Source organism: bacterium, assembly GCA_035530055.1.
Taxonomy (GTDB): Bacteria; UBA6262; WVXT01; order WVXT01; family WVXT01; genus WVXT01.
The window spans coordinates 1-43,962 of record DATKVN010000021.1 but is presented as its reverse complement, the minus strand read 5'-3'; the positions used below and the strand labels follow the sequence as shown (position 1 = coordinate 43,962).

Annotated in this window: 43 protein-coding genes and 2 tRNA genes; 39 read left to right on the top strand and 6 right to left on the bottom strand. The window is 42.8% G+C overall.

Features of this window, described 5'->3' with window-relative positions:
- From VMW39_02420 to dnaA, 4 genes are all read right to left on the bottom strand, one after another.
- Positions 1–1,005: HAMP domain-containing sensor histidine kinase (locus tag VMW39_02420; GenBank protein ID HUW22872.1), on the bottom strand; the 1,005-nt coding region annotated here is incomplete at its 3' end.
- Complete coding sequence (locus tag VMW39_02415; GenBank protein HUW22871.1) at positions 995–1,303, bottom strand: DUF721 domain-containing protein; 309 nt, start codon at positions 1,301–1,303, stop codon at positions 995–997. The genes VMW39_02420 and VMW39_02415, both read right to left, overlap by 11 nt.
- A 202-nt stretch (positions 1,304–1,505) precedes the next feature.
- On the bottom strand, positions 1,506–2,630 hold the full coding sequence (gene dnaN, locus VMW39_02410; GenBank protein ID HUW22870.1) for a DNA polymerase III subunit beta: 1,125 nt from the start codon (positions 2,628–2,630) through the stop codon (positions 1,506–1,508).
- 426 nt (positions 2,631–3,056) lie between these two features.
- The gene (gene dnaA / locus VMW39_02405) at positions 3,057–4,418 is read right to left on the bottom strand and encodes a chromosomal replication initiator protein DnaA (GenBank protein HUW22869.1); all 1,362 of its coding nucleotides are present in this window, start codon (positions 4,416–4,418) and stop codon (positions 3,057–3,059) included.
- Positions 4,419–4,896: 478 nt separating this feature from the next.
- On the opposite strand from dnaA, the gene rpmH reads away from it, so the two are divergent.
- The 16 genes from rpmH to VMW39_02325 all read left to right on the top strand — a co-directional run bounded on the left by rpmH (position 4,897) and on the right by VMW39_02325 (position 18,722).
- Positions 4,897–5,031 carry a 50S ribosomal protein L34 gene (gene rpmH, locus VMW39_02400; GenBank protein ID HUW22868.1) on the top strand — a complete coding sequence of 45 codons (135 nt, stop codon included), beginning with the start codon at positions 4,897–4,899 and terminating at the stop codon, positions 5,029–5,031.
- Positions 5,032–5,045: 14 nt separating this feature from the next.
- On the top strand, positions 5,046–5,456 hold the full coding sequence (rnpA, locus tag VMW39_02395; GenBank protein HUW22867.1) for a ribonuclease P protein component: 411 nt from the start codon (positions 5,046–5,048) through the stop codon (positions 5,454–5,456).
- Positions 5,457–5,461: 5 nt separating this feature from the next.
- A complete protein-coding gene (yidD, locus tag VMW39_02390; GenBank protein ID HUW22866.1) occupies positions 5,462–5,671 on the top strand; it encodes a membrane protein insertion efficiency factor YidD in 210 nt (69 codons plus the stop codon).
- Positions 5,672–5,700: 29 nt separating this feature from the next.
- Positions 5,701–7,257: a membrane protein insertase YidC gene (gene yidC, locus VMW39_02385; protein ID HUW22865.1), complete on the top strand. Its 1,557-nt coding sequence runs from the start codon at positions 5,701–5,703 to the stop codon at positions 7,255–7,257.
- A 19-nt stretch (positions 7,258–7,276) separates the two neighbouring features.
- Positions 7,277–7,969: an RNA-binding cell elongation regulator Jag/EloR gene (gene jag, locus VMW39_02380; protein HUW22864.1), complete on the top strand. Its 693-nt coding sequence runs from the start codon at positions 7,277–7,279 to the stop codon at positions 7,967–7,969.
- 14 nt (positions 7,970–7,983) lie between these two features.
- On the top strand, positions 7,984–9,465 hold the full coding sequence (gene mnmE, locus VMW39_02375; GenBank protein HUW22863.1) for a tRNA uridine-5-carboxymethylaminomethyl(34) synthesis GTPase MnmE: 1,482 nt from the start codon (positions 7,984–7,986) through the stop codon (positions 9,463–9,465).
- Between the two features lie 18 nt (positions 9,466–9,483).
- Positions 9,484–9,936 (top strand): hypothetical protein, encoded by a 453-nt coding sequence (locus tag VMW39_02370; protein HUW22862.1) that lies wholly within the window; start codon positions 9,484–9,486, stop codon positions 9,934–9,936.
- A gap of 15 nt (positions 9,937–9,951) precedes the next feature.
- Positions 9,952–10,431 (top strand): NAD(P)H-dependent oxidoreductase, encoded by a 480-nt coding sequence (locus VMW39_02365; protein HUW22861.1) that lies wholly within the window; start codon positions 9,952–9,954, stop codon positions 10,429–10,431.
- 333 nt (positions 10,432–10,764) lie between these two features.
- Positions 10,765–11,688 carry a patatin-like phospholipase family protein gene (locus VMW39_02360; protein HUW22860.1) on the top strand — a complete coding sequence of 308 codons (924 nt, stop codon included), beginning with the start codon at positions 10,765–10,767 and terminating at the stop codon, positions 11,686–11,688.
- Positions 11,689–11,834: 146 nt separating this feature from the next.
- Positions 11,835–12,575 (top strand): 16S rRNA (guanine(527)-N(7))-methyltransferase RsmG, encoded by a 741-nt coding sequence (gene rsmG, locus VMW39_02355; protein ID HUW22859.1) that lies wholly within the window; start codon positions 11,835–11,837, stop codon positions 12,573–12,575.
- A gap of 156 nt (positions 12,576–12,731) precedes the next feature.
- Positions 12,732–13,523 (top strand): AAA family ATPase, encoded by a 792-nt coding sequence (locus tag VMW39_02350; GenBank protein ID HUW22858.1) that lies wholly within the window; start codon positions 12,732–12,734, stop codon positions 13,521–13,523.
- A 19-nt stretch (positions 13,524–13,542) separates the two neighbouring features.
- Positions 13,543–14,421 (top strand): ParB/RepB/Spo0J family partition protein, encoded by an 879-nt coding sequence (locus tag VMW39_02345; GenBank protein ID HUW22857.1) that lies wholly within the window; start codon positions 13,543–13,545, stop codon positions 14,419–14,421.
- 21 nt (positions 14,422–14,442) lie between these two features.
- Complete coding sequence (locus VMW39_02340; GenBank protein HUW22856.1) at positions 14,443–15,162, top strand: hypothetical protein; 720 nt, start codon at positions 14,443–14,445, stop codon at positions 15,160–15,162.
- Positions 15,163–15,268: 106 nt separating this feature from the next.
- On the top strand, positions 15,269–15,880 hold the full coding sequence (locus VMW39_02335) for a hypothetical protein (protein HUW22855.1): 612 nt from the start codon (positions 15,269–15,271) through the stop codon (positions 15,878–15,880).
- Positions 15,881–15,921: 41 nt separating this feature from the next.
- Entirely contained in the window at positions 15,922–16,854 is a 933-nt protein-coding gene (locus tag VMW39_02330) for a CsgG/HfaB family protein (protein ID HUW22854.1), read from the top strand.
- 14 nt (positions 16,855–16,868) lie between these two features.
- Positions 16,869–18,722 (top strand): phosphoenolpyruvate carboxykinase (GTP), encoded by a 1,854-nt coding sequence (locus VMW39_02325; protein HUW22853.1) that lies wholly within the window; start codon positions 16,869–16,871, stop codon positions 18,720–18,722.
- Positions 18,723–18,746: 24 nt separating this feature from the next.
- Here the strand turns inward: VMW39_02325 and VMW39_02320 are convergent, their stop codons facing one another.
- Both VMW39_02320 and VMW39_02315 read right to left on the bottom strand, forming a co-directional pair.
- Entirely contained in the window at positions 18,747–19,988 is a 1,242-nt protein-coding gene (locus VMW39_02320; GenBank protein ID HUW22852.1) for a homocitrate synthase, read from the bottom strand.
- Positions 19,989–20,055: 67 nt separating this feature from the next.
- Positions 20,056–20,562 carry a nucleoside-diphosphate kinase gene (locus VMW39_02315; protein ID HUW22851.1) on the bottom strand — a complete coding sequence of 169 codons (507 nt, stop codon included), beginning with the start codon at positions 20,560–20,562 and terminating at the stop codon, positions 20,056–20,058.
- 332 nt (positions 20,563–20,894) lie between these two features.
- On the opposite strand from VMW39_02315, the gene VMW39_02310 reads away from it, so the two are divergent.
- From VMW39_02310 to VMW39_02200, 23 genes are all read left to right on the top strand, one after another.
- A complete protein-coding gene (locus VMW39_02310) occupies positions 20,895–21,215 on the top strand; it encodes a hypothetical protein (protein ID HUW22850.1) in 321 nt (106 codons plus the stop codon).
- A 1-nt stretch (position 21,216) separates the two neighbouring features.
- Complete coding sequence (locus VMW39_02305) at positions 21,217–23,208, top strand: V-type ATP synthase subunit I (protein HUW22849.1); 1,992 nt, start codon at positions 21,217–21,219, stop codon at positions 23,206–23,208.
- A gap of 183 nt (positions 23,209–23,391) precedes the next feature.
- Entirely contained in the window at positions 23,392–23,868 is a 477-nt protein-coding gene (locus tag VMW39_02300) for a V-type ATP synthase subunit K (protein HUW22848.1), read from the top strand.
- A gap of 56 nt (positions 23,869–23,924) precedes the next feature.
- Entirely contained in the window at positions 23,925–24,521 is a 597-nt protein-coding gene (locus VMW39_02295; GenBank protein HUW22847.1) for a V-type ATP synthase subunit E family protein, read from the top strand.
- A gap of 92 nt (positions 24,522–24,613) precedes the next feature.
- Entirely contained in the window at positions 24,614–25,627 is a 1,014-nt protein-coding gene (locus VMW39_02290) for a V-type ATP synthase subunit C (protein HUW22846.1), read from the top strand.
- A 23-nt stretch (positions 25,628–25,650) separates the two neighbouring features.
- Positions 25,651–25,956 (top strand): V-type ATP synthase subunit F, encoded by a 306-nt coding sequence (locus tag VMW39_02285; GenBank protein HUW22845.1) that lies wholly within the window; start codon positions 25,651–25,653, stop codon positions 25,954–25,956.
- A gap of 45 nt (positions 25,957–26,001) precedes the next feature.
- Positions 26,002–27,750 (top strand): V-type ATP synthase subunit A, encoded by a 1,749-nt coding sequence (locus VMW39_02280; GenBank protein ID HUW22844.1) that lies wholly within the window; start codon positions 26,002–26,004, stop codon positions 27,748–27,750.
- Between the two features lie 236 nt (positions 27,751–27,986).
- Positions 27,987–29,387: a V-type ATP synthase subunit B gene (locus tag VMW39_02275; GenBank protein ID HUW22843.1), complete on the top strand. Its 1,401-nt coding sequence runs from the start codon at positions 27,987–27,989 to the stop codon at positions 29,385–29,387.
- A gap of 2 nt (positions 29,388–29,389) precedes the next feature.
- On the top strand, positions 29,390–30,010 hold the full coding sequence (locus VMW39_02270) for a V-type ATP synthase subunit D (protein ID HUW22842.1): 621 nt from the start codon (positions 29,390–29,392) through the stop codon (positions 30,008–30,010).
- Positions 30,011–30,025: 15 nt separating this feature from the next.
- Complete coding sequence (locus VMW39_02265; protein HUW22841.1) at positions 30,026–31,255, top strand: HD-GYP domain-containing protein; 1,230 nt, start codon at positions 30,026–30,028, stop codon at positions 31,253–31,255.
- Entirely contained in the window at positions 31,256–32,095 is an 840-nt protein-coding gene (locus VMW39_02260) for an NAD+ synthase (GenBank protein ID HUW22840.1), read from the top strand. It abuts the gene before it with no gap.
- Positions 32,092–32,751, top strand: coding sequence for a 16S rRNA (cytidine(1402)-2'-O)-methyltransferase (gene rsmI, locus VMW39_02255; protein ID HUW22839.1), 660 nt, complete (start codon positions 32,092–32,094; stop codon positions 32,749–32,751). The genes VMW39_02260 and rsmI overlap by 4 nt, the downstream gene beginning before the upstream one ends.
- Positions 32,752–32,814: 63 nt before the next feature.
- Complete coding sequence (locus VMW39_02250) at positions 32,815–34,965, top strand: ATP-binding protein (GenBank protein ID HUW22838.1); 2,151 nt, start codon at positions 32,815–32,817, stop codon at positions 34,963–34,965.
- Positions 34,956–36,383 carry a FecR domain-containing protein gene (locus VMW39_02245; GenBank protein ID HUW22837.1) on the top strand — a complete coding sequence of 476 codons (1,428 nt, stop codon included), beginning with the start codon at positions 34,956–34,958 and terminating at the stop codon, positions 36,381–36,383. Before VMW39_02250 ends, VMW39_02245 begins: the two co-directional genes overlap by 10 nt.
- Positions 36,384–36,391: 8 nt before the next feature.
- Positions 36,392–37,210, top strand: a complete 819-nt coding sequence (locus VMW39_02240; protein HUW22836.1) for a response regulator — start codon at positions 36,392–36,394, stop codon at positions 37,208–37,210.
- A gap of 110 nt (positions 37,211–37,320) precedes the next feature.
- Positions 37,321–37,392, top strand: a tRNA-Arg gene (locus VMW39_02235).
- 21 nt (positions 37,393–37,413) lie between these two features.
- A complete protein-coding gene (locus tag VMW39_02230; GenBank protein ID HUW22835.1) occupies positions 37,414–37,860 on the top strand; it encodes a hypothetical protein in 447 nt (148 codons plus the stop codon).
- Positions 37,861–37,866: 6 nt separating this feature from the next.
- A tRNA-Ser gene (locus VMW39_02225) sits at positions 37,867–37,956 on the top strand.
- A 20-nt stretch (positions 37,957–37,976) separates the two neighbouring features.
- Positions 37,977–40,127, top strand: coding sequence for a hypothetical protein (locus VMW39_02220; protein ID HUW22834.1), 2,151 nt, complete (start codon positions 37,977–37,979; stop codon positions 40,125–40,127).
- Between the two features lie 12 nt (positions 40,128–40,139).
- A complete protein-coding gene (locus VMW39_02215; protein ID HUW22833.1) occupies positions 40,140–40,274 on the top strand; it encodes a hypothetical protein in 135 nt (44 codons plus the stop codon).
- A 1-nt stretch (position 40,275) separates the two neighbouring features.
- Positions 40,276–41,658 (top strand): SLC13 family permease, encoded by a 1,383-nt coding sequence (locus tag VMW39_02210; protein HUW22832.1) that lies wholly within the window; start codon positions 40,276–40,278, stop codon positions 41,656–41,658.
- Positions 41,659–41,685: 27 nt separating this feature from the next.
- Positions 41,686–42,132: a T9SS type A sorting domain-containing protein gene (locus VMW39_02205; protein ID HUW22831.1), complete on the top strand. Its 447-nt coding sequence runs from the start codon at positions 41,686–41,688 to the stop codon at positions 42,130–42,132.
- A 9-nt stretch (positions 42,133–42,141) separates the two neighbouring features.
- Positions 42,142–43,962, top strand: a 1,821-nt coding sequence (locus VMW39_02200) for a PorV/PorQ family protein (GenBank protein HUW22830.1), incomplete at its 3' end; no start/stop codon positions are given.

The following is a 43,962-nucleotide window of genomic DNA, read 5'->3' as shown; positions in this document are numbered from 1 at the left end:
GAACTTGCTACCTTTCCCCAATTCACTTTCCACCCATATCTTCCCACCCTGTGCCTCCACTATACCTTTAGAGATTGCCAACCCTAAACCAGGCCCCTTCAATTCTTCCATCACTGTCTCATCTTCCAGAGTCAACCTGCGAAATTTATCAAATACCTTTGAAATTTCCGTTTCTGGTATGCCGCATCCCGTGTCGCTAATGGACACCTCAACGAAACCACTGCTTTCTCCTGCCTGACCACCGGTCTCCTTTGCCTCTATAACCACCTTGCCTTGCCTGTGGTTGAACTTCAGCGCATTACTTAAAAGGTTATCTATGACCTTTTTCAGCTCTTTTCTATCCCCTAAAACCTGTCCCATTTTTTCTTCTTTTTTCACCTCGATTTCAATCTCTCTCTTCCGGGCAAGAGATTGAAACTCTCCTGCCTCTTCTTCAAGGACCTCGCCTAAATTAAAAGGCTGCCTCTTAATCTCAAGCTGTCTGGCTTCTATCTCAGCCAAGTCAAGGACATCGTTAATCAACTTGCCCAGGCGGGAAGCATTATGTTTCATTATGTTTAATGCTTTAATCTGCTTTTCCTTCCCGATTCCAGCATCTATTCCTTCAATAAAAAAATCAATATAACCTTCTATGGCTGTGAGAGGAGACTTGAATTGATGGGAAATACTGGAAATAAAGGTGCTCTTTAAACGCTCCAGTTCTCCGGGTTTTTCAGCAATCCAATTCAATTCTGCGCCCAAATGGCTTAACTCGTCATTTTCTGGTTCTATCACCCTAGCGAATTGGCCCCTGGCAATAGATTTTGCTACAGTGGTTAATTTTTCGACCCTGCCCGATATTCGGCTGGCCATAACCAATGTTCCAAGAATTCCTAAAACTATTCCTATTATACCTAAAAGCAGGAAAACCCACCTTTCTAAGAAAAAACCCGCGGCGATTAATCCCCCTATAATTCCGCATAAAAATAGACCGGAAAAAAGAACGATTTTTGTCTTAATCTTCACTTCTACTCCTATCTGTTTTACCAAGCTTAAAACGAACCTCCACAATAAATCTTTTGCCCATCCTTTTATTTACTCTATCCATTATAGACTTCCTTTTTGCTGACAATTCCTGCATATACACAGGGTTATCTACTTCTACCAACAATTTGCCTTCTCGAAAGTTACCAATCTGGGCATGCTTTGCCAGTCCACCCACCTCTTCTTGCCAGATAGTGAACAACTTCTGACTCTCCTCGCCCAGATTAAACTTTCGGAAAGTTTCTTTAACTATTCCTTTTATTTCCCTCAGGTATGTCACTATACCCGGTCTCTCCTCTTTATATATGGAGTCCTTGCGAAAGCAAGGTAATTAAATTCTGGAGTGTGAAACGAGAGTTTCACTGAGTCAAGCTTTCGCTTGACACTCCACCTCTCCCTTTCGGGAGGACTCCAGACTTTGATATTTTGCAGAACGCCCGGTTTAGTGTTTTTTGAGAATCAATTTTACTTTAAATATTATATCATATTCTCATAGGCATGACTATAGAAATATAATCTTCCCCGGTTGTTGGTCTTATTAAACATGGATTGAGGGAATTGGTCAGTTCTAAACAGACTTCCTCGCAGCCAATATTTCTCAAGACACTTATCAGAAATTGGGGATTATATGCAATTTCCATCTCCTTGCCAGCATAATCGACTCCCACCACGTCTCGAGCCTCACCGAGCCCTTCTGTATTGGCACTAATAACTAGTTCATTCTTCTTCAGCGAATACCTGATCGAGTTAGACTTTTCGGTAGTCAACAGGGCAACTCTCCTGGTTGCTTGTAACAGTGCTTCAGTCTTTATTTTAAGCTTGATCTCACTGCTTTTGGGAATGACCTGTTCGTAATTGGGGAAATGACCCTCGATTAATCTGGAAATCAAAATAGTATCACCTATCATAAAGCCTACTTGATTCTCCTCAATATTTATTCTTACTTTGCCTTCTTTTTCGGTTTCTTCTCTTGTGGAAATTTGTGTTAGGATTCTATTAAGCTCATTGACCGCCTTTGTGGGAATGATTACTTTTACTTCCTTTTTCTTATCAATTTCTATGTCTTTGGAAATATAAGACAATCGCCGGCCATCAGTGGAAACCATTCTAACCTTTCCTTTCTCCACGCGAAAATATATCCCACAGAGAACATAGCGAGTCTCATCTTGGGAAACAGAAAAGATGGTTTTCTTAATCATTTCACTTAACGATTCCCGGTCAATAGAGAATTCCCCGTCAGTTTTGAATTTTGGTAGCGCGGGATAATCTTCTTTAGGCAATCCCAACAGATTAAAAATTGCTTGCCCACTATTAATTTGTACCCGACTCTTTTCGTCAACTTTGATGTTAATCTCCTCAGAGGGTAATTCTCGCACCACCTCCGAGAGAGTCCTTGCTGGCAGAGTTATCGCCCCCGGTTCGGAAACTTCTACTTTTACCGAACATCTTACTCCTACTTCTAAGTCTGTGGCTGTCATATCCATTTTTTCTCCCTTAGCTTCCAATAGAACATTTGCCAGTACAGGGAGAGTACTCTTAGTTCCTACCACAGCTTGCACTGTTTGAATTCCTTTAAGCAATTCTTCTCGTTTGCAACTAATCTGCATTTTCTTCCTCCTTCTTCTTTTTTTTAAATATTAAGATTAGTAGTCTGTATTAGTAGGGGATGTTAATATGTTAATAAAGTTAAAAGAACGAGAAAAATTTAGATTTAACTTATTTTTTGGAAAAATACTTAAAGAAGAATATGATGTGAATAAAGATTATAAAATATTAAGATAATGCACAAGAAATCAATTTTTGAAAATTTATTCACTGTATCTTCACCTTATTCACAATCCATCAACATATTATCCCCAACATTTTATATATTCACCATGCGAGGAGATTTGGTGTAGCGAGCATTAGAATTTTTAGCCAAAAATCGAAGATTATAGCAGCAAAGCGCAAGCTTTGCCTCCGTTTATTCCCGATTATTATCGGGATGCTTACAAAAAATTGTCAGCGAGCAAACCAAATCCCGAACTTCTCTTTTATACTCCAGTCTTTATTTCCTGCGTTATCCTATTTACGAGAGCGGCGAAGAAAGGGTCGCCGGCAAGTTTCATCTTAATCTTTTCACAAGCATACATTACTGTTGTATGATCTCTGCCACCAAAGTCCGTCCCAATCTCTGTCGTAGAATATTCGGTTAAGGTTCTGGCCAGATACATTGCCACCTGCCTGGGAAAAGCAACGGCATCTGTTCTCTTTTTACTTTTCATCTCTTTAACATCCAGATGGAAATGTTTACTCACTGCGTTTTGAATCAGTTCTATGGTTATGGGAACAGCAATCTCTTCTTTGGTAATTATATCCTTTAGAATTTCTTTAGACCGGTCCACAGTAACTTCACTTCCGGTCAATGAAGAAAATGCCACAATTCTGATTAAACACCCTTCCAACTCTCTGATGTTGGACTTTATTTGGCTGGCAAGAAACAGAACTACATCGTCTGGAATGAAGATGTTTTCTGCCCCTGCTTTCTTTCTTAAGATGGCAATTCTGGTCTCTATATCAGGCGGCTGGATATCGGCAATTACTCCCCATTGGAATCGGGAGCGGAGCCTTTCTTCGATAGTAGGTATCTCCTTGGGAGTGGAATCAGAGGAAATAACAATCTGTTTGTGAGCTTCATAAAGGGTATTGAAAAGATGGAAAAATTCTTCTTGCGTGCTTTCTTTCCCGGCCAGAAATTGGATGTCGTCAATCATAAGAACATCCAGATGGCGATATTTGTTGCGGAATTCTACCATCCTGTCGTTTCGGATCGATTCAATAAGTTCATTGGTGAATCTTTCCGATGTGATATAGAGAACAGCGAGCCTGGGGTTCTGTTTTTTATTATAGTGTCCAATAGCCTGTAATAAATGTGTTTTCCCCAAGCCCACTCCTCCATATATGAATAGAGGATTGTAGGCTTTTCCAGGGTCATTGGCTACCGCCTCAGCAGTTGCGTGAGCGAAACGATTAGAAGGACCAACCACAAAATTCTCAAAGGTGTACTTGAGATTGAATTCCATTGTGGCGAAGGTAGTCTCGTCTGCGGCAATCGATGTCGGTTCAATTTCTTCATCTTTTCTTTCCTTTTCCTGGATGTGGGATTGGGGGTCAATGGTGAAAATTATTTGCGCTTCTGAGGCAGTAGTTACTCTTAATAATTCTTCGATTTTTCCCTTGTGCCTCTCTTGTAAATATTTGGAAAAGAACCTATTGGGCACCTGAACGTTTAGGATATTGTCTTCAAAAGATACGGCTCTTGTGGGTTTGAACCAGAGTTCGTAACTATCTTTGGGCATTTCTTCCTTGAGTTTATTTAGAATTTCGTCCCATAATTGCTCTGCGGACAGCACCATTTTTGCCCCCTTCTCCACCGATTTCAGATAGTTCTCCTTCACGAATTCATTATGCTGTAGAATCAATTATGCCTACCAATTACAAGCATCAAAGAACCGTGAGCCATGTCACCGATTTGCGGAAAGTTACTAACAGGTTGTTAACAGGTGTGCATAACTTAGAAAAGAGTAATCCGATTTTTGGTTTGAGATATCTATAATTCAGAATTTATCAAATTTCTTTTGGTAAGAGAAATGAAACTGCCTGTCGTCAATCCAGGGGTTTGGGGATAAACCTCAGGCAGTAATGGGGTAAAGGGACAGAACTTTGATAGCCTTTGCCTAATGTAGAAAAAAATTTCCGAAGATATTATATTATTCTTCTTAAACCCTGTCAACATTTTTTTTAGGGGAAAAGTTTTTGACCTCGAACCAATCCTTGACAAGAGAAGAAATAAAAGATACAATTTAAAAAAATTTTAGATTGGTGTGAGAACAGATGAAAAGGACTTACCAACCAAAAGTTAGAAGAAAAAAGAGAACTCACGGCTTCAAAAAGAGAATGGCCACAAAGGGTGGCCGGAGGATTTTGCGGGCAAGGAGAAAAAAGAAGAGAAGAAGGTTGTCTTCTTAGAAGAATCTTTGGTTATGAAAAAATTTGCCCTGGAAAAACAGCAGAGGATAAAACGTGAGGCCGAATTTAAAAAAATTATGAAAAAAGGGAAATCCTATGCGGATAAGTATTTAGTTGTGTATGTCCTGGAGAAGTCTTCCCAGATAAATCCGCTTACTTGCCCGTCGAAAGAAGTAACTCAAGAGGGAGAGAGTCGATTACCCAGGATGGGACTTTCTGTAAGCAGGCGGATTGGTAAGGCGGTAATTCGCAATCGCATTAAACGCTGGATGCGGGAAGTGTTTCGCCTCCACCAGTCCCGCTTAAAAGACAGGATGGAAATAATCTTGATCGCCCGTTCTTCTGCCAGGGAATTAGCCGATTACTTTGAGTTGGAAAAGAGAATTTTGCATCTCTGGGGAAGGGCGAGGATAGTGAGGGATTGAGGGAAATGGCAGTAAATATAATTGTAATGGTGATTAAATTTTATCAGAAGATTTCATTTCTTCTCCCCAGGGCTTGCCGTTTCTATCCTACCTGTTCGGAGTATACAATTCAAGCCCTCAAGAGATACGGAATAGTGAAGGGGGCATTCTTAGGAATAAGAAGACTTTTGAAATGTCATCCTTTCCACCCCGGAGGTTACGACCCTGTAAAATAAATTTTATTCTAAATTAGAAAGGAAATTCAATGGAGAAAAAAACGATACTTGCTGTAGTCATTTCCATGATAATTCTTCTGGTCTGGTCAAGATTTTTGCGCCCTCCTCCCGTGGAGAAAAAAGTTGCTCCTGTTACAGAAAGAGAGGAGAGAGTGGAAGAGATTGACAGGGAAGCGAGGGTTTCTCCTCGAGCTTTGCAACTTGACAAAGAGGCTAAACAAGTAGTAGTAGTCACCGACACTTCCAGAATTGTCCTCGCCACCCAGGGAGCAAGAGTGCTGGAATGGTCTATTAAGGAGAAAGGAAATGCAGTCGACCTCGTTCTGGAGAGCTTTCGTAGCCAGGGGATTCTACCTCTCGATTTGGAGATAGAGGGCTTTCCTGGACTTTCCCATGCCCATTTCCAAACAGAGGAGGAAGAACTCGTATTGGAGGAGGGCAAGGAAGGAGAAGTTCTTTTCAATTATCGGTTGGGTAAGGGACTGCTTCTCTCCAAGATATACCGGTTCTCCTATGGAGGTTATCTGCAAAGTCTGGAAGTGAGAATTCATAACCAGTCCAAAATCCCTCAACAGATAGGAAATCTGACCCTGTTATGGCAGGCAGGGTTATCCATAGACGAGGCTTTACTTAAAGAGAATATGAAGATGATGAAAGCACAGGGAAGGATTGAGGGGATGGTTATCAAAAAATTGAAACCCAGCACTTATACGGGTAAGATAGAGTGGATAGGTGTAACCAACCGATACTTCCTTGCTGCATTTATTAACGGGGAAGAGGATTTCTCTACGGGTAAAGTGGAAATCTTCGATAAGCATACTCCTGCTGTTGGTCTGATTGCTCCCTCTTCTATTTTAGAGCCCAACCAGATTAAGAGTTACAAAGTTGATCTATTAGTGGGGCCCAAGGACTATGGGTACTTGAAGAATTTTAATATTGGTCTGGAACGCACTCTCGACTTTGGACTTTTCGGATTCTTAAGCACAATCTTTCTATCTGTTTTAAACTTTTTTTATAGGCTAACTTATAACTATGGCTTCTCTATAATCATTTTAACCTGTATATTGCAGGTGTTCACCTTTCCTTTGACCAGGAAAAGTTTCAAATCGATGGAGGCAATGAAAAGCCTTCAGCCGAAGATGAAGGAATTGAAGTTGAAATATAAAGATGATCCCAAAAGACTTAATGTGGAAACGATGAATCTTTATCGTTCCCGGAAAATGAACCCTTTTGGTGGTTGTCTGCCGATGATTTTACAGATTCCTATATTCTGGGCACTGTTCACCATGCTTAGAAACGCAGTTGAGCTCCGCCATTCGCCTTTTATATTCTGGATAGAAGACCTATCCATGAAAGACCCTATCTATGTTTTACCAATTTTGATGGGAGCTACAATGTTTTTGCAACAGAAGTTGACTGCCACCGGTGACCCTGCGCAGTCTAAAATGATGATGTTTATGCCTGTTTTCTTTACGGTTATCTTCCTGAAGTTCCCTTCGGGTCTGGTTCTTTACTGGCTAACGAATAATATTCTCACCTTAACAATGCAATTGATTATGAAGAGGAAGTCGAAAGTTAAAGCCTGAATTTATAGGAGATTTTCCAATGGAAGAGAAAGAATTTAGTGGTAAGAATGTCGAGGAAGCAATTGAGAAAGGATTAAAAGAGCTCGGCCTTTCCCGGGACGATGTGGAAGTAAAGATTCTCGATGAAGGCAAGGCAGGATTATTTGGTCTCATGGGGGCAAGCCCGGCTAAAATCAAGCTGATAGTTAAGCCTTTGAAAGGTTTAAAAGCTGAAGAGAAAGGAAAAGCAGCTCGGGAGAAACTTTCTGGCGGCAATCTTATTTCTGCTCAGAAAAAAGTAAAGGAAGAACTGAATGAAATCCTAAAATTAATGGGAATGGAAGCAGAAGTAACCACCTCCTTAGAAGAGGAGAAGGTAGTGGCAGACATCAAAAGTGAAAACGGGGCAATTCTAATCGGGAAGAAAGGTCAGACTCTAAATGCCCTCCAGCTAATTGTGAATCTAATTGTGAATAGAGACGAAAAGACGAGAACAAAGGTAATTGTAGATACTGAAAATTATCGTCAGCGACGGGAGAATGCATTAGTGAAGATGGCCGGGGAGGTGGCTGATGAAGTGAAGAGTAAGGGCAGGTCTCGTGAGTTAGAACCAATGAATCCCGCTGAGCGCCGAGTAATCCATCTTGCATTGAAGGATGATAGGGATGTGGAGACTACCTCACAGGGAGAAGGCAATTTCAGGAAAGTGGTGGTCTCTCCAAAGAAGAAATAGGAGAGAGGTTCGATTTGAACATTGATACAGAGGATACAATTGCTGCCATCTCCACTCCAATGGGGGAGGGCGGATTTGGCATTGTCCGCTTAAGTGGAAGCCAGGCTATCCCCATTGTGCTGAGACTGTTCATTCCCAAAAGGAAGAAGAATTTAGCCGGGGTAGACACATTTACCATCCATTATGGACACATCTACGATAGAGAAAAATTGGTAGACGAAGTTCTCCTCAGCGTGATGCGGGCGCCTTATACTTATACCCGTGAAGATGTGGCAGAGATTTCTTGCCATGGGGGGATAGTTCCCCTGCGCAAGGTTCTGGAATTATGTTTAATGGAAGGTGCCCGGTTAGCAGAGCCGGGGGAGTTCACCCTGAGAGCTTTCCTAAATGGCAGAATAGACCTTATCCAGGCCGAGGCAGTCTGTGATATAATCAGGTCTCGAACTGACGCCGCCCTGAATTGTGCACTCCACCAGATGGAAGGACACTTATCTATAACTGTAAACAGGATTCGTGACTGTATAGTAGACCTTCTGGCCCACATTGAAGCTTGCCTCGACTATTCTGAAGAGGATATTCCCCATCTTTCCCGAGGAGAATTAGCGGAAAGGATGGAGAAACTCTCCGGGGAGTTAAAAGAACTTCTGAAGTCTGCGCAATCAGGAAGAATTTTACGAGAAGGTTTGCAGACAACCATAGTGGGCAAGCCTAATGTGGGGAAGTCCTCCCTGTTGAACGTGCTTCTTGAAGAGGATAAGGCGATTGTAACTCCTGTTCCGGGAACGACCAGAGATGTGGTTGAAGATATGGTTAATATTCTCGGCATTCCCATGAAGATTATGGATACCGCGGGAATCAGACGTGCCCGGGATGAAATTGAAATGGCAGGGATAGAACGGACGAGAAGGGCTATTGCACTTGCAGACCTTGTCCTTTTTGTAATCGATTTATCGATACCCTTGAGCGAAGAGGATTGTCATATCGCAGAAAACCTACTGGGCAGGAAAACAATCTTAGTGGCTAATAAATGTGACCTTCCCCAGGTGGTATCTGAGGGAGAAATAAGAGAACTGTGGGCATCTTGCCTTAATCGACTTGAGCCCGAAAAAGAATCATTATCGGTTAATTCAGCTAACCCCGCACATGACAGTTTAAGCAATCCCTCTATTCTGAGAAACCCGCCTTTAATTAAAGTATCAGCAACCAAAAAGACAAGAATAAAAGATTTACAAGAGCTAATCTACCATCTATTTATTAAGGGAGAAGTGAGTATCTCTGATGCTGTTCTGGTTACAAACGTTAGGCATCAAGATGCTCTGGTAAAAGCTGAAGAATCCTTAAAAAAGGGAATAGAAGCTTGCGGGAGGGGAGAGTCGGAAGAATTTATAGCCCTCGATTTACGCCGGGCACTGAAGGCGCTGGGAGAAATTGTGGGAGAGACTGCCACTGAAGATATTTTAAGTAGAATCTTCTCCAAATTCTGTATAGGCAAATAAAAAAAGGGTCAGAGTGGAATGAAGAGACTCATTGTCCTCCTTATTGTCCTTGCTATTCTGTTCATTGTATACGATTCATTCATCAAAGATCGCTGGTTGGTTGAACGATCCATTAAGGAAGCAAAGCAACTGATAGAGGAGAAGAAGTTTGAGGGGGCGTTTAATTACGTTTCCAGAGATTATAAAGATAGATATGGGAACGATTACCATGGTCTAAAGATTAAAGTAGAAGATTTCCTTAAAGGGTTTGGTGATTTTAAGGTTGATATTTTAAGAAAGAGGAAGAAGTTCGAGGGTAAAAGATGTGATCTCTATCTATTCATTGTCATTGAAGCTTCCCATAGAGAATTTGGTTACCTTAAAGGGAGGGAATTTTTTAAGCTTTCTCTAATAAAAGAGGATGATGGTACATGGAGAGTAGTGGAAGGAGAAGCAATAGGGGATAAGAAGATTTCTAACGAAATAAACTAATGGGAGTAATCCAGAATGAAAAGCGTGATTCTCTACTATTCCCGGACGGGGAAGACAAGATTTTTAGCAGAGAAACTTCAACAGGAACTGGGTGGAGACTTAGTGGAGATAAGAGATCTTAAGAAGAGAAGGGGGCCTTTTGGTTTCCTCAGAGGGGTGCGGGACGCCCACCTTGGCTTAAACACTGAAGTGGCTCCTTCAGGTTTTGATCTAAGCAAATATGGACTGATTATATTGGGTACACCTGTTTGGGCATACAGTCCCACTCCTGCCCTTAACGCGTTTCTCCAGACCTGTAATCTTATGGATAAAAAGGTAATTATATTTGTTACCTCAAGAGGAGTGGGATATCACCGGGCTATCGATATTTTAAAGGGCAAAGTGGAAGCAAAAGGAGGAAAAGTAGTAGGAGTCGGTTCGGTAAAGACGTGGCTCAGGGGAAAGAAATACCTCTTCAGGGCTGGAGTCGAACTGACAAAATTGTGGAAAACTTAGAAAAGAGGACAAAAAGAATTGGTAGTGTAGGGCTTTATGCCCGTAATGGTTTCTGAAAGGAGTAGCGGAGCAAAGCTCCGCGTCAATGTAGGTAGGAAAAAAGGGGTCAGGTCCCTTTTTGACCCCTTTTTGCTGGAAAATTGTTTCACGTGAAACAATTTAGGAGCTCTTATTTCGCATAAGGAAAATATATGCGAAAATTGAGGTTTGGAAAAGAGGGGAAAAAGAAGGGGTCAGAGCCCTTTTTTGAGGTCCCTTTTTGACCCCTTTTTGCTGGAAAATTGTTTCACGTGAAACAATTTAAGGGGCGCTCATTTTGTATAAGGAAAATATATGCGAAAATTGAGGTTCGGTTTAGCCCTGGGTGGCGGAGGAGCAAGGGGGCTGGCGCACATAGGGGTGTTGAAGGTTCTGGAGGATGAGGGAATATCCATCGATGTTATTGCCGGCACCAGCTCAGGGGCCCTAATCGGGGCGCTCTATGCCTGTGGGTATAATGCTTCTTCTATTGAGAAGAAAGGTTTAGAATTTTTGGAGAGCAGTGAATACAAACGAGCCAGGCTCGAATTCTTAAAGGATGAGATAGGAGAAGAAGGCTCAAAACCCATTAAAAAGATTGTCTCTTATGCAAAGTGGAAGTTGATTTATAACCTGAGTTTAGTAAAGCTTGCTCTGGTTAGTGAGAAGAGAATAAAGACAATAATAAATAGTATTCTGCCAGATAAGAATATAGGAGATTTAAGGATTCCCTTTGCTTGTGTCAGTACTGACCTAACTTCCAATAGAGAGTTCTGTTTTACTAAGGGGCCTTTGAGAGAGGCGGTTCGGGCAAGCATCACCATTCCTGGCCTCTTCCCGCCCTTGAAATGGGAGGGCAGGAGATTGGTCGATGGAGGTGCGGTGAACCTGGTCCCCGTGGACGTTGCTTTCAGATTGGGGGCCGATTTAGTGGTAGGTGTGGATGTGCATGGGTCTTTCCCGCGTAGTAATCCTCAGGAGATGAAAACAGGGTTGGACGTTATTCTCAGGACTAGCTATATCTCTAGATTATTTCTTAATGAACTTCGGTTGAGAAGGGCGGATCTGGTGATAAAGCCGGAGGTGGGTAATATTCACTGGGTAAATTTTAAGAAGTTAGAATATTGTATAAAGAAAGGGGAAGAGTCTACCAGAGCTAAACTAAGAGAAATCTATAAATTAATGAGGAAAAGAAGAGTGGGAACCCTGTGGAAGAGGCTCTGGGAACCACCAGGCTAATGTAGAAAGGTCTGGAGTCCTCCCGAAAGGGAGGGATGTAATCGACTCCCGATTTCATCGGGGGACTCCACATTACTATCTTTCAAATATTGTAGCTAGAGAGCTTCGCTCTGCCTCATATGGTGGATGTCTCCAAGGGAACTCTTATGGATGGGTTAGCTACCTCGTTGCAAAAAAGAGCTAAACAAGCAGGGATAGAGCTCAATAAGGACCAGATAGGAAAGTTCCTCCTATTTTTGCAAGAACTCCAGGAATGGAACAGAAAGGTTAATCTCACTGCCATAAATGGAGAGGAAGAGGTTTTAGTTAAACATTTTATAGATTCTCTCTTCTGCCTGTTAGGAGTTCCATCTAAAATTTATCAAAAGATAAGAAAAATTATAGATATCGGTTCAGGAGCAGGATTTCCCGGGATACCGCTAAAGATTTATCAGCCAAGATTCGAGCTAACTTTGCTTGAGGCGACAATGAAAAAGGTAGAATTCATGCGTTATATCTCTGGTAAACTGGGTTTTGAAAGGAGTTTAGAGGTAATTCACGGAAGAGCGGAAGAATACGGAAGGAATGGGGAGTACAGGGAGAAGTATGATCTAGCGGTATCCAGGGCAGTTAGTAATTTAGCTATCCTTGCTGAATACTGTCTCCCTTTCGTTAGGGTTGGAGGGATTTTCATTTCCCAAAAGGGTCGAGAGATTAAGGGTGAACTCCAGAAAGCAGGTAAAGCGATAGAAGTTCTGGGCGGGAGAATAAATAAGGTTATACCTTATAAGTTACCATTGAGAGGAGAAGAATTAGAGAGAAATCTGGTAGTGATGGATAAGGTGGAGAAGACGCCGGAAGATTATCCGCGGAGGCCAGGAGTGCCGGCCAAAAGGCCGATTAGATAAATTTTTTGTATTGTATATTTTTAATTTTTTTGCTAATATTTTTAAAACAATACTTTTTCTGTCATTGCGAACGAAGTGAAGCAATCTCGTAGTTCATAAGGAGATTGCCACGCTCCTTTCAGTCGCTCGCGATGACATTTGTAGCAGGAGTATCTTATGGCAAAGATTGTGGCAATTGCAAATCAGAAGGGAGGAGTGGGGAAGACCACAACGGCTATTAACCTCTCTAGCTGCCTGGCACATTATGGGCAGGAGACACTCCTTATCGATATGGATTCTCAGTCAAATACTACGAGTGGTCTGGGGATGGAAAAGGATAAAGTTAAACATACTATCTATGAAGTGCTTTTGGAAAAAGCCTCGATTGAAAATATCCTCGTTTCCACTGAGATTGACTGGCTCGATTTAGTCCCAGCAAATGTAGATTTGATTGGAGCAGAAGTGGAGCTCGTGGGACTTATCTCCCGGGAGACAAGGCTAAAGAGAGCACTCAATGGATTGGGTAACCTCTACAAGTATATTCTCCTCGATTGCCCACCTTCCCTGGGGCTTCTCACAATTAACTCGCTGACCGCAGCCCATTCAGTAATTATTCCCATCCAGTGTGAATATTATGCTCTGGAAGGTCTTGGCCAACTAATGAATACATTGAGGCTGGTAAGAGAGAATTTGAATCCCAGATTGCAGATCGAAGGGGTTCTTTTAACTATGTTTGATGGCCGAGTCAACCTCTCTTCCCAGGTAGTTGAGGAAGTAAGTAAGTTCTTTAAACAGGCGGTCTATCAGACAAAAATTCCCAGAAATGTGCGGCTGGCTGAGGCTCCGGGTTTTGGGAAACCTGTTATTCTATATAGTAAAGATTCGAAAGGTGCACAGTCGTACCTTTCATTGACTCGAGAGTTCCTGAAGAGGAACGGAGTGGAAATAGAAGAGGAGTCAGAGAGTTGAGTTTGGGGAGGTAATAGGAATGCGTAAAGCACTGGGTAAGGGCATAGAAGCACTAATTCCCAAGGTATCCCGGGTAGCTCCCGTGGAAGTTGTAAGTATTGATATTAATAAGATAAAACCTAATAAATACCAGTCCAGGATGCAATTCGACCAGGGAAAGTTAAAGGAGTTAGCGAATTCTATAAAGAGAAAGGGTGTAGTTCAACCGATAATTGTTTCTCCCTCAGGAGAGAACTACCAACTGGTAGCCGGAGAGAGGCGCTGGTGGGCAGCCAAAATGGCAGAGTTGAAAGAGATTCCAGCAGTGGTCAAGAGAGTTACTGATAGAGAGATGTTCGAGATATCTCTAATTGAGAATATCCAGAGAGAGGATCTGAATTCCATAGAAGAAGCTACAGCTTTTGAGAGGTTGATGAAGGAGTTCAATTTAACCCAGCAGGAATTGGCCGACCATTTAGGAAAGACCAGGTCAACGGTTGCCAATATTTTGAGACTTATCAATTTGCCTGAGGAGATTAAAGAGTTCGTTTCCCGTAAACTTATATCTGCCGGACATGCCCGGGTGCTCCTCTCTATCGCAGAGGAGGAGAAACGAATAGACTTGGCCAGGAAGATACTCAAGGAAAAGTTGACAGTACGTGAAACAGAAGATATTGTAGAAAGATTGAGAGTCAAACGGACTCCCTCGGGAAAAAGAGTTGCCCGGAAAGAGAAAAGTCCCGAGGTCGTTGAACTGGAGGAAGAACTCCAGAGAATTCTGGGGACGAAAGTGAGGATTAAGTCTACTGGTTCTGGCAGGTTTTCTCCGGGAGAAGGAGGGAAAGTTCGGGGTAAGATAGAAATCGAATACTATTCTCTGGAAGATTTGGAAAGGATAGTTGAACTATTAAAAAGCTGATAGTGTTCTGGGAGGTTGTAAATGGTCGAAGAAGAGCCAAAGCGTGATGACAAATCTAAAAAGAAAGAGGTAAAATTATACCACCCTCTCGTTGGTGAAGTTCTATCTAAAATCTCCGAGATTGAAAAGAAAGAGGAAAAGAAAGAAGAGGAGAAAGAAACTCCCCAGGAAAAGTTTCTAGGGGAAGGAGAATTTGAAATTCCCAAGAAGGTCAAGAGCTCTTTAAGGAAGAAGATAAATTTTATAGTAAAGACCTTTTCTATTTTAGTCGTTCTATTCTTTGCTGGCTGGTATCTGATGGCCAAAAGATTTCCTTTAAAGACCTGGGTTGTTGACCGTTTTTCTATTCTGACCCATAAGGTTATAAAAGAAAAAGATAGTGTGTGGATAAAGAGAAAAGTTCCTGGCGCACTAAAGGAAAAGGAATTTACCTCTCCAAAGAGAAAAATCAGAAAAGATGTGAAAGGAATTCCTGTATATATAGAAGCGAAGGAAGTAAGAACCTCTAGCCAGGACAATGTGTCCACCCTCAATTTTATTACCTCCGATTCTATGGATAGAGTTGTAACCTTCTATTTAAGCGAGATGGAGGGGGAAGGCTATGGGTTGGTGAAGGCCGATTATTGGCCAGGTGCTGATATTGGACAGCTCTTTTTCTCTAAGGAAGGTAAAGACTACACTGTTAGTCTGGTGGAGAACGAAAGAGGCGGGGTTAATGTAGTTATTTCGTATATCGAATAGATTGGTCGCGTAGGGGCGACCTTTATGGTCGCCCAGGGGTTTTATGCCCATAAAGGGCTACACTACTGACAACTTTTACCAGAGCCACATTTTTAAGGAGGAATTTATGAGAAGAGTAATCTTTTGTTGTTTAATTTTGTTTTTGGTCCCAATTTTAACCGGAGGATGCGCTGGTCCCGGGAAACGTCCCGCAATAATTCGCGAGGAAAGAATAGTTGAGAGGAGTCAGGAGTTTAGGCCGGAGTGGATATTCACACCAATATCTATTCAGGAGGGCATGTTTTCCTTTAGTGGCGGGGTGGAGGGGCAAGCCGATTTCTCTCTGGCTCTCCGTAAGGCCAGGGGAGAAGTAATCAAGAATATTATCACCGGTATGAAGAGCAAGGTTCAGAGAGAGTTCAGTGATGCTGCCCGTGAATTGGGTATTAGTGATGCTGAGTTAAGCGAGCTTTTGACCGAGACTGTGGGGAAAATGATGGATATTTATCAGATGCATGGTATAAAACCAAAAGAAACCTATTACGAAAAAGTGGAAAGGCCGACCGATAAGGGAGTAGAGTACTTCTATAACTGCTACAAGTTAGTTGAAATCGCCGAAGAAGAATACATTGAGTGGAGGGATGGGGCTTTGAAGAGCGTCAAGGATGGGGCTAAAGCAGAAAACAATAAAAGAGTAGAAGAAATAGCTACCCAAATTCTGAAGAAGCTTTCTCAATAGGTAATATAGTTTAAACAACCAGAGACAGAAAAGGAGTGGATATGGTAAAAAAATTTTTAAAGGAGTCTATAATCCTGTCACTGGTCTTCCTTATGGGCTGTGCTCAAACCGGGGTGAGGCCTTATGCTGAAAAGTACAAAGGTCCGAAAAAGAGAATTGCTGTTATTGATTTTGAAGTGAAGGTCCCGCGTGCCCACAGGAAGATTGGTTCAGGGATGGCGGAGATGCTTATTACCGCCTTACACGAAACGGGAGAGTTCGTTGTTGTGGAAAGAAAGGCGATTAGCGATATGATTAAGGAACAGGATTTAGGTGAGGCAGGAAGAGTGAGAAAAGAGACAGCAGCAAAAATTGGCGACATACTGGGTGCTCAGGTTCTGGTGAGGGGAGCGGTTACTGAGTTTGAGGAAAAAGTCAGCCGGGGAGGAGTGGGGGGAGTTCTTCTGAAAAAGAAGACAGGAGCTGGCCTCACCACGACCAGTGCTTATGTTGCCTGTGATATCCGTATGTACGATGCAACAACGGGAGTAATTTTAGAAGCCACAACCAAAGAGGCTAAGGCAAGGTCTGTCGGTGTCGTCTTGGCTGGCGTTCTTGGGACTGGCAACATCCTGGGTGGTGGGTTCTCTACTAAGACTCCGTTGGGCAAGGCAACCCGCGGGTGTATAGATGAGATTGTAAATGCAATTGTGGATAGAATGGAAACAGTTCCCTGGCAGGCCAGTATAGTCAAGGTGAGTGACGGTAACGTATATATTAATGTGGGAACAGAGGCCGGGGTCAAAAAAGGAGAGGTCTTTGAGGTGTACAGAGTCGGAGAGGAGTTGATCGACCCGGAGACAGGACTTAGCCTGGGCGCCGAAGAGAGTTATGCAGGTAAGATAAAGATAGGAAAAGCAGATAAGAAGTATGCTATCGCTACAATTATGGAAGGAGAAGGCTTCCAGCGGGGTGACGTGGTGAGGATACCCTGACAGTCATAATTACCATGGATACAACAAAGGATACAACAAACTTATTTAAAACCAGATTAAGTGAAAAAGACTTTGGCAAACTTGCCAGGATAGAGAATCCCAAACTTCTGCAATTCGTTGCCAAGTATATAGAACTATGCAATCCTGATACTGTTTTTATCTGCACTGACTCAGCGGAAGACAGAATATATATCGAGCAGGAAGCAATAAGAACTGGTGAAGAGAGGATGCTTGCTGTGCCTGGACAGACCGTTCACTTTGATGGATATTATGACCAGGCAAGAGACAAAAAGAACACTAAGTACCTTTTATCTAAAGGTGCCGATTTAGGTCCAAATTTGAATCTAATTGATAAACAGGAGGGACTTAAAGAGATTAATACGATTCTTAAAGATATTATGAAAGGGCATAAGTTATACGTGCTTTTCTTCTGTCTGGGTCCTTGTGGTTCTGAGTTCTCCATACCTTGCGTCCAGCTTACTGATTCGGCCTATGTTGGCCATAGTGAGCAGTTGCTCTACCGGGGAGGTTATGAAGAATTCGTTAGATTGGGTCCTTCTGAAAGGTTCTTCAAGTTCGTCCATTCAGAAGGAGAGCTGGAAAATAATGTGAGTAAGAATATCGAAAAACGCAGGATATACATTGATACTGAAGAAGACATCGTATATAGTATGAATACCCAGTATGGGGGCAATACAATAGGATTAAAAAAGCTGGCTATGCGCCTGAGCATAACTTTGGCGTCAAAGGAAGGCTGGTTGACAGAGCATATGTTTATTATGGGAGTGCACGGGCCCAATAACAGGGTTACTTACTTTACTGGTGCTTTTCCTTCTCTTTGCGGGAAAACGGCTACCGCATTATTAGAAAATGAGACGGTAGTGGGAGATGACATAGCTTATCTCAGAAATAAAGACGGTATGGTTCGCGCAGTCAATGTGGAAAATGGAATTTTTGGCATAATTCAGAACGTGAATTCAGTAGACGACCCTGTATTATGGGGAGTACTGAACAGTCCGGGCCAGATAATATTCTCCAATGTTCTGGTGACTGAAGAAGGTGACACTTACTGGATTGGCAAGGATGGAGAAATTCCCCCGCGGGGGATTAATTATTCGGGAGAATGGAGACCGGGTAAAAAAGATGCTAAAGGTCGTGAGATAAATCCATCACATCCCAATGCCCGCTTTACCGTTGAGTTGAAGCTTCTTAAGAATATGGATGCGCAAATAGACAATCGGGAAGGAGTAGTTATAGAAGGAATTGTATACGGAGGCAGGGACCACGATACGTGGGTCCCTGTGGAAGAATCCTTCGACTGGGTACACGGTATAATAACCAAAGGCGCCGGTCTGGAATCAGAGACTACCGCGGCAACCTTAGGTAAAGAAGGTGTCAGGATACATAATCCCATGGCCAACTTAGATTTTCTTTCTATACCTATTGCCAGGTACGTACAGGATAATCTGAACTTTGGCAAGGGGTTAAAAAATCCCCCTACTATCTTTTCCGTGAACTATTTTCTTAAAGATGCGCAGGGAAACTTTTTGAATAGCAAGTGTGACAAGAAGGTCTGGCTTAAGTGGATGGAGCTACGTGTCCATAAGGAAGTGGAAGCCGTGGAAACTCCCACTGGTCTAATACCAAAGTATCAGGACCTCAAAAGACTTTTTAAGGAGATTCTTAACAAGGATTACTCTCAAGAAAGTTACAGGGAACAGTTCGTTTTGAGGGTTAAAGAAAACCTGGCTAAGATTGATAGGTTAATTAATATTTATAAAAAGAAGGTTCCTGATACGCCGGACATAGTATTTAAAGTTCTGGAAGAACAGAAACAGAGGCTAAACAAAGTAAAAAATAAGAAATAGAAGAATTTATCCTCCAGCGTATCTTTATCCCAGGGGCACAACTGTCAATATCTTCCTCGCCTGTTCCGGATATTTGGCTATAAAGCGAAGCTCCCCGGCGGTGAGAGGCTTCTGGGTGTGCACATTGGCGTAACGGACAAGTTCCAGGATTTTTCTTGCTTCTTTATCGTCCTTAAATTTTACCTCTAATTTTCCGTAGACATTCCTGAATCCCTTAATCCCGCTATACTCGCCGGCAGTGATCTGTCTTCCCGTCTCTATTATTTCCGGCTCTCCCCGGCCCAGTTCTTCGAAGTCATAAAGTTCGTAATTTCTGCGGTCCTTTAATGCGCCATCAGCATGTATCCCTGACTCGTGAGCAAAGGCATTTGCGCCCACTGCTGGCTGGTTGATGGGAATGGGAACACCAAATGCATATGAGGCATATTTAGCGATCTTCCAGGCACAAGAGACATCTACTCTCTGGCCTAAAATGTATCTATTTTCCAGACCACTCGATTTCTTAATAGCTAAAATTACAGAAATAAGGTCAGCATTTCCACACCTTTCTCCCATTCCATTAATAGTAGTATTGATGTAGGCATCTACTCCACCATCGATGGCAGCTTTGGCCCCAGCCACTGAGCAAGCTACTGCCATTCCCAGGTCGTTATGGCAGTGTAGTTCAACTGGTAATTTGACTTCTTCAGCTAAGAGTTTGACCTTTTCATATATACTGAAGGGGTCATCATACCCTAAGGTGTCACAATAACGGATGCGACAGGCGCCGTGTTCCTTTGCTGACTGGGCGAACCTGACTAAATATTCCTCGTCAGTGCGGGATGCGTCCTCGGCATTGACGCCAAATGTTTCCATTCCCTTTTCTTTAGCACTATCGCAGGCTTCAGTCATCATTTTAAGGATGTCTTCCCTTCCCTTCCTACCTTCGAATTTGCCCCGCACCATCTGATGGGAAGTGGAGATGGAGAGATTCAGATGTTTTACTCTGGTTAGTCGAGTAGCATCTTCCACGTCTTTCTTGATTGCTCTAATCCAGCCGGAAAGGATTATCGGTTTGAGCACTCCCATTTCCGCCAGTTCCAGATTGGCATTGAGATAACTGGTCTCGTGGCGAGTTGCGGGAAAGCCAAACTCGCTCTGATAGATACCCATTTCGTTGAGATAGATATTGATCATCGTCTTCTCTAACTTGGCCAAACCGAGCATGGCAGTCTGCACACCGTCTCTATTAGTTACGTCAATAATGTAAATCTTATTTTTAGCCAATTGTTTCCCTTTCTTAGACAAAACGCCAGAGCTGAAAATAAGGCGGCGTCTCTATTGAAAACTCAAATTACTTCTTCCACACTCTCTTCTTGAGGTTTTTAACAGTTGCCTCCTCAACGGGATACAGTTTGTATATTATTTCGTCCGGTTCAAACCAGAGCTTTATTTCCCTCTCAGCTTCTGCTTCATTCGTAGAGGTATGGATTACGTTTTCATAAATGCCACTGGTGGTGATGCGTCCGTAAGCACCCCTTATGGAGATAGGATCAGCCTCCTCAGGATTGGTGGCACCAGCAAGCTGTCTAACTTTTTTTATGGCGTTTTCTCCATGATAAACCATAGCCAGAACTTTTCGCCTTTTGTGGAGTTCTCCCTGGATATATTTGATAAGTTCTTCGAAGAATGGCTTCTTTTTCATGTGGCAGTAATGTTCTTCAGCCAACTCTCGGCTGACATGGACAATTTTAGCTGCAGCGATCTCCAACTTTGTTTCCGAGAGGCGGGTTAGAATATTACCGGTTAAAGACTTCTTTAAGCCATCCGGCTTTATGAGAACTAAAGTCTGCTGAATCAATCCATTTTCTCCATTTTCCTCTATAATTGTATCTGTTTTATACTAAAAAGTAAACCAAAATGTCAAGAAAATTCTTGACTTTAAAGGTTAATTTATTATATTCTACTATAGATATTCAGAATTTACCAATTTTTATAATCTATTAATTCCCTATTTTGGAGAGGAGTAGCTCCGATTCATCGGAGCGTTATATAAACGCACCCTAAAGGTTGCGGCTACAGCCTGCGTGGAGTAGCAGAGCTTGCTCTGCGTTATTATCGCGAAACAAGTTTCGCTACTCCAAAACAGCCTCTGAAGAAGGGGTCTTTTTAATTTTAACTTCATCAAATAAAATGGTCACTCAGGCAATTAAAAAAATAAAAGAAGTGGAAAAGAATTGTCAAAAGAAGCTGGAACAGGCACGTCTTCAGACAGAAGCTATAATTCAGGATGCGTTGAACAGAAAAATAGAACTAATCGTTCAAGCCAGGAAAGAGACACAGGAGACAATGGAAGAGCTGGCTAGGCAAGCGGAGGAAGATGCTCGAAGAGAAAGCAAGAAAATTGCTGATAAAGAAAAAGAAGAGATAAAGAAACTGAAAGAGAAAGTAAAACCCCGCTTCCACAAGTCACTGAGTCGAATACTCCGGGAGATGGGAATTCAACTAAAATAGAATGGCAATTTCTAAGATTAAAAAAATTCAGATAATAGGACATAATTCAATACGGGAAAACGTGCTCGCACTCCTCCACAAATGGGGAGTTATGGAGATTAATGACCTGCGGAAAGAGCTTACCCAGGACTATTTTATGGAATCGAGGCAGGAGTCGATTTTTGAAGACAGATTGAGAAAAATTCAATACCTCCTCGAGTTTCTCGCCAGTTTCCAGGAGAAGTCCGCATTTCTGGAAGGGTTAACTCAAGAAAAGTTAGTTCTGGACCGAGCTGAATTGTCTAACATTTTAGAGACTTTCAGATTGGATGAAGTTTACTCCCAGTGTAAGAATCTGGAAGAAGAATTTCGCGAATTAGAGGTGGAAAAGAAAAGACTTAGCGAGGAGAAGACCGTCTTAATTCCCTGGAGAGATTTATTGTTAAACTTGTCTGACCTTGTGGATACAGATAAGACTCGAGTGGTTCCGGGAATCGTTCCTGTGAAAAATTATAAAAAGTTCTCAAGCGAACTGGAGAAGAGTTCATCAACGAGTTACTGGTGTGAAGTCAGACGAGACAAAACTTCTGTATATATGGTGCTTATTTTTCTAAAAGAAGAGAAAGATAATATCATTCCTCTTCTAAAGAAGTACGAATTTTACGAAACTCTTTTGCCTCAAGTGAACCATTCGCCTGAGGAGTTTCTTATCCAGATTGAAAGGGAGATAGGAGAAGCGGAAAACAGGAAAAAAGAACTGAACAGGGAAGCCTCTTCTCTATTGCGTTACAAGGCCCAGCTTATGGCTGTACACGACCACTATTATAATCTCCAGAAGAAGGAGAAAGCAGGAGATTTTTTAGCCCGGACAAGGGTCTCCTTTTTCCTTTCCGGTTGGATTCAGGAAAGCAGGGTGGGCCGGGTAAAGAAAACTTTAGAAGAGAAATATCCCGAGATAGAAATAACAGTTTCTCCTCCCGGCAAGGGCGAGAAAGTGCCTGTGATTCTGGAAAATAGTAGAGCAATTCAGCCCTTTGAAGTTGTTACAGACCTTTTTGGTCGCCCCGTATATGGAAGTATCGATCCTACCCCCTATATGGCACCATTCTTTGCCCTCTTCTTCGGTCTCTGTATTACTGATGCAGGATATGGTATAGTTCTGGCGGTATTTTCCTGGCTCGCTCTGAAGAAATTAAAGATGGGACCGATGGGGAGGCGTTTTTTCCGTTTAATCGGTTATGGAGGTCTGGCTTCTATTTTTTGGGGTACGGTGACTGGTGGCTGGTTTGGGAATATGATTGATAAATTACCGGAGAGTTTCAATTTCCTGAAAAGTATGAAGGGGGCAGTCGTTGTTTTCGACCCCATAGAAAATTCACTCCTTTTTTTAGTATTGGCGATAGCTCTGGGCTTTATTCAGGTGTGGACGGGAGTGACTATAAGATTGTTGAGAGAGATAAAGGATAAGGACTGGCAGAATGCTTTCTTTAGAGAGATGCCCGCCCTGGGGGTACAAGTTTCGCTTCCCCTCCTTATAGCCATCTACCTATTCAAGGTTCTACCTTCCATACCGGTTCTGGTGATAATCAGTGTGGGACTATTTTCTCTTAGCAGCTTAGCAATATTTTATAATCAGTGGACTACAAACAAAGGAGTGCTGTTTAAACTCTTCTGGTGCTGGTTTGGCTGGTACGGGGTAGTAACCGGGAATTCGTTAGCCGATATACTTTCTTATCTGAGGCTCTTCGCCTTGGGTTTAACCACGGGTCTTCTGGCTTCTGCGATTAATGAAATTTTCTCTCTCATTTCGGAAATCCCCTACGTCGGACTTCTATTAGCAATTGTTCTCTTTGTTCCGGCACATCTATTTAATTTGGCAATGAATGCATTTGGGGCATATGTTCACACTTCCCGGTTACAGTATCTTGAATTTTTTATGAAGTTTTTTCAAGGCGGAGGGGATGTCTTCAGACCTTTTGCCGAGGAGAGAAGATATACAGTTCTCAGGAGTTAGTAGCTGCAGAGCTGGAGTAGCGAGACTTGTCTCGCGATTAGTTATCGCAGAGCAAGCTCTGCTACTCCTAACGTACCGCAAGCGGCTCTGCTACTCCTAACGTACCGCAAGCGGTGCTGCTACTCCTAACGCACCGCAAGCGGTGCCGTCAAAGGCTCATATTTTGTTTACTAGGGGGTGGAGATGGAAGGATTGGTAGTGGCTATTATTGGTGGAGCGATGGCAGTATTTATGGCTGGCATTGGTTCCAGTATAGGCGTAGGGTTGGCTGGTCAGGCGGCAAATGGTGTCCTATCCGAGAGTCCGGAGAAATTCGGCAGGATGTTTCTACTGGTAGCGCTTCCAGGAACTCAAGGGTTCTATGGTTTCGTGGTCGGGTTTTTGGTTATTATCAAATTGGGTCTTCTGGTTGGGCAAGTTCCGGTTATTAGCTTATCTCAAGGCCTGCAAATTTTTGGCGCCTGTATGCCCATTGCTTTTTCTGGGCTGATTTCGGCTATTCATCAGGGAAAGGTTTGTGCTGCTGGAATAGGGGTAGCAGCAAAACAGCCGGGAGCAGAAATGAGAGCATTAATTTATGCAGCTTTAGTAGAAACATACGCACTTTTGGGACTGGTAACTTCTTTCTTTCTCCTTACAGGGATTCGCCTGGGAAGTTGACGCCATTTATTAATGGTGGACAATAAAAGCTCTCCTGTAATTTTTGAGGAAATCTTATGCCTCTTGAAAAAATTCTTGAGAAGATTATCCACGATAGTGATGAACAGATAAGAAAAATTATCGACGAAGCAGAGTCCCGAGCTTCCCGGATAATCGAGGAGGGCAAACGAGAAGCAGAAAGGGTGGTTGGTGAGCTCACCCGGGAAGGGATAGAGAATGCCCGCAAGGGTGGGGAAAGAATTGTGACCTTAGCCTCTTTAGAGTCACGCAAGCGTATACTAGGGGAGAAGCAGAGAATTTTGGCAGAGGTTTACCGGGAAGTAGAGAAGAGAATAAGGAATTTGAACGGCAGAGATTATCGAGAGTTGGTAAACAGAATTATGCTGGAGAGTTGCCAGACGGGTGAAGAGTTGGTAGTTGTTGGCAAAAATGATAGGAAGAAAATAGATCAGAAGTTGATTAACAGCGTAAACGCTGAATTGATAAGAGCTGGTAAAAAGGGTAAACTGAAACTATCTTCTGAGCCAGCGTCTATTGCTGATGGATTTATTCTGAAATGGGGAAAGATAGAGATAAGTAACTCCTGGGATAACATATTGAGGTCTTTACGGGAGAAGACAGAAGACGAAGTCATAAAACTCCTGTTTACATAAAACTCTTCAAAAGGTAGTCGCAGGCTTCAGCCTGCGTATTAACGCAACCTAAAGGTTGCGACTACCAATTATCGTTTACTGGTGGAGTTCATATGGATAATCGTTATGCTTATGCGGTGGGAAAGATAAGGGCAAGGGAAGTAAGACTGCTCGATCTTCATAAGCTGTTAAGTATTCTTGAGGCGGAAAATGTTGAAGAGGCGCTCAAGGGTTTGAGCGATACAGATTATCGAGAGGGGCTGGCATTGGTCAAGAGGGAGGAGGATTTCGACTTGCATCTCTCCCGCCAGATGGAAAGTGTTTATGGCTTGATTTCTGAGCTGACACAGGATCCCGAGATAACGGACTTATTCATTTTACGAAACGACTTCCATAATATCAAGGTTGCTTTTAAAAAAAAGTACGTAGCTCCCCGAGAGGACGAATACTACCTGACTCCCTCCAAAGTTAATCGCGAAGAGCTTACAGAAGCAGTGAGAACTAGTAATTTTTTCAGGCTGCCTCCACTTTTGGCAGGAGCCCTGGAGAAGATAGAGGGAATCTATAGTTCTGAAAAGAATATTCAACTGATCAATACTATCCTCGACGAGATATATTTTTCTCACTCTCTTCAGGTATCGCGTCGGGCAAAGTGTGAATTTCTGGAGAGACTATTTTTGATTCAGATTGACCTGGCCAATATCAGAACTTTCTTGAGACTGAAGGAGATGACTAAGGGGAGAGACGCCCTAAGGAATCGCTTGATTTCGGGAGGGGTCTTAGAGAGAGAGCACTTCTTAAAATTGTTTGCGGGTTCTCTGGAGAGCTTTGTCGATAGTCTGAGATTCAAAGATTATTACGAAATATTGAAGAGCGGGATTGAACACTGGAAGAAAAGCGGAAGCTTCTCTTTTTTGGAAAAGTTATTTGATGATTACCTGTTGAACTTCGTGAAAAGAGCAAAATACATAAGCTTCGGTATTGAACCATTAATTGGCTATCTTGTGGCTAAGGAGATGGAAGTTAAGAATCTCAGGACTGCCATAGTAGGCAAGTTTAATAAATTGTCTCCGGAATCAATCAAGGGGAGACTGAGAGAGGTCTATATCGGTAGTCGCAGCCATTAGGTTTGAGGCAAGAGGGAAGAGAAATGAAAGTCGCAATAATCGGGGAGAGAGATTTCGTCTGGGGTTTTAAGGGAGTCGGTTTCTCTACCTTTCCTGTCGGCGACACTTCCCAGGCAGCCGGAGCGCTCGATGAGATTAGCAAAGGAGACTATTCACTGGTCTACATAACAGAGACTTTTGCCGAAGCTCTTCTGGAGAAGATTGACGAAGTCTCACTGATGGCAAAAGTGGATATTACTATTATTCCTGGTATTGAAGAGAAAAAGTTAGGTCTGGCGAAGTTAAGAAAGATAGCTATTAGGGCGGTGGGAGCAGATATATTTAAATAGCAACAGGGTGAGGGTTGAGAGTGACGACTCCTTTGGAGACAGAAGATGGTTAAAGGTAAAATTGTAAAAGTATCAGGTCCTCTGGTGGTTGCTGAAGGACTGCCGGGAGTGAAAATGTATGAGGTGATGCGCGTGGGCACTCCCGGGTTGATTGGTGAAGTGATTGAGTTGAAGGAGAACAGGGTCTCTATCCAGGTATACGAAGAGACTGCCGGGTTGGGGCCCGGAGAGCCTGTTGTATCCACAGGTGGGCCGCTATCAGTGGAGTTAGCTCCCGGATTAATGTCTTCTATTTATGATGGAATTCAAAGGCCTCTGGACAAAATAAGAGAGAAGGCTGGAGATTATATTGCCAGAGGACTCCACATCTCTGGAATTGACCGGGAAAAGAGATGGAAGTTCAAACCCCTGGTTAAGAAGGGAGACAATGTTATCTCCGGTGATATAATTGGAGAAGTTCAGGAGACTACTCTGATAGTACATAAGATAATGGTGCCTCCGGAGGTTGAAGGAGAAGTTGTGGAGATTCTTAAGGGAGAATTTAACGTAGAAGAGACCATTGCCCGGGTTCGGCCTTCCCATTCTCGCTCTCCAGTCTCTTTGAGTATGCTTCAGAGGTGGCCTGTCAGACGGGAAAGGCCCTATAAAGAGAAACTCCCTCCCAATACCCCTCTTTACACAGGAACAAGGGTAATAGATACTTTCTTCCCCATAACTAAAGGTGGCACTGCCTGTATTCCTGGTCCTTTCGGAAGCGGGAAGACTGTAGTTCTCCACCAGCTCGCTAAGTGGTCAGACGCAGATATCATTATTTATGTTGGCTGTGGTGAGAGGGGAAATGAGATGTGCGATGTTTTGATGGAAATGCCCAGGTTAAAAGATCCCCGCACGGGAGAGCCTTTGATGAAGAGGACTGTCCTGATTGCCAATACTTCCAATATGCCGGTAGCTGCCCGAGAAGCATCTGTTTATACCGGGGCTACAATCGGGGAATATTTCCGGGATATGGGATATAAGGTAGCTATTATGGCAGATTCAACCTCCCGCTGGGCAGAGGCGATGAGGGAGATGTCGGGAAGACTTGAAGAGATGCCTGGAGAGGAAGGTTATCCTGCCTATTTGGCTAGCCGGGTAGCCGGGTTTTATGAACGCTCTGGCAGAGTTATCTGTCAAGGGCAGCATCAGAGAGAAGGCTCCCTGTCCATAATCGGCGCTGTTTCTCCCCCTGGCGGCGACCTTTCCGACCCGGTGGTTCAGGCAACTCTGCGCATGGTAAAAGTCTTCTGGAGTCTGGAAGATAAACTTGCCTATCAGCGCCACTTTCCGGCAATCAATTGGCTGAACAGTTATTCGCTCTATCTGGATAATATTGAGGAATACTTAGCTAAAGAAGTGGCTAAAGATTATCTCCAGCTGCGCTCAGAAGCGATGCGCATCCTTCAGGAGGAATCATCTCTGGAAGAGCTGGTAAGGTTGGTGGGATTGGAAGCGCTCTCTCCTGAAGATAGATTAATTTTAGATACGGCAAAGTCTATAAGAGAAGATTTTCTCCATCAGCATGCTTTTGACCCGCAGGATGCTTATACGGGAGTAAAGAAGCAGTACCGAATGCTTAAAGTTATAATCAAACTTTTCCATCTCTCCCAAAAGTTACTGGAGGAGGGCGTGGAATTTTCCGAGCTGGCGAAGCTCAAGGCGAAAGAAAGAATATCCCGGATGAAATTCATTGACGAAAAAGAAGAGGAAAAATTTGACCTGATAGAAGAAGAGATGGAAAAGGAGATTAAAAGATAGTTTGTTCATCGCTTAGGAAATATGCTCGGGATTTGGTTCGCTCGCTGAGAATTTTTTGCTCTTTGAGCACCGCCAAAAATCTCAGGAGTTTTCCGAAATTCCCTTCGGTCAGTTTCGGATAAACTCTAATCTTCGATTTTTGGCTAAAAATTCTAATGCTCGCTACACTAAATCCCCTCGCATCAAGAGTACTCTTCACAAACTATCTTTTAATCTTAGGTATAGAGAGGAATTTTATGCAGAGGGAGTATCTTACAGTTTCCAGCATTGCCGGACCTTTAATTCTCGTGGAGGACACTGCGGGAGTTAAATACGATGAGATAGCGGAGATTACTCTTGCCAGTGGAGAGGTAAGAAGGGGAAGAGTGCTGGAAGTAGATGGGGGCAAGGTTCTCATCCAGCTCTTTGAGGGTACCACAGGTCTAAATCTTGCAGAGTCCCGGGTGAGGTTCCTGGAGAGAAGGGTGGAGCTTGCTGTCTCCATGGATATACTGGGAAGAATTTTTGATGGATTGGGAAGTCCCATTGATGGAGGGCCAGCTATACTTGCCGAGAGTAGAGAAGATATAAATGGCAGGCCAATCAACCCCGACGCCCGCAACTACCCTTCAGAATTCATTCAAACCGGTATTTGTGCAATAGACGGAATGAATACACTGGTAAGAGGTCAGAAACTACCAATCTTCTCCGGCTCCGGGCTTCCCCACAATGAGCTTGCCGCACAGATTGCCCGGCAGGCAAAGGTCATTTCCACTGAGAAAGGCACTGATGTTGAAGAGAAGTTTGCTGTTGTCTTTGGAGCAATGGGGATTACCTTTGAAGAAGCCAATTTTTTCATTACAGATTTCAAGAAGACAGGAGCAATCGAAAGAGCAGTGCTATTCATCAATCTCGCCGATGACCCGGCGATAGAGAGGTTGGCTACTCCCCGCGTGGCTTTGACTGCTGCTGAATATCTGGCTTTTCGCAAGGACATGCATGTGGTGGTAATCCTGAGTGATATGACCAATTATTGCGACGCCCTTCGAGAAGTATCGGCTGCCAGAAAAGAGGTTCCTGGACGTAGAGGATATCCTGGTTATATGTACACTGACCTGGCAACAATCTATGAGAGAGCGGGAAGAATAAAAGACAAAAAAGGCTCAATTACCTTAATGCCTATCTTAACTATGCCCGAAGATGATAAGACCCACCCCATTCCCGATTTGACAGGCTATATCACCGAGGGTCAGATAATCCTATCCAGAGAGCTGCACAGAAAGGGCATTTCCCCGCCAATAGATGTTCTTCCCTCCCTATCCAGGTTAAAAGAGAAGGGAATTGGAGAAGGCAAAACAAGGGAAGACCATGGAGACGTAACTTCTCAACTGTTTGCTGCCTACGCCCGGGGAAAGGAAGCAAAGGAACTGGCAATAATCCTGGGAGAGGCTGCTCTCTCGGAAACAGACAGGACATTTTCTCAGTTTGCTGATGAATATGAGAAAAAGTTTGTTACTCAGGGAGAATACGAGGAGAGGAGTTTAGAGAAAACCCTGGATATTGGCTGGGAGCTTCTAAAAATGCTGCCCAGGGAAGAACTGAAGAGGGTGAAGGAAGACCAGATACGGAAGTATATGGAAAGAGTTGAAGGGGAGTAAGTATGAGGCTTACTGTCAATCCCACAAGGATGGAACTTCTAAAATTGAAGAAGAGGTTAATCCTTGCCCGTCGGGGACACAGGTTGCTCAAGGATAAACAGGATGAACTGATGCGTAATTTCTTATCGCTGATAGAGGAGATTAAGAATCTTCGCCTTGCGGTTGACAAAGGACTCTTCGAGGCCTATGGATCTTTCCTTATTGCCCGCTCAACTATGGGAAGAGAGTTTTTGGAGGAAGCGTTAATGGCCAGTCAGCTGGAGACTAATCTTGAAGTCACTTATGTTCCTCTTCTAAATCTCAGGGTTCCCAGTTATGAGCTCAGGATGATGGGTGACTACTTTTCTTATGGACTCTTCACTACCTCTATGGAGCTGGACGGGGCATTAAAGAGGTACAGAGAACTAATACCCAGGATGGTGGAACTTGCGGAAAAAGGAAAAAGGGTGGAGATGCTCTCTTATGAGATTGAACGGACCAGGCGGAGAGTCAATGCTCTGGAGCATATATTGATTCCCAATATACTTGAAACTATCACTTATATAACCATGAAACTGGAGGAACTGGAAAGAAGTAATATTACCAGACTGATGAAGATCAAGGATATAGTTAGAAGACATTAAAAATAGGCGGATGGCATGGAATTTTTCCTAACGCTGGTAACAATTCTGGTTTTAGTTGCAGCCATAGTCTATATAATCGCAAAATATAGCAAAGAAAGAAAGTTACGAGTCATGTTGCAGGAGGCAGAAGACGAAATAGAAGAACATACGGAAGACCTGGGAATCCTCGTGTCGTTCCTGTTGGGAATTCATGAATTCGGTGTAGCCACCAGTGGAATAGTGGAAATAGACCGCTTAGCGAAATTGATTGTCATCAACGCAACACGACTTTTGAGAACGGAAATAGGCTCTCTAATGTTAATAGACAAGGAGACAAACATGCTGGAGATTGTTGCAGCAAGAGGTCTGCCTGAGGAATTGGTGAAAAACATCCATATTCCCATCGGAAAAGGCATTGCCGGGAAAATAGTTGAGGAAGGAGAGCCGATTCTTTGTGAAAATATAGAAACCGATACGCGTTTTTTGAAGGAGAGCAATGAAAAATATACCTCTAAGTCTTTTGTTTCCGTTCCCCTAAAGGTTCAAAATAGGGTAATTGGCGTTTTAAATATAAACAACAAAGAGTCGAAACAGAAGTTTGATGAAAAAGACTTAAGGTTACTAACCATTTTAGCCGAACAATCAGCAAGGACTATTGAGAATGCAGAGCTCTATAAACATATGCAAGACACCTATCTGGGAACAATTCAGACTCTGGCGCGAGCTATTGATGCCAAAGACCCTTATACCAAAGGCCATTCGGATAGAGTGACAAGATATGCGGTGAAGATTGCCAGAGAGATGAACCTCTCCGAGAGCGCAATTAGAAACATTGAGTATTCTGCTCTCATTCATGACATTGGAAAGATTGGTATTCAGGAATCAATCCTGACGAAAAAAGGTGCACTCTCGGGGACAGAATACGAGATTGTCAAAATGCATCCTTTAATTGGGGAAAGCATTATAACTCCCGTTAAGTTCTTAAATGGAATTGCTCCGTTAATTCTTTACCATCATGAACGTTTTGACGGCAAGGGCTATCTGGAGGGACTGAGAGGCGAAGCGATTCCCTTAGGTGCGAGGATCATTAGTGTCGCTGATGCTTTCGATGCCATGACCTCCGACCGGCCCTACCGCAAAGCGTTGACCAGGAAAAAGGCCAGAGAAGAATTGGAGAAAGAGAGTGGAAAAAAATTCGATCCCCGGGTAGTTGAAGCTTTCTTGAGACTACTGGACAGAGGAGAATTAGAAAAGGAAGGGCTATAAGTGGAAAACCCGGCAATTAACTGCAGGCGAGTAAAAAAAGTTTTAGTAGAATTTATTAGAAAGAGAATAGAGAATAGTGAATTCCAGCGAGCGGTCTTAGGCCTTTCTGGTGGAATCGATTCAACAGTCGTTGCTTACCTGGCGGTGGAGGCACTGGGAGACCCTCACGATGTGTATGCTTTAATTCTACCTTACAGATCTTACCAGTCGGAGAGCGTAAAGGATGCCCGGCTCATTGTTAGAAAGCTGGGGATAAATTCACAGATAATTAAAATTGACCCTATGATTGAAGAATATTTCATGAAATTTTCTTATAAAAGGATTCCCCATCATGCTCTCCCGGGAAGTGATGCTTCCCAGGTTAAAACACTGGAATACGTGAGGAGGGGAAACAAGATGGCGCGGGAGAGGATGTCTATACTTTACGACTGGGCATTATCCTTGAGGGGTTTGGTACTGGGGACAAGCAATAAGACGGAGCTAAGTATGGGCTATTTTACCAAATATGGCGACGGAGGAGTCGACCTGGAACCACTGGGCGACCTTTACAAGACCCAGGTGAGGCAACTGGCGAGATATCTCGGGGTTCCTGAGCCCATTATAAACAGGCGTCCATCGGCAGGCTTATGGCCGGGGCAGACCGATGAAGGAGAACTGGGCATCAGTTACGATGAGCTGGATAAAATGTTATATTGTATGTTGGAGAAAAAATATAGTATTAAGAAATTACTAACTCTTGGCTTTTCCATAGAAAATATCGAGAAAGTCAAGAATTTTGTTAAGAATTCAAAGCACAAAAGGAGGCTACCCCCAGTTGCCAGGATAAGGCAAGGATTATGAGTATACTCTATGTTGTGGCCACTCCCATTGGGAATCTGGAAGATGTAACCTTGAGAGCACTGCGTATTCTCAAGGAAGTCGATTTAATTGCAGCTGAAGATACAAGAAAGACCAGAAAATTATTAAGCCATTATGGTATTCACACTCCCCTCACCAGCTATTACGGCAGAGAAAGTAAAGCAGATTATCTAATTGACACCCTGAATAGAGGCAAGAATGTTGCTATAGTATCAGAAGCAGGAACGCCCGGAATTTCTGACCCTGGTTATCCTCTCATAAAGAAAGCAATAGAGAAGGGAATTATTATCCAGTCAATTCCTGGCCCCTGCGCTGCTATATCCGCACTGGTAGTCTCAGGCCTGCCCACTGATGGATTCATCTTTACGGGCTTTTTACCCCGTAAGAAAGGAAAATTAACAAAACGGCTAAAAGAACTATTTAATTTTGAAAAGACAGTTATTTTTTATGAATCGCCAAACAGGATAGTGGCTACTCTGGAGGCTGTCAAGGAAAATTTTGGTGAGGTGAATGTAGTTATCGCCCGGGAATTAACCAAGAAGTTTGAAGAAGTCATCAGGGGAAGCATTGACCAGGTATTGACTCTACTTAAGGGAAGAAAAGTAAAAGGTGAGGTAATAATTCTCCTCCATAAATGAGAAGACTCAAATTGCTATTACGGGTTGATATTCGGAGAAATTTCAGGTATAATTACTGGTGAAATGGCAATAAAAATTAGACTATTCCATAAATTTATCCTTATTATGGTCGTTCTCGCTGTCCTTCCGCTCTCCATTGTGGGACTGAGGATGATTAATATCAACAGGGTAGCTCTTCAGGATTCTATCTTAGAGCTCCATACCCATCTGGCTCAGTCGCTGGCGGAGAAGATTGACGATTACATAGATAATCTGAGAGGGAAACTATCATTTATAATCACTTCTCAGAAGATTGCAAAAATGTCCTGGTCAGAAAAGAGAGTTGTGCTGAAATCTCTTTTGGAGACAAGCGAGGATTTCGTTACTATTTCTATCGTGGACAGTAAGGGAACGGAGATAATAAAAGTTTATAACCCAAATCTGGAAAGGAAACCAAGGCTACTTAACCTGAGGGAAGATAAATTATTTCTTAAAGCGCTTCGAGGCAGTCATGATATCAGTCCTCTCTACTACGTAGGAGACGATCCCAGGTTGAACGTGGCTTATCCTCTGGTAGAAGGGCAGGTAATCTACATTGTAGTCACACTGAACAAACTCTGGCATAAGATTTACAGTACAATGATCGGAAGGACTGGATTTGCCTTTCTGGTAAATAAGGAAGGGAAAATCATAGCTCACCCCCAGAAAAAAAGGGCCATGGACTTTGAAGATGCCACTCAGTTGGCTATTGTCCAGGAGGTCCTTTCTGGCAAGACTCTGGGAAGCAAGGAGTTCACTGACGAGAGGGGAGTGGAGATGGTTGGTGCTTATGCTCCGGTGAAGAGGTTAGGCTGGGGGATGATTGTGCAGCAGGCAAAAAACGATGCCTATATCTCGGCAATAAAAATGAAGCAGAACGCCATCCTCTGGATAATTGTGTCCATCTTTGGAGCAGCCCTGGTGGGGTTTCTTACTGCCCGGGGGTTGAGCCGTCCCATCCTCAACTTAATTGTGGGTGCGGGAAAGGTAGCCCAAGGCGATTTTACCCATAAAGTTGTGGTGGAGACTCACGACGAACTTTTAACTCTAGCCGATACCTTTAATTTAATGACCCAGAAATTGAAAGAGTATAATGACCTGCAGATTGACAGAATAATTGCCGAGAAAACCAAGACAGAAGCAGTCATCTACAGCATTGCCGATGGAATTGTGATGACAGATTTTTCTGGCAGGATAGCGCTTATGAACAAGCAGGCCCGGGAAATGCTTCAAGTTAGCGGAGAAGAGGTGCTGGGCAAAGATTTGATAGATTACATTGGAGACAAGAGGATTGCCCAGAGCCTTCGTGAGATAATGGAACAGAAAGAGAAGACTGTAGTGAGGGAGCTCGACCTCTCTCAGGGTCTCTACCGGAAGTTCATAAAGACAGGCACCAATATCGTAAAGACTGAGAAAGGAAAGAATCTGGGTGTGGTTACAGTGCTCCACGACATTACTCTGGAGAAAGAGATAGAAAAGATGAAAGATGATTTTGTCCATTCCATAACTCATGACCTCAGAAGCCCAATGACTTCCATTCGTGGGTTCGCGGAGGTTCTGCTTGATGGCTCGGCTGGCGAAATAAATGAAGAGCAGAGGGAATTTTTGAAAATAATAGATACTTCCGGCAAGAAACTTCTAGGCATGATCAATAACATTTTAGATGTGGCAAAGTTAGAAACAGGTAGGATGAAACTTACTCTTGCAAAGTTCGACCCAAAGGAGACCGTTGAAAGGATCATCAAGATAATGGAACCACAGGCAGTAAAATCAGAGGTGAAGTTATCCAGTCAGGGATTCGATACCTTTCCCAAAATTCGGGCTGATAGCGACATGATGGAGCGGGTAATTATGAATCTGGTCTCCAATGCCATAAAGTTTACTCCTTCTGAAGGGAGCGTGGATATAATTGGACAAGACTTCCCGGATAGGATTCAAATTACAGTCGCTGATACCGGGATGGGTATTCCTCCAGACTATTTAGACACGGTATTTGACAAATTTCAGCAGGCTGGAATTGGTAAGGATGAGAAGAGGAGAGGGTCTGGTTTAGGGCTAACTATCGCCAAACATGGAGTAGAGGCCCATTTAGGAAAAATCTGGGTGGAGTCAGAAATGGGAAAGGGAAGCAGGTTCTCTTTCTGGCTTCCCAAAAAGTTGGTAAAGAATAAAAAAGGAGAAATCGTATGTGGTTGATGGGGAAGAAGGCAACCATTCTAATTATTACTCTTATGGCTATTCTGTCTCTCTTTACCCTATCTCAAGCTCAGGAGGAGAGGGTTGAGCTTATCGAAGTAACTGTAAAGAAAGGAGATACACTACACAAGTTTGCTGATATATATCTACGAGACCCATCACGGTGGCCAGAGATTTACAAATATAATAAAGACCTGGTGGAAAATCCTAATATCATCCTTCCCGCAATGAAAATTAAAGTTCCCATCGGTTTACTGAAAGATGAGATTGCCGACATAATCCGTATAAGGAACAACGTGCGTACCCGGAAAAGGGGAGAATCGGAATGGGAGAGGGCGGTTCTCCGTATGAGGCTCTTCTCTGAAGATGGAATCAGAACTCTTTCTGACTCTCTCGCTCATATAGAATTTATAAAGGGCGAGATCATCAGGTTAGGGGAGAACTCACTGGTTATTCTTAGACCGGAAGAGAAAGAGGAGACAGTGGAGTTACTTTCCGGAGAGTTGAGAGCATCAGAGGCAAGAGTTCTCACTGCTTCTGCAGTAGTTGAACCCCAAATCTCACCTACGCTTGCCAAACCCGATTTCAAAACAAAGATAAAGAAGGACAAGACGACCCTGGTATCTGTTTACAAGGGGAAAGTGGACCTCATAGCCCAGGGAGAGAGAGTGACAATTAATGAAGGATTTATGTCTCAGGCAAAATTGGATTACGCTCCGGAAAAACCTATCGCCTTGCCGCCCCCGCCTGACCTGAACCAGGCTAAGGAAGAGCTGGCAAAGAAACCAGCAGCTCCTGAGTTAGGTGAACAGGAAGTGGTAGAAGAAGAGATTAATTTGGAGGAGACTCTTACTGTCCTCGATTTCTCTGAAAAGAAGAGAAGACTGGGGATAAAATATCTCCATCTTCAGGTCGCTTCTGACCCCGGATTTATGGATATCCTCGAAGATAAGAGATTGGAAAGTATCGAAGAGTACCAGAGGAGGAGACTTCCCGATGGTGAATATTTCTGGAGGGTCTCTTATGTTTATGAAGACGAGTTCGAGAGTAAATATTCTCCAGTCAGAAGTTTTACAGTGGTTACTATTCCTCCCGGGTTAGAGATATCTTCTCCCCAAGAAGGAGAAAAAATCCCAGATGAGTTCATTAAAGTAAAGGGCAGGACAGATGAAGGTTGCATAGTAAGAGTGAATGATAAACGCGTATACGTTAATGAGGAAGGAAAATTTTTCACTGTAGTACATTTAACCTTGGGAAAAAATATAATTACTGTTCAATCTCAAGATGAAAAGGGCAATGTAGCTATAGTAAAGAGAGAAATAGAAGCAGTCCATCCAAAGAAGAGAAGCTTCTGGGGTGGGGCAGGGATTGCGATTACCATAGGTATAATGGCAGTTATTTTAATAAGTGTCCTTTAGGTTAAGAAATGCCCAAGAAAGTACTTATTGTAGATAGTGATATTGATGCAAGGTTCTTAGTGAAGGTGCATTTGAGAAGATTCAATGTTGAATTTATCGAAGCCAGAAATGGAGAGTCGGGGCTGGAACTTGCCCAATCAAAGAAGCCCGATTTAATTGTAATGGATTATGTCCTGCCCAGGTTGAGCGGCTACGAGATGATAAAGAGAATTCGGAAGGACAAGGCTACCAGAAATATCCCTATAATTATAGCCACAATAGCAGGGTTCGACCTGCAGATGAAGGAATTGAACGTTGTAGGGTATCTTCCCAAACCTTTCTCTCGAGAACAATTTTTAACAGTAGTGGAGAAAGCCTTAGGAAAGATATCCCTTAAAAGGAAGGAAGCCAGAGTAGCCCCTCCAGGTGGTCAAACTGCAAAGGTAGCTCCTATCAAAAAGAAAAGTGAGGCTACAGCCATAATGAAAAAGATTGTTATAGCAGATGATGATGAAGATGTGAGAGAGTTATTGAAAAGTTTACTCAAAGATAAATATCGAGTAATCCTGGCTAAAGATGGGCTGGATTTGATAGAAAAAGTCAAAAAAGAGAGACCTGACTTAATCATCTGTGATGTGATTATGCCCGGGCAGAGCGGCTATAAGAGTGTTAAAAGGTTAAGGGAGAAGCCTGAATTTCTCAATCTGCCCGTAATCTTTAATTCGGGTTTAGTTAAAGATAAAGAGTTATACGAGACCTTAAAGCCAGAAGGCCCGAGCTATTTCATAAGCAAACCATTCGGAAAGAAGGTCCTTTTAGATAAAATAGAAGAAATGTTAAATAAATAGAGGAGTAGCAGAGCAATAGTTCCGCGCCATTATTTCTCAATTATAAAGAGGTCTGGAGTCCTCCCGAGAGGGAGGAATATAATGACAGGAGTGGCAGAGCGTAAAATCATGGGCTCATAGCTCAACGGATAGAGCACAGGGTTGCGGACCCTGGTGTGAGGGTTCGATTCCCTCTGAGCCCTTTAAATTTATAGGGATCAGGAGTGAAATTTTTTTTAATTTTTGCAAATGGGATATGTGTTGGATTGGCGGGATTCATATTCCTCTATTTTCTTAAATACAATTTTATTTCCTGGGTTATGACGGATATTCCTTCTCTCATCCAGATGTTTGTAGTATTTGCTCTGATTTTTGGGAAGAAAATATTAATGAATATTTCCATCCCTTTCCTTCTATTCTATGGAGCAGGGGGATTTTTTTTATTCGATTGGTCTTCCAGGACGATGCCTGCCCAGATAAGCCACTCGATAATGATTCTGACAACTCTCTATATTATCTATCTTATGATTACGCGCTGGGAGATAGGGAAGTTGGCAATCGGGATTATGCTCGGAATTATACTCTTTGTGCCGTTTAGAGTATTTGAGATTTACTATTTGGAAGCCCATCCAGAAATTAAAAGTCATTTCGAATTTTTCAAAGGTAGATAATTTTATGGAGAGATGCCGGAGTGGTTGAACGGGGCGGTCTCGAAAACCGCTATCCCGATTTCGGGATCGGAGGTTCGAATCCTCCTCTCTCCGCCAATTAGAAAATCGATCGCTTTATGAAGAAAAACCATATTTTTGTCATAATACTGATAGTTATGACGACAGCCCTGGTAGCTTTAATTAGTGGTTATTCCAAGAAAGCTCTTTGCGAAAATAACCCTGATAGCGAAGCATTTGGTATCTACACTGCTACTTTAGACGGCAAAAATATGAAGCCGCTAATTACAAATTCCTGGCAGCAGATGACCCATGCAAGAGTTTCACCGGATAAAAATTGGGTTACTTTTACCCGCTATACTAATAGAGGCAAGGACGGTTGTGCAACCGAGAACGAGGCTAATTACGACAGGAAAGGCCAGCAGTACTTAGGAACCGAAGTCCTGATTATGCGGATAGATGGGACTGATGTGAGGACGCTAATCCCGCACCAGAAAGACAGAATGGCGGCAAACAGCTACTGGACTCCTGACGGTAAAGGCATTATCTATGTTTCCAGCCCTAACGAAAAGGGCCGGCCTCAGATTAACCATATTATTCTCGATGATAATATACAGGTAAAAGAAATTACAAAACTTCCCATTCCTGACCACATTATCCCTACAGACCCTCACTGGGTAGGTGAGTGGGTAGTGTTTCCGGCAATGGATATTAAGAACAGAAAAAGAGGCATTTGGAGAATGAGATATGACGGCAGCGGTCTTGAGCTTCTTGCCCAGACACCCAAGAAAGCGGAGATGCAGGATAATGACCCTAAGCTTTCACCTGATGCCTCTAAAGTAGCTTTTATGCGTAAAATGAAACAAAGGGGCATTTGGCATACTTTAGTTGTAGATGTTGAAACAAAACAACTAAAGGACCTTTCTAAAAAATATATTCCCAAAGATGCTAAAGTTGCACTGGAGGCTGTGCCTTCCTGGTCCAGTGACGGGAGGTTACTGATTTGTGATCGTATAATTCTTTATAACTCTGGAAAATGGTTAAATGAAATCCATACTATGCGTCCCGATGGAAGTAGAAGAAGGAAAGCACCTTTTTCTAGGAAATACTTATATTTCCATCCTTCTTTTTTCCCGGGCGAAGGCTCAGACAAAGATGCAAGAATTATGTTTTCAGCCCGGAAGATAGACACTTCGGGCAGAAGGCAACCAGATTTAGAGGCGGCAGTTGGCGGTCATTATGAAAAAATCAAAATTATTGGTGAGGTTAACACTAACGGCATATATGACCCTTCAGTGGAATATAATGAAGATGGTTCTGTTGGCTGGATGACGTACTCAAGCATAGACGCGCCGAAATATATCCGCACTAACCTGGCAAAAACTCTTGACCACGGTAAAACATGGACGTTCGTGAAGACAATTAATTCTTCAGTTGATGACACGGTCAGGCTTAACAATAAAGTAATAGATGGCTCCTGGTGGAACGAGGTTTCCACGCTGGTTCATGACCCTGATGATCCAGGTAAAGAGTGGAAATTATTTTGGCATAAATATTTTGCAAAACACGATCCAGGTGCCGGAGCAGGCAATAGAGTGCTTCAGTATGGCTGGGTTGCATACAAATATTCAAGCAACCCCGCAGGAAAATGGTCAGAAGAGATACCTTTATTTGGTGCCGGACCCTTTCCGCTCAAACCGCACAAGACAAGGATCAATTTGAGCCAGTTGCACCCGGACTTAAAAGATCTTTTTGTATATACTGAACCCGGCTCGATTTATAAAGACGGAGTTCTATATCTAAGCCTGCAAGGCCATAAGTTTGTTAATAAACAGAATATAGCCAGGATAATCTTGATTGCTTCTTATGACCATGGCAAAACCTGGAGATATATGGGCACTCTTCTGAAGAATGAGGATGCCCAAAGATTTGGAGCGTACTATTTTAGTGGCTCAAGCTTGGTTGAGGAGAATGGCCGGATTTTTTTATTTGCCAGCCCCCAGGATCCCGGCCGGACTATGGCCGAATCATCCACTAAAGGTGTGGTCGTATTCGAGCTTGAGGATATCAGGAAAGGGAAACTTAAGAAAGATAATAACGGGAATCTTGTTAGTGTTAAATGGATTAAAACAACGACTAATCTAAAGGGCGGGCAAAGCGACTATGACGAGCAAAACAGTTATGGGGGAATTATAATGCCTCAACTGAATTTCACAGCTTTTCCCGAAGCCTTTCAGATTTTCAATACCAAAGAGAAAATTATTCCGTAGTTAGGGGGTAAGATGAAGAACTATTTTGATGACGATGCTATAGTGGCAATTTCTACACTGATAGGGAAAAGTGGCATCGGCATAGTGCGCTTAAGCGGAAAAGGCAAACTTTGTTTAAAAGGCGCCGCTTGCTTCACAGGGAAGTAGTATGGCAAAGAAAATCTTATTTATGGTTTTGATTTCTTTAACTTTGGGAATTCTAAGTTTCCTTGCTGGTTTTTCTCTGAGACAGTCGTTCATCATCTCTATTTTTTTAGTATCAATTCTGGGGACACTATTTTTCTGGGATTTCAGATTAAGTTTCGTTTTCATAGGCAGTGGTCTTCTTCTTCTGATTCACGCAATCGACTTAGAAAATTTTATGAAGTTCGCCTCCCTGGATGTTATTATTTTTCTAATCGGAATGATGATAGTGGTGGGTATGATGAAGGATGCTGGGTTTTTTCATTGGCTGGTAACAATGTTTTTAAGATTGAAGAAGCTCAGTGGGAGAAAATTTTTTATTCTTTTGATGCTTGTTTCGGCGTTGTTATCAGGACTCATGGGGGAAATTTCCTCGATAATTGTAATGATGGCCGTCATCCTTGAAATCTGTAGTTTTCTGGAAGTTGACCCTCTGCCAATGGTTATTTCCTCAGTGTTAGCAACGAACATAGGCTCAGCTTCCACCGTATTAGGTAACCCCATAGGGATTCTGATTGCAGCGCGTAGCAAACTCTCTTTTGAAAACTTCATAACTTTTGCTCTACCTGTGTCGATTCTTGCTCTTGGTCTCACCATATTTATTCTGTGTATAATATACAGGAGTTATTTAAAAGAGATTTCTTTGAAACTAGAGACGCATCAGGAAAATAAGAATTTTTTGTACCTGATTTCTATTCCTCCGGATTTTCGCACGAAAGTCAGTATGTTAATCTTCGGCGTTATGGTATTGCTTATTGCGTTACACAGGAGAATGGAAATCCTGTTTCAGCTGGGCGAGAATTCAATGCTGATAATGCTACCGGTCATTTTTGCAGGAATAGTTATGATATATCGGCATGATAAGGCAAGATACTACGTAGAGCACGAAGTTGAATGGAATTCGCTATTATTTTTCATGTTCCTATTTGCCCAGGCAGGCGTTGTCCAGGCATCCGGTGTGGGCAATATTTTGGCAAAGAAAATTTTGGGTATTATAGGAAATCATCCAAAGATTCTATTGGGTTCAATTCTATTTTCTAGCGGACTATTGTCGGGTGTTCTTGATAATGTTGTTGTTGTTGCCTCTTATGTCCCAATAGTTAAAAGCCTACATATGTTCAGTTCCAATTTAAAACCTGTATGGTGGGCAATACTGTTTGGCGCCTGTTTTGGAGGAAATATCACGATGATAGGCTCGACTGCAAACATTGTTGCATTGGGTATTCTGGAGAAAAAACTTAATGTCAAAATTGCTTTCTCTCAATGGTTAAAGGTGGGACTGCTCGTTGGTTTTCTCAGTATGTTAGTTTCATACTTTATGATAATTGCTTTCTTCAGATCCATCTAGCAATTTTCGAGAAAGAGAGGTGAAAGAATGCGAAATTTGCCTGGGTTTATTCTGATTAATCTATTCATAATTAGTCTTTTCTCTTTTCCTTCAGTGGCGGAAGATATGCTTTCACAACCGGTAGAAGAAGCATTAGTAGAAGTCCGCCCCGAGGGACAATTTAGTTCTTCCGGCGGAATTGTCTTAAGAATTGAATGGAATAACCCCTTTAATCCCGAAGCCGCAGACTCTGCTGATCGCTACACCAGGATATACTACAAAGTGACCGAACAAGGAGCAACTATTAGAGTCTATTCAATCAATGGAGAACTTGTAAGGACATTAGTGGAAAACACAACAGAAATGGAACCTACCGTGCCCTTACAATGGGATGGGAGGAACGATAAGGGCAGGGTTGTAGGAAGCGGAGTATATCTGGTCAATCTCAAAATTGGTAAATCTTCAAAGACCGTAAAGGTTGTCGTTTTAAAATAGGGAGGTGGTATGAACAAACCAGCTAAGTCTGGTTTTATTTTCTTAATTGTTCTTCTTTTCGTAGCATATCTTCCAAATTCAGTTTTCTCCTCATCAGGGATAGGCACTACCACAGGGAACTTCCTGAACATGAACTTTAGCCCCCGGGCTATGGGAATGGGAGAAGCATTCTGTGCTTTAGCCGATGATGTGAGCGCAATGCACTGGAACCCGGCAGGATTGGCTTTCGTTTTTAATCCAGAATTAGAGACAATGCACACTTTCTGGCTGGGTAATATAAGCCATGAATTTTTGGGTTACATCCACCCTATATCTTTGGGGACTCTGGGGATTAGCGCCTCTTATCTCCATATGGGCAAAATGGACAAAATAATACGAGGAGAAACGCAGGGCAAATTTACTGTATACGATATTTACGGAGGTTTGGCTTATGGTCTCCCCGTGTCAAAGTCCTTCTGTTTCGGCTTTAACTTAATGGGATTAGAGAGTAGAATCGACCGAAATAAAGCTTCTGCTTTTTCCTCTGATGTGGGAATTATGCTTTCCACCCCTAACCGTTCATTTTCCTTTGGATTGGTTGGGCAGAACCTGGGGACAAAGATGAGGGGTGAGAAGCTGCCTATAAATATCAAAGCCGGTTTAGCTTGTAAGATTAAATTTTCCCAGGAGAGAGTCGACCTTTCAATTGCCCTCGATGCAAATAAACCTATAGAGGGGAATTTTAATTTCTCGTTAGGGATTGAGCATGTTTTGCTGGAGACTTTTGCAGTTAGAGCGGGATATAAGTATGACTTACAAAAAACGGGCTTGAGCAATTTAGCCGGGTTGAGAGTGGGCGCAGGCTTACGTTGGAGGGGACTTCTAACGAATTATGCGTGGGCACCGTATGCTTCTCTGGGAACAACTCATATGGTCTCTTTGGGATACAGATTTGGTAAGGCAGGAAGACTCCCCACGGTAAAGATTATATTACAGGCTGATCCCGGGGTTTTCTCTCCCAATAATGATGGAATGGACGATGTCACTGAACTGGTAATAGCGGGTGAGAATTTAGAGAAAGTAGAGGAGTGGAAATTTCGAATCAAAGATAAAGACGGTGCGATTATATCAAGAAAGTCCGGAGAGATTTTACCCATCTCTATCGCTTGGGATGGAACTGATACAGAAGGCAAGATAGTTCCTGATGGACTATATACTTGTCAGATAGAGACAGAGGAGTGGGGGAGATTGCCTGCAAAGTCTGAATGGACAACGACTTTAGTTGACAATACTTTACCCAAGGCTGAGATTATTATTACTACAGGAGCATTTTCTCCCAATGGCGATGGCATAGATGATACAGTGACTCTCCAGCTTAAAGCACAAGATGCCAACGAGATAAGAAGCTGGATGGTTGAGATATACAATAAACAGGGGAAGCTGGCGAAAACTTTTAAGGCCGAAGAACCACCTCCCCAATCTATTGTCTGGGATGGTAAAGACGATTACTATAAGACAACTATTCCTGCCGGCGAATATAGGGTAAAATTAGTCGTCTATGACGTTGCCTGGAATAAGGGAACCTCTTCTTCTAAAAAATTGAACGTGGAAATACCATTACCCAAACTTGGGAAAGGGATAAAGGTAGAAGAAGAGGAGCGAGGGTTAAAGATTACTTTCTCGGTAAAGGTCCTTTTCGGCATAGGCAAGTCTGTTCTGCGTGAAGATGGTTACGTTGCTATACAGCAGGCGATAAGAGTGCTCAAAGAGTACCCTCTCAATAAGGTCTCTATTGAGGGACATACCGATAGCGTGGGAAGTAGCGCCTATAATCAGAAATTATCGAAGATG

Coding starts and splice junctions, on each gene's coding strand:
- VMW39_02300 (HUW22848.1), top strand. CDS start 23,392: ATGGAAGGATTGGTAGTGGCTATTATTGGTGGAGCGATGGCAGTATTT.
- VMW39_02350 (HUW22858.1), top strand. CDS start 12,732: ATGGCAAAGATTGTGGCAATTGCAAATCAGAAGGGAGGAGTGGGGAAG.
- VMW39_02270 (HUW22842.1), top strand. CDS start 29,390: ATGAGGCTTACTGTCAATCCCACAAGGATGGAACTTCTAAAATTGAAG.
- VMW39_02210 (HUW22832.1), top strand. CDS start 40,276: ATGGCAAAGAAAATCTTATTTATGGTTTTGATTTCTTTAACTTTGGGA.
- VMW39_02265 (HUW22841.1), top strand. CDS start 30,026: ATGGAATTTTTCCTAACGCTGGTAACAATTCTGGTTTTAGTTGCAGCC.
- VMW39_02240 (HUW22836.1), top strand. CDS start 36,392: ATGCCCAAGAAAGTACTTATTGTAGATAGTGATATTGATGCAAGGTTC.
- VMW39_02330 (HUW22854.1), top strand. CDS start 15,922: ATGGTAAAAAAATTTTTAAAGGAGTCTATAATCCTGTCACTGGTCTTC.
- yidD (HUW22866.1), top strand. CDS start 5,462: ATGGCAGTAAATATAATTGTAATGGTGATTAAATTTTATCAGAAGATT.
- VMW39_02220 (HUW22834.1), top strand. CDS start 37,977: ATGAAGAAAAACCATATTTTTGTCATAATACTGATAGTTATGACGACA.
- VMW39_02250 (HUW22838.1), top strand. CDS start 32,815: ATGGCAATAAAAATTAGACTATTCCATAAATTTATCCTTATTATGGTC.
- VMW39_02280 (HUW22844.1), top strand. CDS start 26,002: ATGGTTAAAGGTAAAATTGTAAAAGTATCAGGTCCTCTGGTGGTTGCT.
- VMW39_02275 (HUW22843.1), top strand. CDS start 27,987: ATGCAGAGGGAGTATCTTACAGTTTCCAGCATTGCCGGACCTTTAATT.
- rpmH (HUW22868.1), top strand. CDS start 4,897: ATGAAAAGGACTTACCAACCAAAAGTTAGAAGAAAAAAGAGAACTCAC.
- rsmI (HUW22839.1), top strand. CDS start 32,092: ATGAGTATACTCTATGTTGTGGCCACTCCCATTGGGAATCTGGAAGAT.
- VMW39_02340 (HUW22856.1), top strand. CDS start 14,443: ATGGTCGAAGAAGAGCCAAAGCGTGATGACAAATCTAAAAAGAAAGAG.
- VMW39_02365 (HUW22861.1), top strand. CDS start 9,952: ATGAAAAGCGTGATTCTCTACTATTCCCGGACGGGGAAGACAAGATTT.
- dnaN (HUW22870.1), bottom strand. CDS start 2,630: ATGCAGATTAGTTGCAAACGAGAAGAATTGCTTAAAGGAATTCAAACA.
- VMW39_02370 (HUW22862.1), top strand. CDS start 9,484: ATGAAGAGACTCATTGTCCTCCTTATTGTCCTTGCTATTCTGTTCATT.
- VMW39_02305 (HUW22849.1), top strand. CDS start 21,217: ATGGCAATTTCTAAGATTAAAAAAATTCAGATAATAGGACATAATTCA.
- VMW39_02205 (HUW22831.1), top strand. CDS start 41,686: ATGCGAAATTTGCCTGGGTTTATTCTGATTAATCTATTCATAATTAGT.
- dnaA (HUW22869.1), bottom strand. CDS start 4,418: ATGGTGCTGTCCGCAGAGCAATTATGGGACGAAATTCTAAATAAACTC.
- rnpA (HUW22867.1), top strand. CDS start 5,046: ATGAAAAAATTTGCCCTGGAAAAACAGCAGAGGATAAAACGTGAGGCC.
- rsmG (HUW22859.1), top strand. CDS start 11,835: ATGGATGGGTTAGCTACCTCGTTGCAAAAAAGAGCTAAACAAGCAGGG.
- VMW39_02325 (HUW22853.1), top strand. CDS start 16,869: ATGGATACAACAAAGGATACAACAAACTTATTTAAAACCAGATTAAGT.
- VMW39_02335 (HUW22855.1), top strand. CDS start 15,269: ATGAGAAGAGTAATCTTTTGTTGTTTAATTTTGTTTTTGGTCCCAATT.
- VMW39_02290 (HUW22846.1), top strand. CDS start 24,614: ATGGATAATCGTTATGCTTATGCGGTGGGAAAGATAAGGGCAAGGGAA.
- VMW39_02345 (HUW22857.1), top strand. CDS start 13,543: ATGCGTAAAGCACTGGGTAAGGGCATAGAAGCACTAATTCCCAAGGTA.
- jag (HUW22864.1), top strand. CDS start 7,277: ATGGAAGAGAAAGAATTTAGTGGTAAGAATGTCGAGGAAGCAATTGAG.
- VMW39_02215 (HUW22833.1), top strand. CDS start 40,140: ATGAAGAACTATTTTGATGACGATGCTATAGTGGCAATTTCTACACTG.
- VMW39_02285 (HUW22845.1), top strand. CDS start 25,651: ATGAAAGTCGCAATAATCGGGGAGAGAGATTTCGTCTGGGGTTTTAAG.
- VMW39_02295 (HUW22847.1), top strand. CDS start 23,925: ATGCCTCTTGAAAAAATTCTTGAGAAGATTATCCACGATAGTGATGAA.
- VMW39_02310 (HUW22850.1), top strand. CDS start 20,895: ATGGTCACTCAGGCAATTAAAAAAATAAAAGAAGTGGAAAAGAATTGT.
- VMW39_02360 (HUW22860.1), top strand. CDS start 10,765: ATGCGAAAATTGAGGTTCGGTTTAGCCCTGGGTGGCGGAGGAGCAAGG.
- VMW39_02245 (HUW22837.1), top strand. CDS start 34,956: ATGTGGTTGATGGGGAAGAAGGCAACCATTCTAATTATTACTCTTATG.
- yidC (HUW22865.1), top strand. CDS start 5,701: ATGGAGAAAAAAACGATACTTGCTGTAGTCATTTCCATGATAATTCTT.